Origin of the sequence: Micromonospora sp. NPDC049900, from assembly GCF_044461025.1 — a bacterium.
Lineage (GTDB): Bacteria > Actinomycetota > Actinomycetes > Mycobacteriales > Micromonosporaceae > Micromonospora.
Window position 1 is genome coordinate 1 of the sequence record NZ_JBITKM010000014.1, and the last position, 57671, is coordinate 57671.

Annotated in this window: 44 protein-coding genes (1 of these 44 running past the window's edge); 24 read left to right on the plus strand and 20 right to left on the minus strand. The window is 73.6% G+C overall.

Annotated elements, in window-relative coordinates; translation table 11 throughout:
• Window positions 1-112: 112 nt before the first annotated feature.
• From ACIBMZ_RS24445 to ACIBMZ_RS24460, 4 genes are all read right to left on the minus strand, one after another.
• Window positions 113-412, minus strand: a complete 300-nt coding sequence (locus tag ACIBMZ_RS24445) for an acyl carrier protein (RefSeq protein ID WP_131057237.1) — start codon at window positions 410-412, stop codon at window positions 113-115.
• 29 nt (window positions 413-441) lie between these two features.
• Window positions 442-1113, minus strand: coding sequence for an NADPH-dependent FMN reductase (locus tag ACIBMZ_RS24450; RefSeq protein ID WP_396697535.1), 672 nt, complete (start codon window positions 1111-1113; stop codon window positions 442-444).
• Window positions 1110-2222: an LLM class flavin-dependent oxidoreductase gene (locus tag ACIBMZ_RS24455; protein ID WP_396697537.1), complete on the minus strand. Its 1113-nt coding sequence runs from the start codon at window positions 2220-2222 to the stop codon at window positions 1110-1112. Before ACIBMZ_RS24455 ends, ACIBMZ_RS24450 begins: the two co-directional genes overlap by 4 nt.
• 175 nt (window positions 2223-2397) lie before the next feature.
• A complete protein-coding gene (locus ACIBMZ_RS24460; RefSeq protein ID WP_396697539.1) occupies window positions 2398-3705 on the minus strand; it encodes a condensation domain-containing protein in 1308 nt (435 codons plus the stop codon).
• 59 nt (window positions 3706-3764) lie between these two features.
• Here ACIBMZ_RS24460 and ACIBMZ_RS24465 point away from each other — a divergent pair, with 59 nt between their 5' ends.
• Together ACIBMZ_RS24465 and ACIBMZ_RS24470 are read left to right on the plus strand one after the other, a co-directional pair.
• Window positions 3765-4736, plus strand: coding sequence for a ferritin-like domain-containing protein (locus tag ACIBMZ_RS24465; protein ID WP_396697541.1), 972 nt, complete (start codon window positions 3765-3767; stop codon window positions 4734-4736).
• A complete protein-coding gene (locus tag ACIBMZ_RS24470; protein WP_396697543.1) occupies window positions 4733-5752 on the plus strand; it encodes a methyltransferase in 1020 nt (339 codons plus the stop codon). The genes ACIBMZ_RS24465 and ACIBMZ_RS24470 overlap by 4 nt, the downstream gene beginning before the upstream one ends.
• Before the next feature lie 76 nt (window positions 5753-5828).
• Here the strand turns inward: ACIBMZ_RS24470 and ACIBMZ_RS24475 are convergent, their stop codons facing one another.
• Entirely contained in the window at window positions 5829-7025 is a 1197-nt protein-coding gene (locus ACIBMZ_RS24475) for a cytochrome P450 (protein ID WP_396697545.1), read from the minus strand.
• Window positions 7026-7552: 527 nt separating this feature from the next.
• Here ACIBMZ_RS24475 and ACIBMZ_RS24480 point away from each other — a divergent pair.
• The gene (locus tag ACIBMZ_RS24480; RefSeq protein WP_350694679.1) at window positions 7553-7927 is read left to right on the plus strand and encodes a hypothetical protein; all 375 of its coding nucleotides are present in this window, start codon (window positions 7553-7555) and stop codon (window positions 7925-7927) included.
• A 229-nt stretch (window positions 7928-8156) separates the two neighbouring features.
• Here ACIBMZ_RS24480 and ACIBMZ_RS24485 read toward each other — a convergent pair whose 3' ends face one another.
• Window positions 8157-8525: an MmcQ/YjbR family DNA-binding protein gene (locus tag ACIBMZ_RS24485; RefSeq protein WP_396697548.1), complete on the minus strand. Its 369-nt coding sequence runs from the start codon at window positions 8523-8525 to the stop codon at window positions 8157-8159.
• 45 nt (window positions 8526-8570) lie between these two features.
• Window positions 8571-9830 (minus strand): condensation domain-containing protein, encoded by a 1260-nt coding sequence (locus ACIBMZ_RS24490; protein ID WP_396697791.1) that lies wholly within the window; start codon window positions 9828-9830, stop codon window positions 8571-8573.
• Window positions 9831-9984: 154 nt separating this feature from the next.
• On the opposite strand from ACIBMZ_RS24490, the gene ACIBMZ_RS24495 reads away from it, so the two are divergent.
• The 3 genes from ACIBMZ_RS24495 to ACIBMZ_RS24505 all read left to right on the plus strand — a co-directional run bounded on the left by ACIBMZ_RS24495 (window position 9985) and on the right by ACIBMZ_RS24505 (window position 12213).
• A complete protein-coding gene (locus tag ACIBMZ_RS24495; RefSeq protein ID WP_396697550.1) occupies window positions 9985-11193 on the plus strand; it encodes a cytochrome P450 in 1209 nt (402 codons plus the stop codon).
• 79 nt (window positions 11194-11272) lie between these two features.
• The gene (locus ACIBMZ_RS24500; protein ID WP_396697552.1) at window positions 11273-11683 is read left to right on the plus strand and encodes a VOC family protein; all 411 of its coding nucleotides are present in this window, start codon (window positions 11273-11275) and stop codon (window positions 11681-11683) included.
• A 107-nt stretch (window positions 11684-11790) separates the two neighbouring features.
• Entirely contained in the window at window positions 11791-12213 is a 423-nt protein-coding gene (locus ACIBMZ_RS24505) for a VOC family protein (protein ID WP_350694673.1), read from the plus strand.
• Between the two features lie 81 nt (window positions 12214-12294).
• Here ACIBMZ_RS24505 and ACIBMZ_RS24510 read toward each other — a convergent pair whose 3' ends face one another.
• Together ACIBMZ_RS24510 and ACIBMZ_RS24515 are read right to left on the minus strand one after the other, a co-directional pair.
• Window positions 12295-13956, minus strand: coding sequence for a DHA2 family efflux MFS transporter permease subunit (locus ACIBMZ_RS24510; RefSeq protein WP_396697554.1), 1662 nt, complete (start codon window positions 13954-13956; stop codon window positions 12295-12297).
• A gap of 133 nt (window positions 13957-14089) precedes the next feature.
• Window positions 14090-14872: a 4'-phosphopantetheinyl transferase family protein gene (locus ACIBMZ_RS24515; protein ID WP_396697556.1), complete on the minus strand. Its 783-nt coding sequence runs from the start codon at window positions 14870-14872 to the stop codon at window positions 14090-14092.
• A 231-nt stretch (window positions 14873-15103) separates the two neighbouring features.
• Here ACIBMZ_RS24515 and ACIBMZ_RS24520 point away from each other — a divergent pair, with 231 nt between their 5' ends.
• The 5 genes from ACIBMZ_RS24520 to ACIBMZ_RS24540 are packed head-to-tail and all read left to right on the plus strand — an operon-like array spanning window position 15104 to window position 29757.
• Window positions 15104-21574, plus strand: coding sequence for an amino acid adenylation domain-containing protein (locus tag ACIBMZ_RS24520; RefSeq protein ID WP_396697558.1), 6471 nt, complete (start codon window positions 15104-15106; stop codon window positions 21572-21574).
• Entirely contained in the window at window positions 21571-26772 is a 5202-nt protein-coding gene (locus tag ACIBMZ_RS24525) for an amino acid adenylation domain-containing protein (protein ID WP_396697560.1), read from the plus strand. The genes ACIBMZ_RS24520 and ACIBMZ_RS24525 overlap by 4 nt, the downstream gene beginning before the upstream one ends.
• Window positions 26769-27842, plus strand: coding sequence for a saccharopine dehydrogenase NADP-binding domain-containing protein (locus ACIBMZ_RS24530; protein ID WP_396697562.1), 1074 nt, complete (start codon window positions 26769-26771; stop codon window positions 27840-27842). The genes ACIBMZ_RS24525 and ACIBMZ_RS24530 overlap by 4 nt, the downstream gene beginning before the upstream one ends.
• The gene (locus ACIBMZ_RS24535) at window positions 27839-29005 is read left to right on the plus strand and encodes a Gfo/Idh/MocA family oxidoreductase (protein WP_396697564.1); all 1167 of its coding nucleotides are present in this window, start codon (window positions 27839-27841) and stop codon (window positions 29003-29005) included. The genes ACIBMZ_RS24530 and ACIBMZ_RS24535 overlap by 4 nt, the downstream gene beginning before the upstream one ends.
• Entirely contained in the window at window positions 29002-29757 is a 756-nt protein-coding gene (locus ACIBMZ_RS24540) for a thioesterase II family protein (protein ID WP_396697567.1), read from the plus strand. Before ACIBMZ_RS24535 ends, ACIBMZ_RS24540 begins: the two co-directional genes overlap by 4 nt.
• On the opposite strand, the gene ACIBMZ_RS24545 is transcribed toward ACIBMZ_RS24540, so the two are convergent.
• Genes ACIBMZ_RS24545 through ACIBMZ_RS24565 form a run of 5 tightly spaced genes read right to left on the minus strand, consistent with a single transcriptional unit; the run spans window position 29732 to window position 36008 of the window.
• The gene (locus tag ACIBMZ_RS24545) at window positions 29732-31324 is read right to left on the minus strand and encodes an AMP-binding protein (protein ID WP_396697569.1); all 1593 of its coding nucleotides are present in this window, start codon (window positions 31322-31324) and stop codon (window positions 29732-29734) included. The genes ACIBMZ_RS24540 and ACIBMZ_RS24545 overlap by 26 nt on opposite strands.
• Entirely contained in the window at window positions 31321-32346 is a 1026-nt protein-coding gene (locus ACIBMZ_RS24550; RefSeq protein ID WP_396697571.1) for a methyltransferase, read from the minus strand. The genes ACIBMZ_RS24545 and ACIBMZ_RS24550 overlap by 4 nt, the downstream gene beginning before the upstream one ends.
• Before the next feature lie 46 nt (window positions 32347-32392).
• Window positions 32393-33475: an acyl-CoA dehydrogenase family protein gene (locus ACIBMZ_RS24555; RefSeq protein ID WP_396697573.1), complete on the minus strand. Its 1083-nt coding sequence runs from the start codon at window positions 33473-33475 to the stop codon at window positions 32393-32395.
• A gap of 16 nt (window positions 33476-33491) precedes the next feature.
• Complete coding sequence (locus tag ACIBMZ_RS24560) at window positions 33492-34628, minus strand: acyl-CoA dehydrogenase family protein (protein ID WP_396697575.1); 1137 nt, start codon at window positions 34626-34628, stop codon at window positions 33492-33494.
• A gap of 3 nt (window positions 34629-34631) precedes the next feature.
• Complete coding sequence (locus tag ACIBMZ_RS24565) at window positions 34632-36008, minus strand: NtaA/DmoA family FMN-dependent monooxygenase (protein ID WP_396697577.1); 1377 nt, start codon at window positions 36006-36008, stop codon at window positions 34632-34634.
• A gap of 116 nt (window positions 36009-36124) precedes the next feature.
• Here ACIBMZ_RS24565 and ACIBMZ_RS24570 point away from each other — a divergent pair, with 116 nt between their 5' ends.
• Both ACIBMZ_RS24570 and ACIBMZ_RS24575 read left to right on the plus strand, forming a co-directional pair.
• Window positions 36125-36613 (plus strand): VOC family protein, encoded by a 489-nt coding sequence (locus ACIBMZ_RS24570; protein ID WP_396697579.1) that lies wholly within the window; start codon window positions 36125-36127, stop codon window positions 36611-36613.
• 42 nt (window positions 36614-36655) lie between these two features.
• A complete protein-coding gene (locus tag ACIBMZ_RS24575) occupies window positions 36656-38083 on the plus strand; it encodes an NAD(P)/FAD-dependent oxidoreductase (protein WP_396697582.1) in 1428 nt (475 codons plus the stop codon).
• Between the two features lie 88 nt (window positions 38084-38171).
• Here the strand turns inward: ACIBMZ_RS24575 and ACIBMZ_RS24580 are convergent, their stop codons facing one another.
• Window positions 38172-39176: an MBL fold metallo-hydrolase gene (locus tag ACIBMZ_RS24580; RefSeq protein ID WP_396697584.1), complete on the minus strand. Its 1005-nt coding sequence runs from the start codon at window positions 39174-39176 to the stop codon at window positions 38172-38174.
• A gap of 60 nt (window positions 39177-39236) precedes the next feature.
• On the minus strand, window positions 39237-40064 hold the full coding sequence (locus tag ACIBMZ_RS24585) for an SAM-dependent methyltransferase (protein ID WP_396697586.1): 828 nt from the start codon (window positions 40062-40064) through the stop codon (window positions 39237-39239).
• 162 nt (window positions 40065-40226) lie between these two features.
• Here ACIBMZ_RS24585 and ACIBMZ_RS24590 point away from each other — a divergent pair, with 162 nt between their 5' ends.
• Entirely contained in the window at window positions 40227-41231 is a 1005-nt protein-coding gene (locus ACIBMZ_RS24590) for an acyl-CoA dehydrogenase family protein (protein ID WP_396697588.1), read from the plus strand.
• Between the two features lie 54 nt (window positions 41232-41285).
• Here the strand turns inward: ACIBMZ_RS24590 and ACIBMZ_RS24595 are convergent, their stop codons facing one another.
• The 4 genes from ACIBMZ_RS24595 to ACIBMZ_RS24610 are packed head-to-tail and all read right to left on the minus strand — an operon-like array spanning window position 41286 to window position 48527.
• Complete coding sequence (locus ACIBMZ_RS24595) at window positions 41286-45242, minus strand: amino acid adenylation domain-containing protein (RefSeq protein ID WP_396697590.1); 3957 nt, start codon at window positions 45240-45242, stop codon at window positions 41286-41288.
• Between the two features lie 27 nt (window positions 45243-45269).
• Window positions 45270-45500, minus strand: a complete 231-nt coding sequence (locus tag ACIBMZ_RS24600; RefSeq protein WP_396697592.1) for an acyl carrier protein — start codon at window positions 45498-45500, stop codon at window positions 45270-45272.
• Between the two features lie 46 nt (window positions 45501-45546).
• Entirely contained in the window at window positions 45547-46935 is a 1389-nt protein-coding gene (locus ACIBMZ_RS24605; RefSeq protein ID WP_396697594.1) for an NAD(P)/FAD-dependent oxidoreductase, read from the minus strand.
• A complete protein-coding gene (locus tag ACIBMZ_RS24610; protein ID WP_396697596.1) occupies window positions 46932-48527 on the minus strand; it encodes a (2,3-dihydroxybenzoyl)adenylate synthase in 1596 nt (531 codons plus the stop codon). The genes ACIBMZ_RS24605 and ACIBMZ_RS24610 overlap by 4 nt, the downstream gene beginning before the upstream one ends.
• A gap of 171 nt (window positions 48528-48698) precedes the next feature.
• Between ACIBMZ_RS24610 and ACIBMZ_RS24615 the strand changes: the two genes are divergently transcribed.
• The 10 genes from ACIBMZ_RS24615 to ACIBMZ_RS24660 all read left to right on the plus strand — a co-directional run.
• The gene (locus tag ACIBMZ_RS24615; protein ID WP_131054439.1) at window positions 48699-48893 is read left to right on the plus strand and encodes a ferredoxin; all 195 of its coding nucleotides are present in this window, start codon (window positions 48699-48701) and stop codon (window positions 48891-48893) included.
• Between the two features lie 5 nt (window positions 48894-48898).
• Window positions 48899-50050 carry a steroid 3-ketoacyl-CoA thiolase gene (locus ACIBMZ_RS24620; protein WP_396697599.1) on the plus strand — a complete coding sequence of 384 codons (1152 nt, stop codon included), beginning with the start codon at window positions 48899-48901 and terminating at the stop codon, window positions 50048-50050.
• A complete protein-coding gene (locus ACIBMZ_RS24625) occupies window positions 50047-51291 on the plus strand; it encodes a CaiB/BaiF CoA transferase family protein (protein ID WP_396697601.1) in 1245 nt (414 codons plus the stop codon). The genes ACIBMZ_RS24620 and ACIBMZ_RS24625 overlap by 4 nt, the downstream gene beginning before the upstream one ends.
• 107 nt (window positions 51292-51398) lie before the next feature.
• Entirely contained in the window at window positions 51399-52139 is a 741-nt protein-coding gene (fabG, locus tag ACIBMZ_RS24630; protein WP_396697603.1) for a 3-oxoacyl-[acyl-carrier-protein] reductase, read from the plus strand.
• Window positions 52136-53194 carry a 3-hydroxyacyl-ACP dehydratase FabZ family protein gene (locus ACIBMZ_RS24635; protein ID WP_396697605.1) on the plus strand — a complete coding sequence of 353 codons (1059 nt, stop codon included), beginning with the start codon at window positions 52136-52138 and terminating at the stop codon, window positions 53192-53194. The genes fabG and ACIBMZ_RS24635 overlap by 4 nt, the downstream gene beginning before the upstream one ends.
• A gap of 6 nt (window positions 53195-53200) precedes the next feature.
• The gene (locus ACIBMZ_RS24640; protein WP_117227778.1) at window positions 53201-53455 is read left to right on the plus strand and encodes an acyl carrier protein; all 255 of its coding nucleotides are present in this window, start codon (window positions 53201-53203) and stop codon (window positions 53453-53455) included.
• 2 nt (window positions 53456-53457) lie between these two features.
• Window positions 53458-54663, plus strand: coding sequence for a beta-ketoacyl-[acyl-carrier-protein] synthase family protein (locus tag ACIBMZ_RS24645; protein ID WP_396697607.1), 1206 nt, complete (start codon window positions 53458-53460; stop codon window positions 54661-54663).
• Entirely contained in the window at window positions 54660-55802 is a 1143-nt protein-coding gene (locus ACIBMZ_RS24650) for a beta-ketoacyl synthase N-terminal-like domain-containing protein (protein WP_396697609.1), read from the plus strand. The genes ACIBMZ_RS24645 and ACIBMZ_RS24650 overlap by 4 nt, the downstream gene beginning before the upstream one ends.
• Entirely contained in the window at window positions 55780-56895 is a 1116-nt protein-coding gene (locus ACIBMZ_RS24655; protein WP_396697611.1) for a beta-ketoacyl synthase N-terminal-like domain-containing protein, read from the plus strand. Before ACIBMZ_RS24650 ends, ACIBMZ_RS24655 begins: the two co-directional genes overlap by 23 nt.
• A protein-coding gene (locus ACIBMZ_RS24660) for a beta-ketoacyl synthase N-terminal-like domain-containing protein (RefSeq protein ID WP_396697613.1) crosses the window boundary here: on the plus strand, window positions 56892-57671 show its 5' portion. 156 nt of this gene lie beyond the right edge of the window; 780 of the gene's 936 nt are visible here — the first part of the coding sequence; its start codon is at window positions 56892-56894; its stop codon lies beyond the right edge, outside the window. Before ACIBMZ_RS24655 ends, ACIBMZ_RS24660 begins: the two co-directional genes overlap by 4 nt.

Here is a 57671-nt window from a genome sequence, read left to right on the forward strand (position 1 = left end):
TACGGGCTGTGGGGCGGTGGCGGACCCCGGGCGGCGGCGCCCCGGGGGGCCCGCTCGCCGCCCGGGCCGGTCCCCCGGGGGGGGGGGCCCCGCCCGCCGCCTCGTCCGGGGATCAGGCCCCGGCGTCACGTTCCGCGATACGGCGCAGCACGTGCTCCTGCACCGCGCCGAGCGAGGTGATCGACCGGGCGGTCTTCTCGTCGATCGGTTCCAGGTCGAACTCGTCCTCCAACGCGAAGGCGAGTTCCATCAGGGCCAGCGAGTGGAAGCCGAGGTCCTGGACCAGGGCCGTCTCCTCCCCACGCAGGCCGTCGGGGTTGGGCGCCAGGTCGAGCACGATGGCCTGGACCTGAGCGCGGATCTGCTCGTCGGACTGCTTCGGCCCCACGACCGTCGGGGTCTGCTCACTCATGGTCGCTACTTCCTTCCGGATCGCCCGGCTCACCGGAGCTGTGCGGGTTGATGGACGGGAACGGGTTCCGCGGGTCGGTGCGGTCCCACAGACGGGGTCTGGTAACTGCGCAGCACGGCGGCGAGCACCGGCACCGCGGCCGTGGTCCATCCGGCGACCGCCGCGTCGAGGTCGCCGAACTCCTCCTCGAGCACCGCCAGGCCGCGGACCGGCACCACGGCGCCCAGCTCCACCAGCAGTGGCCGTAGTTGGGCGTCGGCGACGTACCGGTGCTGCGCCCAGCCGGCGGTCGTCACCGGCACGGCGACCGTGCCCGGACGCAGGCCCTCGCGGGGGAGCATGTCGAGGAAGAGCTTCAGCAGGCCGGTGTAGGAGCCCTTGAAGGTCGGGCTCACCACCACCAGCAGACCGGGTCCGCGGACCCGGGCGACCACCCGCTCCAGGGGCGCGTGGGCGGCGGTGCCGGCGATCAGCCGGGACGGCAGGTCCGCGCCGAGCTCGGCCAGGTCGACCAGGTGCGGCTCGCCGAGGTCCACGCCGAGTTCGGCCAGACCGGTACGCAGCGCGCCGGTCACGTGCCGGGCCACGGTGGAGGTACGCGAGCCCCGGCGCGGATTGCCGATCAGGACGGTGGCCGGTACGGCTCGGGGATCTGTCGGAGGGGTCGTCCGCTCGGGCGCGTGCTGCCGCAGGTCGGTCACCGGTCTCCTTCCGGTTCGGCCAGCAGCCCCCGCCGGCGGAGCAGCGGCAGCACACCCTCACCGAAGGTGTACGCCTCCTCCAGGTGCGGCTGGCCGGAGAGGATCAGATGGTCGAGGCCGAGCGCGTGGTACTCCTCGATCCGGTCGGCCACCTCGACGTGGCTGCCGACCAGGGCGGCACCCGCGCCCGGTCGGACCAGCCCGTACCCGGCCCACACGTTCGGGTAGACCTCCAGGCTCTCGGTCCGGCCCCGGTGCAGGGCGGCCATCCGGCGTTGCCCCTCGGACTCGGTGCGCGCGAAGCGCCGCTGGGCGGCGGCGATGGTGTCCGGGTGCATCCCGGCCACCAGCCGGTGCGCGACGTCCCACGCCTCCTCGGCGGTGTCCCGGCTGATCACGTGGAACCGGGATCCGTAGGACAGCTCGCGGCCCTGCGCGTCGGCCCGGTCCCGGACCTTCTTGACCAGGGCGGCCAGTTGCTCGGGTGGCTCGCCCCAGGCCAGGTAGACGTCGGCGTGCCGGGCGGCCACGTCGTGCGCGGCGGCCGAGGAGCCGCCGAGGAAGACCGGCGGGGTGAGCGGGTGTGCCCGGGTCAGCCGACCTGCCCGGACCCGGTAGTGGGTGCCCTCGAAGTCGTACGTGCCGCCGGACCAGGCGCGGCCGAACACGTCGAGGAACTCCTCGGCCCGCGCGTAGCGCTGGTCGTGGTCGAGCCAGTCGCCGTAGCGCAACTGCTCGTCGCGGTCGCCGCCGGTGACCACGTTGAGCAGCAACCGGCCGCCGGAGAGGCGTTGCAGGGTGGCGGCCATCTGCGCGGCGATCGTCGGGGCCACCGACCCGGGGCGTACCGCGACCATGAAGTGCAGCCGGCGGGTCCGGTCCGCCAGGGCGGCCGACACCAGCCAGGGGTCCTCGCAGAACAGCCCGGTCGGCACCAGGGCGCCGGTGAAACCGAACCGGTCGGCGGCCATCGCCACCTGCGCCAGGTAGTCGATGTCCGGCGCGCGCCGGACGTTGTCCGCCGGGTCGACGGGGGCGCCCTGCGGGGTCTTCGCCACCTCACGGCCGTCACCGTGGGACGGGAGGAACCAGTGCAGGTGAAGTGGCATGTGGACCTTCCTGTCACAGCAGTGGTCGTGTGAGCGGTCGCGTCCGGCGGGTACAGGCACCCCCGCTCCCTGCGCGCTACCAGGTAGGGCTGGTCGAAGCCTCTCAGCACCCGGATGCGGTGTCAAGAGTGTGTGACGCCAGTGTCGTGTTGTGTGGTGCTTGTTCGTGGTGCCGTCAGCCGCCGCGCCTGGTCCGCAGTGGTGCGGTCGGTTCGGCGGCCAGCCGGGCGGCCAGGTCCGCATAGCCGGCCAGGAACGCCTGCGCCTCGGCGGGCGGGTACGCGGTGGTGCGGTGGTAGAAGACCGCACGCAGGTCCGCCGTGCCGACCGGGGCCACCGCCAGCTCGAACTGGAACCGGCTGCCCAGCCCCGGCGGCACCAGCAGTTCGAAGCCGACGCCCGCCGACTCCGTCCGGTGCTGCACCTCAGCCATCACGTTGAACAGCACGTCGTCGGCGCGCCGGCCGCCGGTCTGCACCACGTCCAGCGGCAGCATCTGGTACGGCAGGTCCTGGTAGGTGAAGGCGCCGATGGCCGCCCCGTGCGCCTGCCCGACCAGGTCGGCGAAGGTCTCGGCCTGCCCGACCCGGGCCCGCAGCAGCACCATGTTGGCCAGCAGGCCGACGGTCTCCCGCAGCTCGGGACGGGACCGGTTGGCGAACATCGAGGCCACCGCCAGGTCGTCCTGACCGGTGATGCGGTGCAGGTGGTGGTAGAAGACCGCCAGCAGCACCGCGAACAGGGTGCTCCGCTGGGTACGGGCCAGCGCGCGCAGCCGGGCCACCGCCTCCCGGTCCAGGTCGACCGCCACGTCGGAGGTGGCCGGACCGTCCGACGGTGTAGCGGCGACGGCGGACGTGCCCACCGCCGGCAGTTCGCTGCCGGTCAACTGCCGCCGCCAGTAGTCCCGGTGCCGGCGCAACCCGTCGCCGTCGAGCAGTTCCTGCTGCCAGCGGACGAACTCCGCGTACTGCCAGCCGGTGGCGGGCAGCCGCGCCGGCACCCCGAGGGCCTGCGCGTAGAGCACGCCGAGGTCCCGGAAGAGGATGCCGGTGGACCAGGCGTCGGTGACCAGGTGGTGCAGGTTCAGGCAGAGCACGTGCTCGTCCGGCCCGAGCCGCCACAGCGTGCTCCGCGCGGGCCACTCGGTCGGGTCGATCGCGGTCCGCAGCTCGGCGCGGATCGCCTGGTCGACGGCGGCGGCCGGGTCCGGCTGGTCGGACAGGTCCACCCGGCGGGCGGCGGCCGGTGTCGGCGGGTGCACGACCTGGGCCAACCGCGCGCCCCGACCGGTGAAGGTGGTCCGCAGCGAATCGTGTCGGGCGCTGAGGGCGGACAACGCGGCGTCCAGCGCGTCGGCGTCGACCCGACCGGTGAGCCGACACAGCAGCGGGCAGCTCAGCGCACCGAAGTCGGCGCGGTAGTGCTTGATCATCCAGAGGAGTCGTTGGGCCACGGACGCTGGTGTCTGTTGTGTGTCCACGCACGGACCATAGCGTCACCGCATTGGCATCGGTGGGGTCTCTGGGTACCTTGTGTCGTATGAGCTTTGTCGTGCCGGCCCGCGTCGACACCACACTCACCTGGGACTACGAAGCCTCCGATCCACGGCTCGTGGCGCTCTACGAACGGGCCAAGGAAGCCCAGTGGAAGGTCTCCGACGTCGACTGGTCGGTGCCGGTGCCGTTCGGCGAACCGCTGCCGGACGACTCCGCCTTCGCGATGGCCGCGTTCGCCGCCTCGCCGCTCGCGCCGCGTGGTCCCCGGGCCTGGGACGCGTTCCGGTGGGAGTTCCAGTCCTGGATGGTCAGTCAGTTCCTGCACGGTGAGCAGGCCGCAATGATCGTCGCGGCCCGGCTGGTGGAGACCGTGCCGGACCTGGACAGCAAGTTCTACGCCGCCACCCAGGCCGTGGACGAGGCCCGGCACGTGGAGGTCTTCTCCCGGTACCTGCGGGAGAAGATCCCCGAACCGTATCCGGTCTCCGAGCCGCTGCGGGAGCTGCTCACCGACATCCTGTCCGACTCGCGCTGGGACGTCACCGCGCTCGGCATGCAGATCATGGTCGAGGCGATCGCGATGGCCTCGTTCCGGCTCTCCAACAGCAGCTTCCACGACCCGCTGATCAAGGAGCTGACCCATCTCGTGGCCCGGGACGAGGCCCGGCACGTCACCTTCGGCGTGCTCTCCCTCTCCGGGCTCTACGACCAGCTCACCACGGCCGAGCGGGCCGAGCGGGAGGAACTGGTCCTGGACGCCGCGGCGCTGATCCGTCGGCGGTTCCTGCTCGACGACATCTGGGAGCGCCTGGAGGTGAACCGCGCCGAGGGCGTCGCCTTCGCCACCAACCACGACCTGATGATCAAGTACCGGCAGGCGGTGTTCTCGCGGGTGGCGGTGGCGCTCGGGCAGATCGGCCTGATGACCGAACCGGTCCGCACCGGACTGGACAAGCTGGGCCTGTTGCAGTTCGCCGGTGAGCGGCTGCGCATCCGAAGGGGGAGACTGGCATGACGGCCACCCGACGCAATCTCGACCTGACCGCCGTGGTCCGGCTCGGCGAGTTGGGGGACCAGATCACCCCGTTCGCCCTGCGGGCCGCCTGCGACCTGCACATCGCCGACCTGCTGGCCGACGGTCCGCGACCGGTGTCCGAGCTGGCCGCCGCAGCCGGCGCGGATCCGGGGGCGCTGCTGCGCCTGCTGCGGGCGCTGGCCGCCCGGGGCGTGTTCAGCGAGGTCGCCGACGCCACCTTCGCGCTCACCCCACTGGCCGAGCCGTTGCGCGGCGACCACCCGATGTCGCTGCGGGACAGCTTCACCCTGCTCGAATCCGACGTGCGGGCCTGGGCCGCGATCGGGCACACGCTGCGCACCGGGGAACCGGCCTTCGGGCACGTGCACGGTCAGGACTACTGGAGCTACCTCGCCGACCACCCGCAGGAGAGCGCCCGCGTCGACGACTGGATGCGCAGCGTCAACCACCTGCACCTGCGGACCGTGCTCGGGGCGTACCCGTGGCGTCGGTTCGGCACGCTGGTGGACGTCGGCGGCGGGACGGGCGGGTTCCTGGCCGGCCTGCTCACCCGCTTCCCCGGCGTGCGTGGGGTGCTGTTCGACCTGCCGCACGTGGTCGCGGGCGCGCCGAAGGTGCTGGCCGAGGCCGGCGTGGCCGACCGCTGCGAGGTGGTGCCCGGCGACGCCTTCGGCGCGGTCCCCGCCGGTGGTGACGGCTACCTGCTCAAGACGGTGCTGCCGGGCTTCGACGACGACGACGCGGCGCGCATCCTGGGCACCGTGCGCGCCGCGATGCGGCCCGACTCGCGGCTCGTCCTGCTGGAGGCGGTGCTGCCGCCCGGGGACGCCTTCGACATGGCGAAACTCTTCGACGTGCACGCGATGGTGCTCACCGGTGGCGCGCACCGCAGCGCCGAGGAGACCGGTCGGCTGCTGGAGCGGGCCGGGCTGCGGCTGACCCAGGTCATCGGGACGCCCACGCTGACCGCGATCGAGGCGTTGCCCGCCGACTGAGCACGCCCGCCGCACCGCGACCGGCGACAGGACGGTGGCCGAGCCGGGTCCTGTCTCCGGTCGCTCCGGTGAGTCGTCAGCCGAGCCGGATCGGCACCGAGGCGTACGCGCGGAACGGGGTGTCGCGTTCGCGCACGGTCGGTCCGTCCGGTTCGAGCACGGCGAGGCGGGCCAGCCGGTCGAACACCACGGCACCCTCCATCCGGGCCAGGAAGGCGCCGAGGCACAGGTGGGCGCCGCCGCCGAAGGCGACGTGCGGGTTGTCGGTGCGGCCCACGTCCAGCCGGTCCGGCCGGGTGAACCGGCGCTCGTCGTGGTTCGCCGAGCCGATCATGAGCACCAGCACCCGCCCCTTGCGGACCGTGCGTCCGCCGATCTCGATCGGCTCGTGCACGTAGCGGGCCGTGCCCTGGATCGGGGCGTCCCAGCGGAGGAACTCGTCCACCGCGGTTCCCGCCAGGGAGGGGTCGGCCCGCAGCCGGTCGAGCTGGTCCGGGTGGGCCAGCAGCGCGGCGGTGCCGGTGGTGATCATGTGTACGGTGGTCTCGAAGCCGGCGAAGAACGAGAAGACGGTGTTGTCCACGATCTCGTCGTGGGTCAGCGTGTCGCCGGACTCCTCGACGTCGAGCAGCCGGGAGAGCAGGTCGTCGCCGCGCCGGGAACGACGCTGGTCGAGCAGGTCGCCGATGTGCTCGCGCAGCCAGCGTACGGCCACGTCGGCGTCGGCGCGGGCGTGCTCGGGGACCACGGCGGTGAAGGCGCGGCCGAGGTTCATCGCGTGCCGGCGGACGTCCTCGGTGGACTCCGGCGGGATGCCCATCAGCCGGCAGACCACCTGCACCGGCAGCGGGTAGGCCAGCTCGGGGACCAGGTCCATCCGACCCGTCGCCAGGGCCGTCGTGAGCATCTCGTCGACCAGTTCCTCGACGTAGGACCGCAGTCGGCGGACGACTGCGGGGCTGAACGCGCGGCTCATCAGCCGGCGCAGCCGGACGTGGTCCGGCGGGTCGCGGTAGAGCATGATGCGCTGGAAGAAGGCGCCGGCGGGGCCGTCGCCCACGGACACCTCGTGGTAGCCGGCGGGGAACTCGCTGCCCAGCCGGGGGTCGTGTTGCAGGGCCACCACGTCGGCGAAGCGGGTGACACCCCAACTGCCCGGACCGATCCGGCAGAGCGGCCCGGCGGCGCGCAGCCGGGCGTACTCGGGGTAGGGGTCCTCGACGACGTTCGGGTCCAGGGCGTCGAACCGGGGTGCGAGGGTCGGTGCGCTCATCCGCCTAGTGTCTGTCGGGTCACCGCCGACGGGCAAGAGCGATGACGACACACCACACACTCCGTCGGCCCGGTCGGGACGTCCGATCCGTGCCGGTCAGTGGCTCCGTCGACTTTTGTCGGATGTTCGGCCGGGTGGTCGGCGGTCGATCACGTGCGGTGACCGGTTCGCCCGAACGGGCGTCGGCGGGGCCGCGCGCCGTCCTGCCGCATCCGCGGTGCGGGCGTCCTGGCCTGCGGGTCGTAGACGCTGCTCACCGTCGAGGCGTCGGTCCGGTGCCCGGGACCGGGGCCGGGCGGCCGGAGATCTTCCTGTGTAAGCACGGAAAGTGACCTGCATTGTGGTCCATCAGATTCGTCAGCGGGAGATAGCACGCGGATGTCTCAGTATTGAAGCCGATCGGTTATTCCCATCTCGCGCGAGTGCGTTCTATGGTGTGAGATCAGCAGGAGGGGGGAATTGTGTTGCCTATGGTCAAGGCCCGGAGGGTGAGTCGAACCGCCGTAGCGATTTCCGTCAGCGGCAGCGTGGATCGGAGCACGGCGGGGTACGTCACCCGCGTCGCCGAGTACATGTTGGACCATGGTGACCTGCTGCCCGACCAGGTGGAACTGGACCTGACCGACGTCACCGGCGTGGACGAGGTGGGCTTCACCTCGCTCGTCGACGTCGCGGCCGGGGCGAGCGCGGCGGGGGCCGCGGTGGTCGTGCGCTGCGGGGCGGAGCGGGCCATGCTGGAGGGGCGGCGCAGTGGACGCGGCGTGGCGTCCGAGCAGATCGGCCGCATGCTGCGGCTGCACCTGCAGTTCCTGGTGCGTCGACGCAGGTCACGACCGGCGGTGGCCGAGGCGCGGGTGGTGCGCTGGTGTCCCGGGCCACTGGCCGGGCGCAATCGGGGCTGACCGGTTCTGCGGGGGTGCGGGGCGGTCGGTCCGAAAATATATGTGTGCCGTTTCGGTCCGATTCAGAAAGACTTAACCGGATTATCCGTGCATCGGAATCTGCAATTTGCATTTGTGTGTCGGGGGTATCGCGTCGGCCGGGAATAGTTCGATTCGTGCGACGTCGATAATTGCGTGTTCAATCAATTGTGGTGTCGGGTGTCGCCTGTTCTGCCCGCGGGCGAGCCCACTACCCGACACCCCCACCCCCGCCCGGACGTGCCGCGTCGAACGCCGTCACCAGCCGCCGGGGTGCCCGGCGCCGCCAGGCGTCGGTGAGCAGCTCGGACAACTGCCCGGGATCGACCCGGTCCAGCCGGGCACTGGTCCAGCCCTGGCGTCCCCAGTGGTTGTCCGGCGCGCCGAAGGTGGCCGGGTCCTCGGCCAGGAGCGCCGCCTGCTCCTGCGGGTCGAGCCGCAGCATGACAGTGCCCGCACCGGCCGGGAAGGCGGCGAAGATCTTGTTACGGACGCGCAGGTCGGCGTTGTCGAAGTGGGCGCTGGCATGCGCCTCGGGCAGGCCCAGCGCGATCCGCCGGACCTCGTCCTCGGTGATCATCTCGGTCCCCTCCGGGTCGTGCCGGCCCGGAGCGGGCCGGCATGCTCAGGTCACCGGTGCGCCGCGCAACCGGGCGAGCGGGACGTCGGCGTCGGCGACCACGCGTCGCACCAGGGTGACATAGTCGCGGACGAAGGTGTCCGCCCACCGCGGATCGAACTCCGCCCGGGAACACAACAGCAGCGCGGAGAGCCGGTCGCCCTGCGGCACCACCACGAACTCCAGCGCGAAGCGCCGCCGTTCGAGCTGGGCCTCCATGTCGTCGAGCTCCTCACCGGCCATGTCCGCCCGGGTCATCAGGCTGCCGAGAAGCTGGAACAGCACGTCGTCGGTGCGTCCGGTGCCGCCCGCCACGGTGTCCGGCGGTAGCAACTGGTGCGGCAGGTCCTGGTGCCGCATCGCGTCCATCACCGTGGTCCGGGCCTGGGCGATCAGCTCGCTCAGTGTGGTGTCCGGCGTGAAGCGTTCTCGAAGCAGCACCATGCTGGCGAAGAAGCCCACCGTGTCGCGGACCTGCGGCTGCCCGCGGTTGGCGAAGAGCGAGGCCACGGTGAGGTCGTCGGCGCCGGTCTCGGCGTGGAGCAGGGCGTAGAACACCGCCAGCGTCACCGGGAACAGCGTGGTGCGGTGTCGGCGGGCGAGCTGCCGCAGCGCGGCCGTGGTCTCGGCGTCCACGTAGTGCTCGACGGAGATCCACGGTGGATCGCCGTCGGGCACCGGACGTCGCCTGCGGGCCGGCAGCTCCACCAGGCGCGCACCGGTCAGCTTACCGGTCCAGTAGTCGGTGAGCCGTTCCAGGTTCGCGCCGGAGAGCTGCTCGGCCTGCCAGCGGGCCCACTGCGCGTACTGCCACTGCGGCGCGGGCAGGTCGACCGTCTCGCCGGTCTCGGCCGCGTACAGCGCCCGCAGGTCACGGGCCAGCAGCGCGTTGGAGTAGTCGTCGGAGCAGTAGTGGTGCAGGGTGAGCACCACCAGGTGGTGCTCCGGGTCGAGCCGGACCACCCGTGGCCGCAGCGGCCACACCGAGGCGTCGACCCCGCTTGCCACCTCGGTGGCGACGACCTCCCGGGCGGCGGCGGCCGGGTCGGCCTCGGCCGACACGTCGGTCACCGGCACCGGCACCGGGCGCGGCTCGTGGATCTGCTGGCGCATCCGGCGACCCCGGGGGTACGTGGTCCGCAGCGGCTCGTGCCGGGCGCTCAGGGCGGTCACCGCACGGGTCATCGCCTCGTGGTCGTACGGACCACGCAGGCGCCACAGCACCTGTTCGTTGAGAGCGCTGTCCCGGCCCCGGTAGTGGTCCATCAGGGCCAGGAGGCGTTGACCGACGGAAGCGGGTTCCTCACGCACGAGCTCAGCCACGGACCGAGCCTAGAACAGCCCGTGGACCTTGTCGACTGTGGTGATAGACGTATGTAGGGTCTTGCCGCCCGGCGGGCTCTCCCGGATAGTGCTCTGTATGCGAGCCGAGACCGCGCGTCCTCACCTGTCCGCGGCGTTCCTGGCGACCCAGGACGACCCGTACCCGGCGTACGCGCAACTGCGGGAACGCGGCCCGTTGTCCCGGGCCGAGCTGGGTCAGTGGCTGGTCACCGGGCACTCCCTGGTGTCCACGCTGCTGCGCGAGACCCGGTTGGAGAGCCGGATGCCGCCGGAGTACACCCGGATCACGCTCGGCGACGGGCCGGGCGCGGAGTTCCTGGACCGGATCGTGCTGACCCGTACCCCGCCGGACCACACCCGACTGCGGCGGTTCATCGGCAGGGCGCTCGGCACCCCGGTGGCGCGCCGGCTGACCGGACACATCGGTGCGGCGGCCGACGCGCTGCTCGACCCCGCGCTGGAACGCGGCACCCTCGACGTGGTGACCGACCTCGCGGTGCCGTTGCCGGTCGGGGTGGTGTGCGACCTGATCGGGATCCCGGCCGAGGACCGGCCCGAGGTGCTGACCCGGGTGATCTCGCTGGCCAAGGTGTTCGACGCGGCGAACCTCACCCCGGCCGACCTGCACGACATCAACGCCGCGCTGCCCTGGCTGCACGATTACCTCGGCGGACTGCTCTCCGCCCGCCGCGACGAGCCCGGCGGGCCGACGCTGGCCGGCATGTACTGGGAGGAGTCGGCGACCGACCGGCTGGCCGTGGCCGACTTCGTGGACAACATGCTCTTCCTGTTCCACGCCGGCTTCGAGACCACCATGGGCCTGGTCTCCAACGGGGTCGCGGCGCTGCTCGCGCACCCGGACCAACTACGCCGGCTGCGCGCCGACCCGGGCCTGGTGCCGACCGCGGTGGAGGAGTTCCTGCGGTACGACGCACCGATCCAGAACGTGATCCGGGTGGCCCGCGAACCGGTCGAGGTGGAGGGTGTGAAGATCCGGGCGGGCCGGACGGTCCTGCTGCTGCTCGGCGCCGCCAACCGGGACGCCACCGTGTTCGCCGACGCCGAGCGCCTGGACGTCGGGCGTGACCCCAACCCGCACCTCGGGTTCGGTGGCGGGTTGCACCACTGTCTCGGCACCGCGATGGCCCGGCTGATGTCGGTGATCGTGTTCGAGCGGCTGGTGCGGACGGTGGAGATCCTCGGTCCGGCGGGGCCGCCGGTCCGACGCCGACACGCCAGCCTGCGCTCGTACGACCAGTTGCCGTTGCTGGTGCGACCGCGCTGACCCCGGGTGTGTCGGCTGTCTGGGGCGGACCCGGCTGGGTAGGGTGGATGTCGTCTGTCGACATCAGGAGGATCCACACATGTCCGATGTGGTCGCACCGGTGATCCCTTTCCTGCGCTACCGGGACCCGGGTGCCGCCATCGACTGGCTCTGCTCCGCCTTCGGGTTCACGCTGCTGGAGAAGACCACCGGCGGCGAGGGTCAGGTGGTGCACGCCGAGTTGCGGTGGGGCATCGGGACGTTCCAGCTCGGTCCGGCCGGCTCGTCCAGCCTGCCCATGGCCAGCCCCCGGGACCTGCCGCTGACCAGCCAGGGTGTCTACGTCTACGTCGGCGACGCCGTCGACGCCCACCACGACCGGGCGGTGGCGGCCGGGGCCGAGGTGGTCATGCCGCTCACCGACACCGACTACGGCTCGCGGGAGTACGTGGTCCGCGACCTGGAGGGTCACCTGTGGGGTTTCGGCAGCTACGCGCCGAAGCTCGACTGACCACCGACGGCAGAACGTCGGCTTCTTGTCGTCCGCCGGACGCAAAGAGCACATAGAGTGATTGCTCGTCCTGACAGGCTCACCGTATCGACTCCGAGGAGTGACCCATGGCCGATTCCTCCGTGCCGCCCACCGTCGCCCCCTACATCGCCTACGAGAACCCGGCCAAGGCCATCGAGTGGCTGGTGAACACGTTCGGTTTCACCACGCTCGGGGTCTTCGACGACGGCCAGGGCAACGTGTACCACGCCGAGTTGAAGATCGGTGACCATGGTCTGATCATGATCAATCCGGCCAACGGCCAGCTTCGGCTCGGCGAGCCGCGCGCGCTCGGTGCCGCCACCGCCGGCACGTTCGTCCGGGTCGAGACCGACACCGAGGTGGACGCCCTGCACGCCAAGGCGGTCGCCGGGGGCGCCGAGATCCTGCTCGCGCCGGAGAGCAAGCCGCACGACTCGTACGAGTTCACCTGCCAGGACCCGCAGGGCCACGTGTGGACGATCGCGACCTACCGGACCGCGCTCGGCTGATCCGACCCGCGACACGCCGCGGCCCCGGCACCACCGTCGGACGGTGGCACCGGGGCCGCGGGGCGTGTCGGCCGCGCCTGATCAGCGACGTGGCAGCAGGAAGCTACCCAGCAGGGCCAGCGCGAAGCTGATCACGCTGAACCAGAGCGTGCCGACCATGGCCCGCTGGAAACTGATCTGGCTGGCCTCGAACGACCGCTGCTCGATCACCTCGACGGCCCGGTCACCGCCGCCGGCGGCCACGGTCGCGGTGTCGCAACCGGCCGGTGGCAGCGTCGGGTCCGCCGCGCCGAGCTGGGTGGTCACGCAGTCCCGGAACCGCTGCCCGATCTGCTCGGCCTGCCCCTCGGCGACACCCACCGCGACCAGGTCCGTCCGCAGCCGCGGCCCGACGTCGTCGGTGGCCGACGGCGCGTTGGCGGCGATCAGGCTGAAGAAGAGCGTGCCGCAGGCGGCGATGCCGAGCGTCACGCCGATCTGGTAATTGGCGTTCACCACCCCGGACGCCGACCCGGCCTGATGGCCGGGCACGTCGTGCAGGGAGTACCCCATCAGCGGCGGGAAGGTCATACCCATGCCGGCACCGCCGATGAACATCGGCACGAGCAACTGCCAGATGGTCACCTGCGGGGTGCTGTCGATGACCCACATGAACCAGAACATGCTGGCGATCAGCAGCACCAGGCCCATCTGTAGGCCGACCCGACCCAGCTTCGGCGTGATCCAGCGGGCGGAGAGCCAGCCGAGCAGCGGCACCGCGATGTCCCAGGGCAGCCCGGCCAACCCGGCGCGCAGGATGCTGTAGCCCACCCCGATCTGCACGTAGATCGTGATGACCAGGAAGAACGACATCACCGCGCCCTGGAAGAGGAAGACCACCACCAGGCCGGAGCTGAACGAGCGGTGCCGGAACAGCGACAGCGGCACCAGCGGCGACTCGGTGCGGGAGCGCTGGTGCAGCACGAACAGCGCGAACACCACCAGACCGGCGACCATCATGGCGTACGTCCACAGCGGCCAGCCGTGCTCGCGGCCCTGCACCAGCGGATAGACGATCAGCATCACCGCCGCCGTGATCAGCGTCGCGCCGACCACGTCGAGCCGTTCCCGACGGTTGCGCTCGGACTCCGGCAGCAGCGCCCGCGCGGCGAAGAACGCCGCGATGCCGATCGGGACGTTGACCAGGAAGATCATGCGCCAGCCGAGGCCGCCGACGTTCGCGGTGGTCAGCAGCGCGCCGACCAGTGGGCCGCCGACCGTGCCGAAGGCGAGCGCGGCGCTGAGCGCGGCGAACGCCCGGCCGCGTTCCTTGGGCGCGTAGAGCAACTGGATCAGCGTGTAGACCTGCGGCACCATCACCGCGCCCATCGCGCCCTGGAGGAAGCGCAGCACGATGAGCTGCTCGGGCGACTGGGCCATACCGGCGAGCAGCGAGGTGAAGGTGAAGCCGGCGACGCCGATCAGGAACATCCGGCGTACGCCGACGATGTCGCCGAGCCGACCGGAAATGATCAGCATCGAGGCGAAGGCGAGCGCGTAGCCGGCCACCAGCCATTGCATGGTGGAGGCGGTGGCGTTGATGCCGTCCCGGATCGACGGCAGCGCCACGTTGACGATGGTGATGTCGAGCAGGTCCAGCACGAACCCGGTGAGCACCACGATGAGGGCGAGGGTGCGCTTGCGACCGGTGACCGGGGGTACGAACTCGTCGGGTGGCGTCGCGGCCGGCGCAGGAACCGACACCGTGTCGGTGTCGGTTCCTGGCGACGTGCGAGTGTCGTCAGACATCAGATCCCTCTCCTGGGGGGTTCGGTGGACGTGACGGTGGCGGGTGTGTCGCCGGTCTCCGGCAACGGAAGGAGATCACCCGGTCGCGTTAGGTCAGCAACTTATTGGAAATGTGTGTCGATGCGAAACCCGCCACACCGGAGCGGATCGGGTCGAGCAGTGAATCTCCGTCGTGAGTGGACACCACAAGGGCGCCGTCGAGGCTCGCCAGTGCGGCGGCGTACCCGGTGGGAGCGGCCAGGTCGGCGAGGTGCGGCCGGCTGGCGGGCGCGGACGCGCCGGTCCACCGCAGCAGCCGGGCGGGCCGGTCCGGCGCGGTCACCGTGATCGTGGCCGGGTCGACGGTCAGGCCGTCCCCGGTCGCCTTGACCAGTGCCTCCTTCCTGGTCCAGTAGCGGATGAAGACGGCCGTGCGGTCCCGGTCGCCGGTGGCCGCGACCACCGCGCGTTCAGCCGGGGACAGGGCACGCCACGGCAGGGCCCGTCCGCGTACCGCGATCCGCTCGACGTCCACGCCGACCTCGGTCCGCCCGGCGATCGCCACCACGCACCAGCGCCCGGAGTGCGCGACGGAGAACCGCACCGCTGCGGCGGGGGCGCGCAGCACCGGTTTGCCGTGCGGTCCGCCGCACTGTCGGCACACCGCCTCGAAGCGCAGTGCGGTCGCCGGGGTGTCGAGCATCCCGGCGAGCACCAGCCGGGTCAGCGCCCGGGCGGTGAGGTGGGCCGCGCGCGAGTGCGGGTCGGTGAACCCGGCGTGCCGGTCGCGTTCGGGCGCGGACAGCAGGGTGAGCAGTCGTTCGTCGTCCGGTGACCCGACCTCGGCCCACCAGACCTGGCAGGTGCCCTCCACGGGCGGGCCGGTCGCCATCGCTGGTGCCACCTCTCCGCCGGTCACCACCCGGGGTCTGACCGGCCGTCATGCCGTCGTATGTGGAGCCTATTGCAAGTAGCATGTTCTTTCTACTGTACGTATCCGTGTCGGCTTGTTACCTTGGCGTCGGCACGGACTCGTGTGGCGGTGCCGGACAACTCCGTCGAACAGGGGAGACCCAGATTGGGCGTCGAGGCCGAACACACACGACCCTTCACCCGGGACGGCATGCGGGACGACATCGCGGCCGTCCTCGGTGAACCACCCGGCACGGTCGCGGACGACGCCGACCTGCTCCAGCTCGGTCTCGACTCGATCGGCGTGATGCGGCTGGTGGCCCGCTGGCACCAGCGGGGCGTGACGGTGAGCTTCGCGGAACTGGTCGAGGGCCGCACCCTGGACGACTGGTGGCGGATGGTCGCCGGACGGGCTCCCGCCGACGCGGTGACCCCCGACGCGCCGCCGCTGACCGTCGTCGACGCGGACGCACCCTTCGACCTCGCCGCGATGCAACACGCGTACTGGGTGGGGCGGGGCGACGGGCAGGCCCTCGGTGGCGTCGGCGCGCACTTCTACAACGAGTTCGACGGCAGCGGGGTGGACCCGGCCCGGCTCGACACCGCGGTCCGGGCCTTGCTGCGCCGACACGGGATGCTGCGCGCCCGCTTCGACGACGACGGCCGGCAGCGCATCCTGCCGGAGAGCCCCTGGCCCGGCCTGACCGTGCACGACCTGCGGGCCCACGACCACGCGCAGGCCGAGCGGACCCTGCTCGACCTGCGCGACCGGTTGTCGCACCGGCGGCTGGACGTGGCCCGGGGTGAGGTCTTCGACGTGCAGCTCTCGCTGTTGCCCGACGGCGGCACCCGCTGCCACGTGCACATCGAGATGCTGGTCGCCGACGCGCACAGCTTCCGGATCCTGATGTCGGAACTCGCCCGCCTCTATCGGGACCCGGACGCCGACCTGCCCCCGATCGGGCTCGACTACCCGAGCTACCTGGCGACCCTGCGCGAGCGCCGGGTCGGCGAGCGGGACGCGGACCAGGCGTACTGGCAGGCGCGGCTGCCCGAGCTGCCCGGCCCGCCGGAGCTGCCGCTGGCCGTCGACCCGCAACAGGTCAGCGGCCAGCGGGTGGTCCGGCACCACCACTGGGTCGCCGCCGACCAGGTCGAGCGACTGACCCGCCGCGCCCGCACGCACGGGCTGACCCTGCCGGTGCTGTTCCTGGCCGCCTTCGGTCACGTGCTGGGCCGGTGGAGCGCCGCCGGACGGTTCCTGCTCAACCTGCCGCTCTACGACCGGCAGCCGGTGCACCCGGACGTGGCGCATCTGGTCGGTGACTTCACCAACCTGCTGCTGCTGGAGGTGGACACCACCGCCGAGCGCGACTTCGCCGCCTTCGCCCGCACGGTGCAGGAGCGACTGCGCGCCGACGCCGCCCACCCCGGTTACACCGGAGTGGACGTGCTGCGGGACCTGACCCGGCTGCGCGGTGGTACGCCCGTCGGCGCGCCGGTGGTCTTCACCAGCGCGCTCAGCCTCGGCGAACTGTTCGACGGCGAGGTACGCGAGAGCTTCGGCGCACCGGGCTGGACCATGTCGCAGACCCCGCAGGTGTGGCTGGACGTGCAGGTCACCGAGCGCGAGCACGGGCTGTTCGTGAACTGGGACTGCGTGGCGGAACTCTTCCCGGCCGGGCTGGTCGGCGAGATGTTCGACGCGTACCTGCGGATCCTGGACTGGCTGCTGGACGACGACGCGGACTGGGCCGCGTACCCGCCGGAGCTGGTGCCGGAGCGGACCCGGCAGGTCCGCGCGGCGGCCAACGACACGGCCCGTCCGGTCCGTCGCCGTCGGCTGCACGACGACTTCTTCGCCCGGGCCGCCGCCGAGCCGGACCGCCCGGCGCTGCTCTGGGGCACCGACGGCCGGCTCGACTACGGCGACCTGGCCGCGCAGGCCGACCGCCTCGCCGGAGCGCTGGTCGCCAACGGGCTGCGCCCCGGCGACCCGGTGGCGGTCACCGTCGAGAAGGGACCCCGACAGGTCGTCGCGGTGCTCGGCGTGCTGCGGGCCGGCGGCGTGTACGTGCCGGTCGGCGTCGACCAGCCGGCCGCCCGCCGGGCACGGATCCACGCGGTGGCCGGGGTCCGGCACGTGGTGGCCGGGGTACCCCGGCCGGAGCTGCCCGGTGACCTGTGCGTGGTGGACGTGGCGGACCGCTCGTACCCGCCGGCCGGCCCGGTTCCCGGCAGCGACGACGACCCGGCCTACCTGCTGTTCACCTCCGGCTCCACCGGGGAGCCGAAGGGGGTGCAGGTGCCGCACCGGGCGGCGGTCAACACGATCGACGACATCGGCCGGCGCTTCGACGTCGGCCCGGACGACCGGGTGCTCGCGGTCTCGGCCCTCGACTTCGACCTCTCCGTGTACGACATGTTCGGCATGCTGAGCGCCGGTGCCGCCGTGGTCTGCGTCGGCGAGGACGAGCGGCGGGACGCCGAGGGCTGGGTGGAGCTGGTCCGGCGGCACCGGGTCACCGTCTGGCAGTCCGTGCCCGCGCTGCTGGACATGTTGCTGACCGCCGGCACCGACGGCGACCTGCCGCTGCGCCTGGCCCTGCTGGGCGGCGACTGGGTCGGGCTCGACCTGGCCGGGCGGCTGGCCGCGCAGGCGTCGGGCGCGGTCCTGGTGGCGCTCGGCGGCACCACGGAGACGGCGATCCACTCGACCGTCCAGGTGGTGCCGGTGCCGGTGCCCGACGACTGGCGCTCGGTGCCGTACGGCGTGCCGTTGGCCAACCAGCTCATGCGGGTGACCGACCCGGCGGGCCGGGACCGGCCCGACTGGGTCACCGGTGAACTCTGGATCGGCGGCCGGTCGGTGGCCGACGGCTACCGGGGCGACCCCGAGCGCACCGCCGCGCAGTTCCGCGAGGTCGACGGGGTGCGCTGGTACCGCACCGGCGACCTGGCCCGGTACCACCCGGACGGCAGCGTGGAGTTCCTCGGCCGGGCCGACGCCCAGGTCAAGATCCGGGGCCACCGGATCGAGCTGGGGGAGATCGAGACCGCGCTGGAGCGGCACCCCGCCGTCCGCCGGGCGGTCGCGGTGGCCCTCGGTACGCCCCGGCGGCTCGCCGTCGCCGTCGTCAGTGAGACCGATCTCGACCCGGGCGCGCTGCGCGACTGGCTGGCCGAGCAGGTGCCCGGCTACATGGTGCCCGAGCGGGTGGTGCTCACCGACGACCTGCCGCTGTCCGCCAACGCCAAGATCGATCGACGGGCGGTGGCCCGCCTGGTCGACGCCGCCGGTCCCGGACCCGAGCAGCTCGAACCGCCGGTCGGCGACATCGAACGCGAGGTGGCCCGGATCTGGGCCGACCTGCTCGGGGTGCCCGCGGTCGGACGGCGGCAGAGCTTCTTCGCCGCCGGTGGCGACAGCCTGGTCGCGACCCGGTCGATGGCCCTGCTCGGCGCCGCCGGGCTGGACGGTGCGAACCTGCGCCAACTCTTCGCCACCCCGGTGCTGGCCGACTTCGCCGCCACCCTGCGCCGGGCCGAGGGGGACCGACCCGCCGCCGTCGCGCTGCGGGCCGACCCGGCCAACCGGTACGCGCCCTTCCCGCCCACCGACGTCCAGCGGGCGTACTGGCTGGGGCGCAGCAGCGAGTTCGCCCTCGGCGGGGTCGGCTCGCACTGGTACTGGGAGTTCGACGGCGCGAACGTCGACCTGGACCGGTTGGAGGACGCGGTCGACCTGCTGGTCGCCCGGCACGACATGCTCCGGGCGATCTTCGACGACGACGGCGACCAGCGGGTGCTGGCCGAGGTCGACCGGTTCCGGATCACCGTCCACGACGGTGGCGACGCCGAACTGCGCGACCTGCGGGACCGGATGGCGCACCGGGTCCCCGACCCGAGCCGCTGGCCGCTGCTGGCGATCGCCGCCGTCCGGTACGCCGACGGCCGGGTCCGCATCGGCTTCAGCTTCGACTACATCGTGCTCGACGCGCTCAGCATCGTGATCTTCTTCGACGAGCTGACCACGCTCTACACCGACCCGGCGGCGTCGTTGCGCCCGGTCGGGGTGACCTTCCGCGACTACCTGCTGGCCGACTCGCCGACGGTGGCCGACGACCAGCGGTACTGGCGGGAGCGGCTGGACAGCCTCCCGCCCGCGCCACCCCTGCCGCTGGCCGTGGACCCGGACACCGTGGTCGCCCCGCGCTTCGTCCGCCGGGAGGACCGTCTCGACCCGACCCAGTGGACGCGGCTGACCGAGCAGGCCCGGCGGCACGGGGTGACCCCGGCAAGCGTCCTGGCCGCCGCTTTCGCCGAGGTGTTGTCGGCCTGGTGCGGTCGCGGGGACCTGACCCTCAACCTCACCCTGTTCAACCGCCGGGACGTGCACCCCGACATCAACAACATCCTCGGCGACTTCACCTCGCTGCTGCTGCTGGCGCACCGGGCGGGGGCCGGGGACACCTGGCTGGACGTGGTCCGGCGTACCCAGGAACAGGTCTGGGAGGGGATGGCCCACGACTCGGTCTCCGCGCTGTGGGTGCTGCGCGAACTCGCCCGCCGCCGACAGGGCGGCGCGGTGAGCATGCCGGTGGTGTTCACCAGCGCCCTCGGCGTCGCCGGTGGCATGAGCGAGATGTCGTTCCCCTTCGGCGAACTGGTCTGGGGCATCTCGCAGACCCCGCAGGTCTGGCTCGACAACCAGGTGATGGAGCGCGACGGCGGCCTGGTCTACAACTGGGACTCGGTCGACGAACTGTTCCCGGCCGGGCTGCTCGACGCCATGTTCGACGCGTACCGGGCGCTGCTGCTGCGGCTGACCACGGCGGACTGGGAGGCGGTGCCCCCGGCGCCGCTGCCGGCGGCGCAGCAGCAGGTCCGGGACGCGGTCAACGACACCGCCGGTCCGCTGCCGACCGGCCTGCTGCACACCGGCTTCTTCACGCACGCCGCCACCACGCCGGACGCCACGGCCGTGGTCACCGCCGACGGTGTGGCGGTCGACTACCGCGAACTCGCCGTGCGGGCGCTGCGCCTCGGCGGGGCGTTGCGCACGCACGGCGTCCAGCCCGGCGACGCCGTCGCGGTCACCCTGCCGCGCGGTGTCGACCAGGTCGCCGCGGTGCTCGGCGTGCTCGCGGCGGGCGGCCACTACGTCCCGGTCGGCGTCGACCAGCCCGCCGAACGCCGAGACCGGATCTACTCCCGGGCCGGGGTACGGGCCGTCGTCGCCCGGCCCGACCTGGACACCGGCCATCCGGTGGTGGCGCCGGACACCCCCGCCACGCCGTTGCCCGCACCGGTCGAGGTGGACCCGGACCAGCTCGCCTACATCATCTTCACCTCCGGCTCCACCGGCGAACCGAAGGGCGTGGAGATCACCCACCGGGCGGCGCTGAACACCGTCGACGACATCAACACCCGCTACGGCGTCGGCCCCGACGACCGGGTGCTGGCCATCTCGGCGCTCGACTTCGACCTCTCCGTCTACGACCTGTTCGGGCTGCTCGGCGTCGGCGGCGCGGTGGTCTGCGTCGCCGACGCCGACCGGCGGGAGGCGCGCCGGTGGGCCGCCGCCGCCCGCGGTGCCGGTGTCACGATCTGGAACTCGGTGCCCGCGCTGCTGGACATGCTGCTGGTCGCCGCCGAGACCGACGGTCTGCCCGACCGGCTGCGGCTGGCCCTGCTCTCCGGCGACTGGGTCGGGCTCGACCTGCCCGGCCGACTGCGCGACCGGTGCCCCGATGCCCGGTTCGTCGCGCTGGGCGGCGCCACCGAGGCGGCCATCTGGTCCAACGCCTGCGAGGTCGACGTGGTGCCCGCGCACTGGCGGTCCGTGCCGTACGGCCTGCCGCTGCGCAACCAGCGCTACCGGGTGGTCGATCCACGCGGCCGGGACTGCCCGGACTGGGTGCCCGGTGAGCTGTGGATCGGCGGTGTCGGGGTGGCCCGGGGCTACCGGGGTGACCCGGAGACCACCGCACGGCAGTTCGTCACCGTGGACGGACAGCGGTGGTACCGCACCGGGGATCTCGGCCGGTACTGGCCCGACGGCACGCTGGAGTTCCTCGGCCGGGCCGACTTCCAGGTCAAGATCCGGGGACACCGGATCGAGCTGGGCGAGATCGAGGCGGCTGCGGAGGCGTACGCCGGGGTGGCCCGCGCCGTCGGGCTGACCGTCGGCGAGGGCACGCACCGGCGACTGGCGCTGGCCGTGGTCGCCGCCGACGAGCCGGTCGACGAGGCGGCGCTGGTCGGCTTCCTGGCGTCTCGGCTGCCCAGCTACATGGTGCCGGAGCGGGTGGTCGGCGTACCCGGGCTGCCGCTGACCGCCAACGGCAAGGTGGACCGCCGGGCGTTGACCGCCCAGGTGGACACCGAACCCGACGACGCGGCCGACGAGAGCCCGCGCGGGGACAGCGAGAAGCTGATCGCCGAGATCTGGGCCGAGGTGCTCGACTGCGAGCGGATCGGCCGGCAGCAGAGCTTCTTCGCCCTCGGCGGGGACAGCCTGCTGGCCACCCGGTTGGTGGAGACGCTGCGGTCGCGCCACGGGGTGGAGCTGTCGCTGCGGCAGCTCTTCCTGGCGCCGACCGTGGCGCAGTTGGCAGACGTCTTCGACGCCCACCGCGGCGCGGTGGAACCCGGTGACTTCGAGGAGGGCACGATATGAGTCAGTCGTCCGCCGGTGACCTGCTCGCCGAGCTGGAGAGCGTGGGGGTACGGGTCTGGTTGGAGGCCGGTCAACTGCGCTTCCGGGCACCGCAGGGGGCGATGACGCCGGATCGCCGCGAGGCGTTGCGCGCCCGCCGCGACGAGATCGTCGCGCACCTCGACAACGCCGCCGGCACCGGCACCCTGGTCCCGGACCGGACGCACCGGCACGACCCGTTCCCGGTCACCGACGTGCAGGCGGCGTACCTGCTCGGGCGGGGCGAGACGTTCGCGTACGGCGGCGTCGCCTGTCACGGCTACGGCGAACTGGTCTACCCCGAGCTGGACCCGGACCGGATGACCGCCGCCTGGCGGGCCCTGATCGCCCGGCACGACATGCTCCGCGCGGTGGTGGAGGCCGACGGCGCGCAGCGCGTGCTGGCGGAGGTGCCGCCGTTCGAGGTGCCGGTGATCGACCTGACCGGCCGCCCCGAGGCGGTGGTCGAGGCGGCGGTCAGCGCGGTCCGCGCCGAGATGGACCACCTGGTGCACACGCCCGACCGGTGGCCGCTGTTCGCCGCCCGGATCACCCGTGCCGACCACCGGACCGTGCTGCACGTCTCGATCGACTTCCTGATCGCCGACTTCATCAGCGTCCAGGTGGTGCTCGACGAGCTGCACCGGCTCTACCACCGGCCGGACGAGCCGCTGCCGCCGCTGGAGATCACCTTCCGGGACTACCAGCTCGCCGAGCGCGCGGTGCGGGACAGCCCGCGCCACGAGCGGGACCGGCAGTGGTGGCTGGCCCGGGTCGACGACCTGCCGGCCGCGCCGGAACTGCCCACGGTGGCCCGTCCCGCCGACAGCGAGGGCCGCTTCCGCCGCTGGGAGACGCGGCTCTCGCCGCAGGTCTGGGAGGGGCTGCGGCAGCGCGCCGGCCGGCACGGGGTCAGCCCGTCCGGTGCGGTGCTGGCCGCGTTCTCGGACACCATCGCCGCGTACAGCCGGCGGTCCCGGTTCACCCTCGACATCACCCTGCTCAACCGGGCTCCGGTGCACGATCAGGTCAACGCCCTGGTCGGTGACTTCACCTCGGTCGACCTGCTGGCCGTGGACGCCGATCCGACCCGCCGGTTCGACGAGCGGGCCCGGGACCTACAGGCGCAGCTCTGGGAGGACCTGGACCATCGCTCGTTCAGCGGCATCGAGGTGATGCGGGAGATCGCCCGCCGGCAGGGCGCCGAGGCGGCGCTGTTCCCGGTGGTGTTCACCAGCGCCATCGGCATCACCTCCGCCGGGGCCGCCGCCGACGGCGCGCCGCTGGGCGAGCTGGGCTACGGGATCAGCCAGACCCCACAGGTCTGGATCGACTGCCAGAACATCGAGCGCGACGGTGGCCTGGTGTCCAACTGGGACGTCCGGGAGGAGGTCTTCCCGCCCGGCGTGGTCGACGACATGTTCGCCGCGTACGACGCGTTGCTGCACCGGCTGGCCGGCGACGACGCGGCCTGGACCGGGACCGGCCACCCGGACCCGCCGGCGGCGACGCGGGAGCGTCGCGCCGAGGCCAACCGGACACATGCGCCGGTCCCCGCCGGGATGCTGCACGACCGGGTGGTGTTGCAGGCGCTGAGCACCCCGGACCGGCCCGCCGTCGTCGCCGCCGACCGGACGCTGGACTACGGCGAGCTGCTCGGTCGGGCGGCCGGGGTGGCCGAGGCGCTGACCGCCGCGGGCTGCCGCCGCCAGGAACTGGTCGCGGTGGTCATGGACCGGGGCTGGGAGCAGGTCGTCGCGGTGCTCGGCGCGCTGCTGGCCGGCTGCGTCTACGTACCGGTGGACACCTCGCAGCCGGCGGCGCGCCGCCGGACCATCCTGACCAACGCCGGGATCCGCTGCGCGCTGACCCAGTCCGGGGTGGACCGGGACGGTTGGGCCGAGGGGCTGCGCCTGCTCGACGTGGACCTGCTGGGCACCGGACAGCCGCAGCCGGTCGAGGGCTCCGGCGACCCGGAGGAGTTGGCGTACGTCATCCACACCTCCGGCTCCACCGGCACCCCGAAGGGCGTCATGATCAATCACCGGGGCGCGGTGAACACGGTGCTCGACATCAACGAGCGCTTCGGGGTCGGGCCCGACGACCGGGTGCTCGGCCTCTCCAACCTCGGCTTCGACCTGTCGGTGTACGACGTCTTCGGCCCGCTGTCGGTGGGCGGCGCGGTGGTGCTGCCCGACCCGCAGCGTCGCGGCGACCCGTCGCACTGGGCCGACCTGGTCGGCACGCACGGCGTCACGGTGTGGAACTCGGTGCCCGCCCAGTTGCAGATGCTGCACGACTACCTCGTCTCGGCCACGGACACCGCGCCGGAGGGGCTGCGGCTGGCGATGCTCTCCGGCGACTGGATTCCGGTGGCGCTGCCGGACCAGATCCGCGCCCGGGTGCCCGGGCTGCGGATCGTCAGCCTCGGCGGGGCGACCGAGGCGTCCATCTGGTCGATCTGGTATCCGATCGAGCAGGTCGACCCCCAGTGGCGCAGCATCCCGTACGGTCGCCCGCTGACCAACCAGAGCTTCCACGTGCTCGACGCGGCCCTGCGACCCCGCCCGGACCTGGTCAGCGGCGAGCTGTACATCGGCGGCGTGGGACTGGCGCTGGGCTACCTCAACGACCGCGAGCGCACCGCCGAGCGGTTCGTCGTGCACCCGCAGACCAATGAGCGGCTGTACCGCACCGGCGACATGGGCCGGTACCTGCCCGACGGCACCATCGAGTTCCTCGGCCGGGAGGACCTCCAGGTCAAGATCAGGGGCTACCGGATCGAGCTGGCCGAGATCGAGGCGGCGCTGGGCGGACACCCGGCGGTCGCCGGGGCGGTCGTGGTGGTCGACGGCGACACCCCGCTGGAGCGGCGGCTGGCCGCCTTCGTCGAGCCGGCCGGCCGACCGGTCACCGCCGTGCAGGTCGAGCACGACCAGACGGCCGTCCGGCAGCTCGGCGTGGACGCCTGCGCCGACGCGGACACCACGCTCACCGGTGTCGACCGGGACCGCTACCTCGCGTACGCGCACCGGCTCGACGACGTCGCGCTGCCGGCCATGGTGGACGCGTTCCGCGCCGCCGGGCTGTTCGCCGCCGGCCGCCGGCACCCGCTGGCGGAATTGTTGGACACCGCACACGTCGCGCCCCGCCACCACCGGTTGGTCCGGCGCTGGCTGCGCGCGCTCACCGGCGCCGGCCTGCTCGACCAGGACGCCGACGGCCGGTACGGGCTGACCCCGGCGGGGACGACGGCGGACACCGAGGCCGGCTGGCGGGAGGTCGCGCAGCTCGCCGACGCCGAGGACCGGGACCTGCTGGACTACTTCCGGGCCAGCACCGCGCACCTGCCCGCGCTGCTGCGCGGCGAGGACGACCCGCTGGCGCTGCTGTTCCCGCAGGGCCGGGTGGACGTCTCGCAGGGCCTCTACGAACGCACGCTGTTCAACCGGTGGGCCAACGAGGCGGCGGCGGCCCTGGTGCGGCGGATCGCCGAGCAGCGGATCGAACCCGGGGCGCTGCGGGTGCTGGAGGTGGGCGCCGGAGCCGGTGGCACCACCGCCGCCGTGCTCGCCGCGCTCGACGGGCACGAGGTGGACTACCTGGCCACCGACCTGTCCCCGTTCTTCCTGGGCGAGCTGCGGACCCGGTTCGGCGAACGCCCCGGCCTGCGTCTGGAGGCCGTCGACATCGACCGTGACCTGGCCGCGCAGGGCCTGTCCCCGAACTCGTTCGACGTCGTCGTGGCCGGCGACGTGCTGCACGCCAGCGCCGACGTCGGCCGCGCGCTGGACCGGCTGCGCGAGGTGCTCGCCCCGCAGGGCTGGCTGGTCGCCTGCGAGATGACCCGCGACCACCACCAGATCATGACGTCGCTGGAACTGCTGGTCCGGGTGGACGAGGCCACGGCCGACTTCACCGACCTGCGGCGAGGCACCGAGCAGGTGTTCCTCGACCGCCGGTCCTGGCTCGACGTGCTGGGCGCGGCGGGCGCGGCGCAGCCGCTCTGCCTGCCCGAGCCGGACGGCTTCATCGCCGAACTGGGCATGTGCGTGCTGGCCGCCCGGTTCAAGACCGACCGGGTGCGGATCTCCCGCGACGACCTGACCGAGCACCTGGCCGGGCGGCTGCCGCAGTACATGGTGCCGTCGGTGGTCCAGGTCGTCGACGCCCTGCCGCTCAACGCCAACGGCAAGGTCGACCGGGCGGCGTTGCGCCGTCGACTGCCCCGGCGCGGCGCGGTCACCGTCGCCGGGTCCGGTGCCCTCGGCAGCGACCTGGAACGCCGGATCGCGGCGGTCTGGGCCGAGGCGCTGCGGCTGCCCCGGGTGGGTCGGGACGAGAACCTGTTCGAACTCGGCGGGGACTCGCTGGTCGCGGCGCAGATCACCGGCCGGATCCTGGAGGAGATCCCGCAGGCCGCCGGACTCTTCTTCGACCAGTTGCTGCGGCAGGTGCTGGAGCAGCCCACGGTGGCCGCCCTCGCCGGCCACGTCGAGGCGGAGTCGGCGGCCACCCCGGTCACCGCGTCGCCGTCGACGCCGACCACGTCCAGCGGGGACGGACTGTCCGTGCGGCACGAGGGAGCCGAGGGGGCGCCCTGGGTGCTGGTGTCCGGTGGCGCGGGTGTCGACCCGTACGCGGGTCTGGTGCCGCACCTGGCGACCACCGGTCCGGTGCTCGGGTTGGCCCCGGGCGCGGCCGACGACCTGCTCCGGGTCGCCGCCGCGCAGGCCCGGCTGGTCACCACGGCCGGACACCCGGCGGTACGACTGGTCGGGTACGGCCTCGGCGCGACGTCCACGCTGGAGGTGGCCCGGTCGCTGATCGAGGCCGGCGGGCAGGTCGACGCGGTGGTGCTGATCTCGCCGTGGCGGCCGACGCCCGGCGGCGACCCGGCGCAGACGTACCGGGCGGAGACCGGCGGCGCGGAGCCCGACGAGGACTTCGCCGCGCGGCTGGCGGCCCTGGCCCGGCACGAGCCGACGCTGTACGCCGGTGACCTGATCGTGCTGCGGCCCACCGGCGCGGTGCCGTACGACGCGCAGAGCCTGGAGTTCTGGGCCGACCTGTGCCTGGGCGACGTCCGCACCGTCGACGTGGACGCCGACCACCTGACCGTCTTGGGTGACGCGGCCGGGACCGCGCTGGCGGCCCTCGACCCGGAGCCGGCGCGGTGACCGCTGTCGCCGTGCTCGGTGCCTCCGGGGCGGTCGGTCGGGCGGCGGTGACGCTGCTGCGGTCCTGGGACGTCGGCCCGCTGCGGGTCGGTGCCCGGCGACCGCCGCAGGTCCACGGTGCCGAACCGATGGTCGTCGACGCCCGTGACCCGGCCGACCTCGCCCGGTTCTGCGCGGGTGCCCGGGTGGTGCTCAACTGCGCCGGCCCGGCCGTGGAACTGGTCGACGGGGCGGCCCGCGCGGCGGTGGCGGCCGGTGCCGACTACGTCGACGCGGCCGGTGACGACGCGCTGCACGCCGCGGTGACGGCGGTGTCCGGTGGCAGCAGCCGGGCCGCGGTGGTGTCGGCGGGCATGATGCCCGGCCTGACCGGGCTGCTGCCCCGACTGTTGGCCGCCCACCTGCCCGACGGCGAGCGGCTCACCGGGTACGTCGGCGGCCGGGACCGGTTCACCCTGACCGCCGCCGTCGACTACGTCGCCGCCGACGAGAGTTTCGGCTGGCCCGCCGCGGCCTGGCGGAACGGCCGGGTGGCGCACAACGCGTTGCGCCCGGTGCCGGAGCTGGCCCTGCCGTGGTTCCCCGAGCCGGTCACCGCGCAGCCCTACCTGGGCACCGAGACCGCCCGGGTGGCCGCCGCGCTGGGGCTGCGGCAGGTCGACTGGTATTCGGTCTTCGCCGGGGAGCGGGTGCTGGCCGCGCTGCGGGCCGTCCCCGGGGCCGCCGAGGGCGGGTACCGGGAGTCCGGCGAGCGGCTGTGCCGGGCGGCCGAGCTGGACCTGTTCGGCCACCCGGCGTACCAGACCCTGGTGGTGACCCTCTCCGGGCCGGGTGGGGAACGGACCGCGGTGGTCCGCAGCACCGGCGCCAGCGAGCTGACCGGCAGCATGGCCGCGCTGACGGCCCGGGCGGTGCTGGCCGGCGTGGTGCCGCCGGGTGTCTGGCACGCCGACGAGGTCCTCGACCCGATCGCCACCGTCACCGAGCTGGCGGCGGTGCCGGCGGTGCCGTTGGCCACCGTGGTGGCGGGTGTCTCCGCCGTCGAGCAGTACGAGGAGGACGTCATATGAAGCGACCCACCCGGGTGGTCGTCTGCGGCACCCGCTTCGGCCAGGTCTATCTGGAGTCCTTCCGCGAGGCGGACCCGAGCTTCCAGCTCGCCGGGGTCCTGGCCGGGGGCAGCGACCGCTCCCGGGCCTGTGCCGCGCACTACGGCGTGCCGCTGTACACGGCGGTGGACCAGTTGCCCGACGACATCGACATCGCCTGCGTGGTGATCCGGGGCGGGCTGCTCGGCGGCCGTGGCTCCGAGCTGGCCATGGAGTTGATGGCGCGGGGCGTGCACGTGCTCCAGGAGCATCCGCTGCACCACGACGAGCTGGCCCGCTGCCTGCGCCAGGCCCGCCGGCACAAGGTCGTGTACCAGCTCAACCCGTTCTACCGGCACATCACCCCGGTGCGCCGGTTCCTCGGCGCGGCGGGTGAGCTGCTGCGCCGCCAACCACCCCGCTACCTCGACGTGGCCTGCGGCTTCCAGTTGGCGTACTCGCTGCTGGACCTGCTCGGGCAGGCGCTCGGCGGGGTACGACCGTGGCGGTTCACCGAGCTGCCCGCGCTGTCCCCGTCGGTCACCTCGGCCACCGAGCTGGACCTGCCGTTCCGCAGCCTGGACGGGGTGCTGGCCGGGGTGCCGGTGACGCTGCGGGTGCAGAACCAGATGGACCCGGCCGACCCGGACAACTACGCGCACCTGATGCACCGGATCACCATCGGCACCGAGGCCGGCAACCTCACCCTGGTCGGCACGCACGGTCCGACGGTGTGGACCGCCCGGCCCGACTTCCCGCGTGAGGTCGCCGGGATCGGCGCCGACCCGCACTTCGCCGCCGACCGGGACACCAGCACCCCGAGCGCAATCACCCTCGGCCCGAGCGAGGTGCCGCACTACGACACCGTCTTCGGCACCACCTGGCCGCAGGGGGTACGTCGGGCACTGTGGACGCTGCGGGACACCGTCGAGCGGGGCGAGGACCCGCTGCGGCAGGGGCAGTACCACCTGACGCTGTGCCAACTGTGGCAGGAGCTGACCGCCATCCTCGGCCCGCCGGAGCTGGTCAGCGCCGAGCCGCCCCGGATGCTCGGCGCGGCGGACCTGGCGGCTCTGGCGGCGGCCGGTGAGGCGGCGGCGGCCGATCCGGCGCAGTTGCGGGAGCCGGCGGGGGTGGGCGGGTGACCTCGGTGGAGACCAGCGCGCGCCGGTGGTTGCGCTGCTACCGGCCCCGGCCGGCGGCCACCGTGCGACTGGTCTGCTTCCCGCACGCCACCGGCAGCGCCCCGTTCTACCGAAGCTGGGCCCGGGAGCTGCCGGACGACGTCGAGGTGCTGGCGGTGCAGTATCCGGGTCGGCTGGACCGGATCGCCGAGCCCGCGCTGACCGCCATGCCGGTGCTGGCGGAGATGGTCACCGACGTGCTCGCACCCCGGCGCGACCTGCCGATCGCCCTGTTCGGCCACAGCATGGGCGCCGCCGTCGCGTACGAGGTGGCGCGCCGGCTGGAGCGGCGGCACGCCGCGCCGCTGGCGCACCTGTTCGTCTCGGGCCGTCCCGCGCCGTGCCACCACCGGCCGGGCAGCAAACACCTCGGCCCGGACGACGATCTCTGGGACGAGCTGCGCCGGTTGGGTGGCACCGACCCGGCGGCGCTGGAGAACTTGCAACTCCGCTCGGCGCTGCTGCCGACGCTCCGGGCCGACTACCGGCTGATCGAGAGCTACCGCCCGGTCGACGCCGCGCCGTTGGCCACGCCCATCTCGGCGCTGGTCGGCGACGTCGACACCGAGGCGGCGGTGGACGAGGTGGCGGCCTGGGCCGGCTACACCCGGGCCGCCTTCGACCTGACCGTCTTCGACGGCGACCACTTCTATCTGGTGCCGCACCGGACGAAGGTGCTGGCCGGCGTCATCCGGAGCCTCGGCCTGACCTGACCGGGCCCGCCGCGTCCTCGTCCGGCGCGGCCCGGTCCAGGTGACGCCGCCACAACTGACGCCGTCTCGGCTTGCCGCTGGTGGTGCGGGGGATGGTGCCCGACGGCACCGGCAGCACGTGCACGTCGGCCGCCGGCACCAGCGGGGCGACCAGGGCGGGGATCCGGGGCAGCCACTCCGGCCGGGGGTGTTCCAGGTGGACCACCACGGTCGGGGCTCCCGCCACCAGGCCGAGCACGGTGGCCAGCCGTCCGGGCGGTGCGTCCAGGGCCGCGCCCAACACCGCGTCGACGTCCTCGGCGAAGACGGTGCGCCCGTGGACCTTGAGGCTGTCGCCGAGGCGGCCCAGCACGAAGAGCTGCCCGTCCCGGACGAAGCCGGCGTCGCCGGTGCGGACCGTGTCGCCGAAGGGCGGGCCGCCCGCGTAACCGTCGGCGACCGACGCGCCGCCGACCACGATCTCACCGACCGTCCCGTCCTCCACCGGCCGGGCGTCGTCGTCGACCACCGCGATCCGGGCCCCGGTCACCGGCCCACCGCAGCCCACCACGGGCACGCCGTCCGGACCGGGCACCTGCCGCCAGCCGGTCCGCAGCGGCACCCCGGTCACCGCCAGCGTCGCCTCGGCCAGCCCGTACGCGGGCAGCAGCGCCTCCCGGCGCAGCCCGTGCGGCGCGAGCAGGTCGGCGAAGGCGTCCAGGGTGGCCGGTGCGACACGTTCGGCGCCGACGATGACCGCCCGCCACTGCCCGAAGTCCAGCCCGGCGAGCTGCTCCGGGCGGACCCGGCGCAGCACGTGCGCCAGCCCGAAGCCCGGCATCGCGGTCAGCCGGGCCCCGGCCCGACCGAAGCACTCCAGATAGCGGCTGGGTCGGCGGACGAACTCCGCCGGCGTGAGCAGCCACAGGTCGGCGCCGGTGACCACGGGTGCCAGCAGGCAGCCGACCAGGCCCATGTCGTGGTGCACCGGCAGCCAGGAGGCGGTCGCGTCGTCGGGGGTCATCTCCAGCCAGTCCCGGACGGCCGCGATGTTGGCCTCCAGGGCGGTCCGTGGCACCCGTACCCCGCGGACCGCGCCCGTGGTGCCGGAGGTGAACTGGAGCAGCGCCACCGCGGCCGGCCGGGCCGCGACCGGTTCCGCCGTCCCCACCGGCAGGTCCGTGACGTCGACCGTGGACACCCCCGCGTCGGCCGCCGCCCGGGCCACCGAGGGCACGGACGCGCCGTCGACCACCAGCAGTCGGGGTCGCATCGCCGCCAGGGCCGCTGCCAGGTGCTCGGCGTACCGGTCCGGGTCGCCGAAGGCGGCGGGCGGGGCGAGCGGGGACACCGTCGCCCCGGCCAGCAGCGCGCCGAACAGGGTGCCGACGAATCCGGGCCCGGAGGGCAGCACCACCCCGACCACGTCGTCCGGGCGTACGCCGCGCTCGACGAACCCGGCGGCATGTCCGTGGGCCAGCCGGGCCAGTCGCGCGTACGACCACCGGTCCCAGTCGCCGTCCGGGCGGGAGAACCGGATGCCCCGGTCGTCGCGCGGCTGCGCCAGCCAGGACAGCAGCCCGGTCATACCGGTCGGGCCTCGATCACCGGGAACATCGGGGTCTGCGTCGCCTCGACCAGTTCCAGCCCGGCCCCGGCCAGGATCGCCCGCTGCTCGTCGAGGCTGCGCGCGCCGCCCGCGCTCAACGTGAGCATCAGCATGTCCATCCGACGGGCCAGCGGGGTGCTCTCCGCCTCGGACTGCCGTCCGGCCTCGAGGATGAACACCCGGCCCTGCGGGGACATCGCGGCCCGGATGCGGCGCAGCACCCCGGTCGCCTCCTCGTCGCTCCAGCTGTAGAGGATCCGCTTGAGCACGTACGCGTCGCCGCCGGCGGGGATGTCGTCGGTGAGGAAGCTGCCGGGCACCACGCGTACCCGGTCGGTGACGCCGGCCGTGGCGAACGTCTGCGGCGCGTTCGCCACCACGCCGGGCTTGTCGAACAGCACCCCGCGCATCCGGGGGAAGCGACCCAACAGGTCGGCGAGGAAACGGCCGTTGCCGCCGCCCACGTCGACCACCGTGCCGAAGCGGGACCAGTCCGAGGCGCGCAGGATGGCCTCCAGCTCCATCCCGGTGACCCCGCTCATCACCTTGTCGAACGCCTCGCCGTCGCCCGGGTGCTGCCCGAAGTGGTCCCACATGCCGATGCCGTGCACCGCGTCGAAGGCACCCTCACCGGTGCGCAGGGTGTGGTCCAGGCCCTCCATCGCCCGGGTGCAGACCACCGGGGAGAGGAAGATGTCCCGGGCCGAGTACGGGTGGTCGGCGCGCAGCAGGTCGGCCATCGGGGTCAGTCCGAACTCGCCCGGCGTGACCTCGGCGAACAGGTCCCGGGAGGCCAGGTACCGCAGCGCCTTGGTCAGCGAGGGCTCGTGGGCGTCGCAGGCGCGGGCCAGGTCGGCGGCGGCCATCGGCCCGTCGGCGAGCTGGTCGGCCACCCGCAGCAGGCAGACCGCCCGGATCGTGTACGGCAGCAGGTAGTCGCCCACCTCCATCAGCCGCAGGATGGCCGGTACGTCGATGCGGGCACGTCGTCTCGTCAGCATCGCTGCTCCTTGTCGGTCTCGGTCGGTGCGCCGTCGGCCGGTGGGGTCACGCGGCCGGCCGTGCCGGTTGCGCCCGCCCGGGCAGCAGGTGACCGGCGAGGGCGGCGAGATGGTCTGCGCTGGGGGTGTCGAAGCTGTCCAGCCAGAGTGCCCGGCGGTACCACCAGTGCAGCGGGTACTCCCAGGTCGCACCGAGCCCGCCGGTGACCTGGAGGGCGTCCTCGCAGGTGCGGACGGCGGCCCGGCGGGCCGCGACGACGGCTTCGGCGTACGCCCGGGCGGTCTCGTCCGGTGTCGCGTCGTCCGGCCCGGCGCCGACCAGCCAGCACGCCCGCAGGGCGAGCGAGGTGGCCAGTTCCAGCGCCACGTAGCCGTCGGCCAGCCGGTGCGCCACCGCCTGGTAGGCCCCGATGGGTCGGCCGAACTGCACCCGGTCCAGGGCGTGTCGGCGGGCCAGGTCCAGGGCCCGGCGGGCGACGCCGACGGCCTCGCAGGCCAGCAGCGTGCCGCCGTGCCGGCGCGCGTCGGCCAGCACCCGCTCGGCGTGCCCCGGCCCGACCAGCATCTCGGCCGGGGTGTCGACGAGGTCCAGCCGGGCGGCGCCACGCAGCCGGTCCAGGGCGGGCTGCGGTGCGACGGTGAGCCCGTCGGCCGCGGAGTCCACCAGGAACAGGGCCGGTCCGGTGTCGGTGTCGGCGGCGATCACCAGCGCGGTGGCCGCCGCCGCCTCGGTGACCAGGCCGCGTCGGCCGGTCATCCGCCAGGTGCCGGCGCGCTGCTCGGCGCGGGTGCCCTGGCCGGTGTCCGGGTCGTCCTGCCAGGCCAGGGTGAGCGGGCCGGTCGGCAGCTCACGCCCGGCCGCCGCCAGGACCGGATGGGCCAGGCCGACCGTGCTCCACCAGCCGGTGGCGGCCAGCGCGTACCCGGCCTCCTGGGCCAGCAGGCCCTTCTCCACCATCGGCAGCTCCGGGTCGCACCAGCCCTGCCGGCGCAGGTGCGACCAGGTGTCCGGGTCGGCGTCACCCGTCTCGGCGAGCGCGGCGACCCGCTCGGTCGGGTACCGGTCGGCGAGCAGCCGGGCGGCGGCCGACGCCAGGTCCCGCTGGTCGTCGGTCAGGGCGAAGTCCATGGTCATCCTCTCCGGGTCACCGGGTGCGGGGCAGGCCGAGCACGCGCTCGGCGATGATGCCGCGCAGGATCTCGGAGGTGCCGCCCTCGATCGAGTTGGCACGGCTGCGCAGCCGCAGGTGCTGCCAGTGGCCGGCGGCGTGACTGTCCGGGCCGTCGAGCGCCGCCGCCGGGCCGAGCAGACGCAGCGCGAACGCGGCCAGCCGCTGGTTGGTGACCGACCAGTGCAGCTTGAGCACCGAGCTCTCCGGGCCGGGCTTGCCGGTCCGCGCCAGGGTCGCCATCGTGCGGTGACCGGTCCAGCGCAGGGCCTGCAACTGCACGTGCAGCTCGGCCAGCTCGGCACGGACCGCCGGGTCGTCGGCCAGACCGAGGTCGCGTACGGTGCGCAGCAGCCGGTCGAACTCGACGGTCAGCCGGGCGGTGAGCGTGATGCCGAAGGTGCCGCGTTCGTGGGCGAGGGTGGTCATCGCGATCCGCCAGCCCTCGCCGACCGGCCCCAGCACGCAGTCGCGGGGCACCAGCACGTCGTCGAGCACGATCTGGTTGAAGTCGGCGTCGCCGGTGCTCTGCCGCAGCGGCAGCACCTGTACCCCTGGGCTGCGCATGTCGACCAGCAGACAGGTCAGGCCGGCGTGCGCGGTGGAGTCCGGCTGGGTGCGGGCCAGCAGCAGACACCAGTCGGCCTGGTGCGCGTAGGACGACCAGACCTTCTCGCCGGTGACCCGCCAACCGTCGGCGGTGGCCGTCGCCCGGGTCCGCACCGCGGCCAAGTCACTGCCCGCGTCCGGCTCGGAGAAACCCTGACAGAAGACGTACGCGCCGGACAGGATCGGTTCCAGGAAGCGGCTCTGCTGATCGGGGCTGCCGTGCGAGACGATGGTGGGTCCCACCATGCCCAGGCCGATCACGTTGCTGTGATCGGGTGCCTCGGCCAGCGCGCTCTCCTCGGCGTAGATGCCCTGGTAGGTCGGGGGCAGACCACGCCCGCCGTACGCGGCCGGCCAGGTCAGTCCGGTGTAGCCGGCCGCGTGCAACGCCTTGGTCCAGTCGCCGGGTGCGCCGCCGTCGCGGTGCCGGGGCACGTGTTCGGCCAGCCAGGCGCGCAGGTCACGGCGGAAGGCGGCCTCCGGCGGGGTGTCGCGCAGGTGCATCCCTCAGCCCTCCCGCGCGGTGACGGCGCGCGCCGGGTCGCGGTAGGTGCTCACCCCGGCGCCGAAGTACCGCTCGCGCAGCGTCGTCTCCGCCGGGTCGTACGCGGTGCGGAACAGACCCCGCCGTTGCAGCTCCGGCACCAGCAGGTCGCAGATGTCGTCGATGCCGTCCGAGGGCGGGCAGGGGATCAGGTTGAACCCGTCCACGTCGGCGACGGTCAGCCACTGCTCCATCCGGTCGGCGACCTGCTCGGGGGTGCCGAACAGGGTCACCGGGGCGTCCACCCGGGGGCGGCGGGGGCGCGACACCAGGTACTTCACGTCACCGACGGTCCAGGTGCGGTCCGGGCTGAGCTTGCGCAGGAAGCCGAGGAAGGAGTGGCTGGCCTGGCTGCGGATCTCGTCCACCGGGGTCTCGTCGGGGAAGGCGGCGAGGTCGATGTCCATCCACCCGCACCACTTGGCGAGCTGCCCCTCGCTGCTCCACAGCGTGTTGTACGCCTCGGCCTTCGCCTTCGCCTCGGCCCGGTCCCGCCCGATCATGACCATGCCGCCCTGCAACGCCTTGATCATGCCCGGGTCCCGGCCGTGCCGGGCCGCCGCCGCGCGCAGGGCGGCCACCGGCTCCGCGCCCGAGGCGGGGTCGGCCAGGGTCAGGAACGCCACCTCGGCGTGCCGGGCGGCGAACTCGATGCCCCGGGGCGAGGAACCGGCCTGGTAGAGCACCGGGGTGCGCTGCGGCGACGGCTCGCACTGGTGCGGACCCCGGACGGTGAACCAGCGGCCCTCGTGGTCGATCTGGCGGACCCGGTCGGGGTCGGTGAAGACATCGCGTTCGGCGTCGCGGACCACCGCGTCGGCGTCCCAACTGTCTTCCCACAGGGCCCGGGCGACCTGGACGTACTCGTCGGCCCGTTCGTAACGCTCGTCGTGGTCGAGGTACTCGCCGAGGCCGTTGGCGGTGGCCGAACGCAGGTAGGAGGTGACGATGTTCCAGCCGACCCGGCCACCGGTGAGGTGGTCCAGCGAGGAGAACAGCCGGGCGCACTCGTAGGGGGAGTGGTACGTGGTGGAGTAGGTGATCGCGAAGCCGAGGTGCCGGGTGGCCGCCGCCGCGGCCGACAGCAGCAGCGCCGGGTCGATCGAGGGGATCTGCACCGCGTGCCGCACCGCCGGTGCCCAGGAACCCCGGTAGACGTCGTAGACGCCGTGGATGTCGGCGAAGAACAGCGCGTCGACGCAGGCCGCCTCCAGTTGGCGGGCGCGGGAGATCCAGTACTCCAGCGACCGGTATCCGGTGGCCGTACGGTCGCCGGGGAGCCGCCACATGCCCTTGAACTGCGGTGACGGCGAGCACTGGGTGAACACGTTCAGATGCATGCCCGGTTCCTCACATCCGTTCCGGCCCGGTACGGGCAGCGCGCTGCCAGGTGACGACACGCTACCGGTTTCCGGCGACAACACGCCACACCCAAGATACAAGTGAAGCATCTATGATGCGTCATGTGCCTAAACTCAACGGCAGGAACCACGTCAACCTGACCGTCCGCGACCTGGATCGCAGCACCGAGTGGTACTGCCGGGTCATGGACTTCACGCCGGTACGCGACGCGACGCCGGCCGAGTCCGGGTTCACCTTCCGGACGTTGGTGCACCGGGGATCGCTCTCCTCGATCGTGCTCGGCCAGGCCGTCGAGCCCGATCCGGCCCCCTTCGACGAGCGCCGGGTGGGCCTGCACCACCTGGGCTACCACGTGCCCGAGCTGGCCGACCTGGACCAGTGGGCCGCGCATCTGGACGGCGTCGGCGCGGAGCACTCCGGCGTCCGCGAGCTGTTCCTGGAGGCCGGTTACGGCATCTGGCTGCGCGACCCGGACAACATCTGGCTGGAGTTCTACTGGCTCAACGCCGACTACTTCATGGACCGGCTGCGCCAGCAACGCCGGGCCCAACGGGCGGCGCGGACGGCCGCCGACCGGCATTGACTGTCGGGTCTTGCCGAACACAACACACACTATGGATAGTGGGTGCGGACCGACGACTTGGAGAGCGACGTGGAAGAGACCCGGAACAGCGTCTACTGGCACGACACCGAGCCGGTCGAGGTCGGCGAGCCCCTCGACGGTGACGCGAGCTGCGACATCTGCATCGTCGGCGCCGGCTACACCGGCCTGTGGGCGGCGCACTTCCTCGCCGAGGCCGAGCCCTCGGCCGACATCAAGGTGCTGGAGGCGCAGGCGGTGGGCGGCGGCGCGTCCAGCGCCAACGGCGGCTTCGTCGGGCTGACCGCGGGCAAGGTGCTGCGCCGGTTGCTCTGGTACTACGGCCGGGAGAAGGCCGCCGGTGTCTACCGCAGCGGCGCCCGGTCGATCATCGACATCGGGCGGTTCTGCCGCCAGTACGGCATCGACGCCGACTTCGCGATGAACGGCGTGCTCCAGGTGGTCACCGACCGCAAGCAGTTGGCCCGACTCGAACTCCAGGTCAAGCGCAGCGAGCGGACCGGCCTGCGGGGGTCGTTCAAGCTGCTGGACCGCGACGAGGCGCAGCAGCGCATCGGCTCCCCGCAGGTGCTCGGCGCGCTGCGCACCACCGGCGCGCTGGTCAACCCGCACCGGCTCGTGCAGGGCCTGGCCCGCGTCGTGCGCGAGCAGGGCGTGGACATCCACGAGCGGACCCCGGTCACCGAGGTCCGCAGGGTCGGCGGACGGTACCGGGTGACCACCCCCACCGGCACGATCACCGCCAACGAGGTCGTCCTGGCGACCAACGCCTGGCAGCACAGCTTCGCCCAGACCCACACCAAGGTCATGCCGGTGTGGAACTACCTGATGGTGACCGAACCGTTGACCGACGCCCAGCTCTCCCGGGTCGCCTGGCCGGGCCGGGAGGGGGTCAGCAACTCGCTGTCCTTCGCCCACGCCGCCCGGCTCACCGCCGACAACCGGGTGGTCTGGTCCGGCGGTCGCTGGTACTACTACGACCAGCGGGACACGGACCGATCCCACCTGCGCAACGACGCCGCCCACGCCGCCCTGCGGGAGTCCTTCGCCCGCTTCTTCCCGGCCTGGCGGGACGTCCGGTTCAGTCACGCCTTCGGCGGCCCGATCGGCTGGAGTCGCACCTTCATCCCGCAGTTCGGCCGCACCGACGACGGCCTGGTCTACGGGCACGGCTACACCGGCAACGGGATCGCGCCCAGCCACACCGGCGGCAAGATCCTGCGGGATCTGGTGCTGCGGCGCGACACCGAGTACACCGACCTGGCGTACGTAACCGTCAACCAGCCGAAGTTCGCCAAGGGCGCGATGGGCGACAAGGGCGCGCACCTGTTCATCTGGCGGCAGGAGACCGGGGACCGGCTGCCGCTGATGCTGCCGCACCCGGCCGCGTTGGCGCCCCGGTCGTTCTTCGCCGGCCGCGCCGCGCGCCGGGCGGCCGGCGCCAGCCGCTGACCCGTCGCACCGCGCAGCGGCCCGGCCCGACGACCGGGAACCACAGCGAGCAGGCGGCCCGGCCGGTCACCACCGGCCGGGCCGCTGCTCAGCTTGGGTCGGTGGTCTCGAACACCCGGCTCTGCCCGACCGCGAGGTCCCAGAGGGCGTCGACCGGTCGGCCCGACTCGGCCCACGCCTTGCGTGCCAGCTCGACCGGGGCCAGCACCGGCTCGGCGGAGAGCGCGAACGTGCCCCAGTGGATGGTGAGCATCCGCTCCGCACCCAGGTCGACGCAGGCGCGGACCGCCTCGGCCGGGTCCATGTGCAGCGGCTTCATGAACCAGCGCGGCCGGAACGCGCCGACCGGCAGCAGGGCCACGTCGATGCCGGGGAAGCGCGCGCCGATCTCGGCGAAGGCCGGACCGTACGCCGAGTCGCCGGCGAAGAAGACCCGGTGGGTCGGGGCGTCCTCCGAGGTCATCAGCCACCCGCCCCAGAGGCTCTGGCAGGTGTCGAACAGACCGCGTCGGCTCCAGTGGTGCGCCGGGGTGAAGTCGAACCGTACGCCGCCGACGACGGTCGACTCCCACCAGTCCAGCTCGACCACCCGGCGGAAACCCCGCGTCTGGAACCACCAGGCCAGCCCGGCCGGCACCAGCACCGGAGTGTCCCGGGGCAACCGGCGCACGGTCGGCTCGTCGAGGTGGTCGAAGTGGTTGTGGCTGATCACCACCGCGTCGATCGGCGGCAGCGACTCCCAGCGCACCCCGGGCGGGGTGTACCGACGCGGCGTACCCGGGATCTTGTCGGCGAAGACCGGGTCGGTCAGCACCGTCCGGCCGCCGAGCTGCACCAGGCAGGTGGCGTGCCCGATCCAGGTGACCGCCGTCTGTCCGGCACCGACCCGGGGCACCGCCTCGTCCACCACCGGCACTCGGCCGCCGGTCGCGCCGACCGGGCGGGTGCCGCGCTCCCGCATCAGCCGCAGCACCGCCGCCGGGCCGGGCACCGGGTGCGTGAGCCGGTCGGTGAAACCTCCGGGCCAGGTACGCCCCCGGGGCGCCCCGGTGAGCCGGGCGAGAGCGCGGTGCACGGCACGTGGTCGGTACACGGGTTCCTCCTCGGGTAGTGCGGGAGTCGGCACCGGCTGCCGGGCCGGGGCCCGGTGGTGTCACCCCCGCCGGTGCGCGGTGAGCAGCAGGTAGCCCAGGCAGGACTCGGCGACCGCCTGGAGGTCCAGGACCGCGTCGCCGAGCTGGCGCAGCACGCGGGGCCCGTACGTGCCGGCGAGGCGCTCGCGCTCGCGCGTCACCGCCTCGCGGGTGGCCTGGTGGGAGCGGCGTACGTGGGCCCCGGCGTCGACGGCGTCGACCACCTCGAAGCCGGCCGCGCGGACCAGCTCGACGTAGTCCGGGGCGGTCGGCGGTGTCGACATCGGCATCGCCGACCAGATCCGCGCCTGCGCGTCGTCCATCGGCCGGACCAGGGTGAGTTCGGCGAGGACGAGCCGCCCGCCGGGGCGCAGCACCCGGTGCACCTGGCTCAGCGCGGCGGCCTTGCCCGGCACGTGCACCAGCACCTCCAGCGCCAGCGCCGCGTCGAACCACCGGTCCGGATACGGCAGGGCCGTGGCGTCGGCCCGGGTGAAGCGGACCCGGTCGGCCAGTCCCTCCTTCACCGCGAGTTCCTCGGCGCGCTCGACCTGACGGCCGGAGAGCGAGACCCCGCTGACCTCGGCGCCGGTCACCCGGGCCACGTGGCGGCTCGGGCCGCCCGTGCCGCAGCCGACGTCCAGGACGTGGTCGCCGGGCCCGACCGCGAGTCGACCGGCGAGTTCGTCGTTGAGCCGTGCCTGGGCCTGCGCGACGGTGGCCGGGTCGTGCTCGTCGGACCAGTAGCCGTAGTGCAGGTTGTCGCCGTAGACGGCGTCGAGGAACGGGCCCATCAGGTCGTAGAACAGTCCGACCCGTTCGGCACGTGTTTCTGGATCTTCGGTCACCTGCGACCTCCCCCGCGGATTGACGTTTCTCAGCATAGTGTCCGTCGTTTGCGGCAAACACAACACTGTCTTTATGTAGCTTCTAGGCCGCAGGTGGTGTCTTCGTTAGGCTGTGTGCAGAACCCACACCGACTGACGACGGAACGGACGGTGGACCGACTGATGAGCAACTCTGCCAAGGTGCTGGACCGCGCGGAGCGCATCGCCGAGGAGGTGCTGTTCCCGGCGGCGGAGAAGGTCGACGCCGCCGACACGGTCCCGGGCACCCACCTCGACCTGCTCGCCGCCGAGGGCTTCTACGGCCTGGCCGGACCGGCGCGGTTCAGCGAGATGGCCGCCGAGGAGACCGCCACCGCGGCCCGCGCCTTGGAGATCATCGCCAGCGGATGCCTCACCACGGCGTTCGTCTGGGCGCAACACCACAGTGCGGTGATGGCCGCGACGCACAGCCAGCGGCCGGGCATCTCCGACCGGTGGCTGGAACCGCTGTGCCAGGGCGAGCGGCGCGCCGGGCTGGCCATCCTCGCCGCGACCCGGCCGGGCCCCCCGGCGGTACGCGCCGAAGCGGTCGACGGCGGCTGGCTGCTGCACGGCACCGCGTCCTGGGTGACCGGGTGGGGTCTGGTCGACACGCTCTTCACCGCCGCCCGGGACGCCTCGGACACACTGGTCTGGTCGCTGCTGGACGCCGCCGAGAGCGACACGCTCAGCGTGACGCCGGTCGACATGGTCGCGGTGTCGGCGAGCCGCACCGTGCAGGTCACCTTCACCGGCCACTTCGTGCCGGAGGACCGGGTCACCGGCACCGTCCCGCACGAGGTCTACCTGCAACGCGACCCGGCGACCCTCCGGTTCAACGGGTCCCTGCCGCTGGGCGTGGCGACCCGCTGCGCCCGGCTGATCGGGCCGAGCCCGCTGGACGCGGCGATCGACGAGTGTCGGGCCACCCTCGACGCCGCCGGCCCGGCGGAGCTGCCCTCGGCCCGGGGCGCGGCCGCCGCCCTGGCCCTGCGCGCCGCCGGCCTGCTGGCCGTCACCACGGGTAGCGCGGCCGTGCTGCGGAACCGCCCGGCCGAGCGGCTGATGCGGGAGGCGTTGTTCCTGCTGGTCTTCGGCACCCGCCCGGCCATCCGCGCCGACCTGACCGACCGGCTGCACCGGAGCTGAGCCGAGGCGACCACACGCCCGGGATACGGATTCCGTACCCCGGGCGTCCGTCGGTCAGGACCCGGTCAACACGTCGGTCACGACGGCGGCGGTCGGCGACACCGCGTCCGGGTCGGTCACCGCGAAGTGGTCGCCGGGCACCTGCCGTCGGGTCGTCACGGCGCCGTCGGGCAGCCGCTCGCCCAGCGGCACCAGATAGCCGCCGGCCGCGCCGCCGAGCGCCCTCCGTGCCTCCAGCAGGTGCACGGTGAGGCCGGACGCCGCCGGGACCGGGTAGCGCACCAGCGCCCGGGTGTGCGCCGCGAAGACCTCGAACAGCCGCTCGACCGAGTCCAGGCCCAGCGACGCCAGCTCCGGACGGGCGGCGGCCACCTGCGGCCACGCCGCCCGCAACGCCTGCACCCCGGAGGCGTCCGGGTCCACCGAGGCGGGGTCGGACACCTCGCCCCGGGTCACGTCGGTCAGGAACGCCCGGACCAGGTCGACGGCGCCCGGCTCGGCGGTGGTGCCGGGCGGGCCGACCCACGGGTCGATCAGCACCGCCGTGCAGGTACGCCCCGCCTCGGTCACCTGCCGACCCACCTCGTACGCCAACACCGCGCCGAGCGACCAGCCGACCAGGCGTACCGGGGCGTCCGCCGGCAGCGCGGCGGTCAGCTCGTCCCGGTAGGCGCGGGCCAGTTCGGTGAGGGTCGGCGGCACGGTGGCCGTACCGTCCAACGCGGGCGACGCGATCCCCAGCACCGGCCAGCCGTGCGGCAGCCGCGCGACCAGCTCGCGGTAGCAGAGCAGGTCCCCGCCGACCGGGTGGATCAGCACGACCGGCGGGCCGTCGCCGGGGGCCAGCGACTGCACCGGCGAGGACCGGGCGGTGCCGTCCCGTTCGTCGAGCAGGCGGGCCAGCTCGGCGACGGTCCGGTGCTGGTAGAGCGCGGCCAGCGGGAGTCGGCTGCCGAACTCCCGCTCGACCCGGTTCATCAGTTGCGCCGCCTGCAACGAGCTGCCGCCGAGGGCGAAGAACGGATCGTCGACGCCGACCGTGGGCAGGTCGAGCAGCTCCGACCAGAGCGTGGCCAGTCGGCGCTGGGTGGCGGTGTGCGGGGCCCGGAACCGTCCGCCGTCCGGTGCCAGACCGGCTGCGGCGGCGACCAGGGCGGCCCGGTCCACCTTGCCGTTGCCGGTCAGCGGCAACGCCTCCCGCACCTCGATCACCGGCGGCACCAGGTACGCGGGCAGCGTCGCGCCGAGCGCCGCGCGGACCTCGTCGGCGAGGTCCGGCTTCGCCGCCTCGGCGGCCACGAAGGCGACCAGTGAGGCACCCCGCTCGCCCCGGCGGGCGACCACCACGGCGTCGGTCACCCCCGGCTGCGCGACCAGCGCCGCCTCGATCTCGCCCAGCTCCACCCGGAAACCGTTGATCTTCACCTGCGGGTCGTCGCGGCCGAGGAACTCGATCACCCCGTCCGGGCGGTACCGGCCCAGGTCGCCGGTGCGGTAGAGCCGCTCACCGGTGACCGGATGGGTGACGAACGCGGCGGCGGTCAGCTCCGGCGCGTGCAGGTAGCCGTCGGCCAGCCCCCGCCCGGCGATGTACAGGTCACCGGGCACCCAGTCGGGCCGGTGGGCGAGCCGGGCGTCCAGCACGTGGAAGCGCTGGTTCCGCAGCGGCCAGCCGTACGGGACGCTGGTCCACTCCGGGGGCACCCGGGCGGGGACGTCGAACCAGTTCGACCAGATCGACGCCTCGGTGGCTCCGCCGAGCGCCACGCAGCGGGCCCTCGGGGCGATCTCGGCCAGCTCGCGGCCGAGCGACAGCGGCACCCAGTCGCCGCTGACCATCGCCGTCCGCAGCGCCGTCGGGCGTTCGCGCTCCGCCGCGGCCCGGACGTAGTCGACGAACATCGCCAGGTAGGCCGGGACCGAGTTCCACACCGTCACGCCCGCCCGGACGGCCAGCTCGTGCAGGTGCACCACCTCGCGGGCCTGGCCCGGATCGGGGACGACCACGGCGCCGCCGACGGCCAGCAGGCCGAAGACGTCGTACACGGACAGGTCGAAGGTGAACTCCGAGACGGCCAGCACCCGGTCGGCGGCCCCGACACCGAAGCGCGTGTTCACGTCCACGATGGTGTTCGCCGCGCTCTGGTGCCGGATCATCACGCCCTTCGGCGTACCGGTGGTGCCGGAGGTGAAGATCACGTACGCCAGCGTCTCCGGCTCGTCGGCGACCGCGCTGTCGGGCAGGTCGCCCGGTGGCAGGTCGGACAACCGCCAGCGGACCGCGTCGGCGGGGGCACCGTCGAGATCGTCGTCGGTGTCGCCGAGTACCCCGGCCACGCCCGCCCCGGCGAGGATCTGCGCGCGGCGCGGCAGCGGCCACGACGGCGCCACCGGCACGTAGGCCGCGCCGGTCATCAGCACCCCGAGCAGCGCGGCGATCTGGCCCACCCCCCGGTCCGCGACGACCGCCACCAGGTCACCCGGGCCACGTCCGGCGACCCGCAGCGCGGCGGCCACCGCGCCCGCCCGTGCCCGCAGTTCCCGGTACGTCACGGTGCCGGTCGGGGTGACCACCGCCTCGGCGTCCGGGGTGCGGCGGGCCTGGGCCAGGAAGCCGCCGTGCAGGGTCTGTGCGGCCACCTCGGCGACGGTGTCGTTGACCTGTGCCCGGACCGCGAGCTGCCGTGCCGGGGTGAGCCGGTCGCCCCGCCCCGCCGACCAGGCCGCGTCGTCGCCGGCCAGGCCGACCAGCAGGGCCCGGTACGCGGCGAACATCTCGTCGACCATGCCGGGCGGGTAGAGCCCGTCGGCGGTGTCCCAACTGAACACCATCTCGCCGCTACGCATGAACACCTGGTGGTCGAAGGCGACCTGCGGGGTGCGGACCAGCGACTCGCGGCGCTGCCAGCCGAGCAGCTCCAGGAAGACCGGGTCGGTGTCGGAGCCGAGTCCGAGCATGCTGGTGAAGACCACCGGCATCCGGGCACCGGAGACCGTCCCGGAGCGGCGGTTCAGCTCCCGGATCACCGACACCCCGCTGAACGCGCCCTGTGCCATGTCGCGCAGCATCCGGCCGCGAAGCGCGGCGGCGTCGGCGGCGAAGTCGCTCTCCTGACCGGCCGGCGAGCACTCCAGCAGCAGAGTGCTGGCGAAGCTGCCGATCAGCCGGGACACGTCGGGGTGCAGGTTCAGGCGCTCGCCGTACATGATGTTGACGGTGAACCGGTCCTGGCGGCTCCAGTGCCGCAGCACCCGGGCGAACGCGGCGGCCACCGCCATCGTCGGGGTGAGCCGACGGCGGCGCAGGGCTGCGGAGAACGCGTCGGTCACCGCGACCGGCAGCGTGAAGACGCGCCGGGCCAGCGGGCCGTCGTGCCGCCCGCCCCGGCGCAGCGGCAGCTCCGGCGCGCCGGGCAGGTCGTCGAGCCGGTCGGTCCAGTACCGGCGGGCCGCCGCGTACTCCGGGCCGTCCCGGCGCTCGTCCAGTTCCCGGCGGTACCGCTCGTAGGTGAAGTCCAGCGGCGCGAGGTCGCCACCGGCGAGCAGGGTACGCAGCTCCTGGGCGAAGACCTCGCCGGACTGGCCGTCGAAGACGATCAGCCGCCCGGCCATCTGCACCAGGTACTCGCCGTCGTCGCACCAGACGAGCATCCGGAACGCCGCCGGCCCGGTCAGCGGCGGCCCGTCGCCGGAGAGTTCCCGGCGACCGGCGGCCAGCAGTTCGGCCCGCCGGTGGGCGGGTTCACCGCGCAGCGACCGTACGGACAGCGGCGAGGGCGGATCGGGAAGGATCCGCACCTGCCCGTCCTCGCCGACCGCGCAGCGCAGCATGGGATGCCGGCGGACCAGGGCGTGCACGGCAGTGGCGAACGCGTCGGTGTCGAAGGGAGGTGCGGCGTACTCCTCGTAGAACAGCGCGGGACCGCCGAGCTGGAAGTCGCCCAGCTCGCCGATCAGGTACGCCTGTTGGAGGTCGCTGAGTCCGAACCCGGTTGCCGTGAGCTGGTCCATCGTGCTCCTCGCTGGGGTGGCCGGCGGTCAGCCGACCGTGAGCTGTTCCCGTACGGCCGCGAGCAGTTCCGCGGGCGTCGGGCGGTCGAAGACCTCGAACAGGGGCAGCGAGACACCGAACTCCTCGGCCACGTGGTGCACGAGGGCGGCGGCGGCCATCGAGTCGCCGTCGAGATCGGTGAAGAAGTCGGCGTCGTCGGTGACCGACTGCTGGAAGATGAACTCCCAGACCTTGCGCATTCTCTCCAGGTCGTCCATGCCAGGCTCCTCGTCGCTGGTCGGGGAAGCACCACTGGTCGGGGGCTCACACGATGGCGCGGAGCGCGAGCCGGGCCAGGGGCGCCGTCCGGTCGGTGCGGTGCTCGTAGTGGTCGGCTCCGGTGGCGACCGCGCTCACGCCCCGCACGCCGATGAACCGCAACGGTTCCGGCTCCCACCGGCGGGACGCGTTGTCCACCCAGCAGAGCCGCGTCTCCGGGCGGCTGACCCCGGCCACCAGCGCGGCCAGCGACCGGGCGGCCAGGTTGCTCAGCGCGATGCCCTCGCCGCCGTAACCGCCCGCGTGCCCGAGCCCGGTGTCCCGGTCGTAGACCACCTCGGGCTCGGTGTGCCGGTGCAGCCCGTACACCCCGCTCCAGCGGTGCGACACCGGCACGTCGGCGAGGTCGGGCAGCAGCTCGGCCAGGGTGCGGCGCAGCCGGTCGTGCGCCCGACGGTCGGCGACCCGGCCCCGGTCGGCGGCCGAGCCGAACCGGTAGTAGGCGCCCCGTCCGCCGAGCACCAGCCGGTCGTCGAGGGTGCGTTGCAGGTAGCCGAACTGGTAGCGGCCGTCGGCGACGGTCCGGTGGTCGGTCAGGCCGAGCCGCTGCCAGATCGCCTCGTCCAGCGGCTCGGTGGCCAGCACGTACGAGTGCAGCGGCAACACCCGGCGGGCGTGTCCGGGCAGCCGACCGGTGTACCCCTCGGTGGCGCAGAGCACCGACCGGGCGCGCACCGTGCCGGAGTCGGTGACCAGCAGGCCGGGGGCGATCCGCAGGGCCCGGGTCCGCTCGGCGACGCGGACCCCGCGACGTTCGACGGCGGCGAGCAGGCCGCGCGCGATGCGGGCCGGCTGCACGGCGGCGCAGTGCGGCGTGTACGCGGTGGCGCGTACCCCGGTCAGTCCGATCTGCGCGGCGGCCGACGGCCCGACGGTGAGCGTGAGGCCGGTGATGCCGAGCTTGTCGCGCACCTCCTGCCAGCCGCGCAGCCGGTCGACCTGTGGCGCGCTGCGCGCGACGTAGAGCGAGCCGTCGTGCCGCCAGTGCGCGTCGATGTCCTCGGCGGCGAACACCCGGCGCAACTCGTCGAGGGTGCGTTGACCGGCCCGGTACAGCCGCATCGCGGCCATCGGCCCGTGCCGGCGGATCAGACCGGGCAGCAGCGCCGGCATCTCGGCGGTGCACCAGCCCCCGTTGCGCCCGGAGGCCCCGAATCCGGCCCGCCCCGCGTCGACGACCACGATGGACAGCTCGGGGCGGTGCACGCCGAGGTAGTACGCGGTCCACAGGCCGGTGTAGCCGGCGCCGACGATCGCCACGTCGGCGGTGGTGTCGCCGTCCAGCGGCGGGCGGGGGGCGAGCTGGTCGGCGGGCAGTGAGTCGAGCCACAGCACCCGGTCGGCGACGCCGGTCGACAGCGGCGGGCGGGTCACGCCGCCGCCACCTCACGGGCCAGCGCCCGCCGGTCGATCTTGCCGACCGGCGTGTACGGCAGCGCGGGCGCGACGTGCAGCCGGTCGGGCAGCTTGAAGTCGGCCAGGCCGCGCTCGCGCAGGAAGTCGTGCAGGTCCCCGAGGGCGGGCGGGGTGTCCCGGGCGACGATCACCGCGCAGGTCTTCTCGCCGAGGCGGGCGTCCGGCACCGGCACCACGGCGGCGGTCCGCACCGCCGGATGCGCGATCAGGTGGGCCTCGACCTCGTCCACGGAGATCTTCTCGCCGCCCCGGTTGACCACGTCCTTGATCCGGCCGACCACGACCAGCCGTCCGGCGGCGTCGCGGCGGACCAGGTCGCCGGTGCGCAGGAAGCCGTCGGCGGTGAAGACCGTGCGGTTGTGTTCGGGCACCGCGTAGTACCCGCGCAGCGTGCACGGCCCCCGGGCGAGCAGTTCGCCGACCTCGCCGTCGGGCACGTCGCGATCGGCGTCGTCCACCACCCGCAGTTCGTCGGCCGGGCTCAACGGTGTGCCCTGGCTGGTCGCGGCGGCCTCGTCGCCCTCATCCGGGCGGGTGAAGCAGAGCACCCCCTCGGCCATCCCGAACCAGTGGGTGAGCGTGGCGCCGGTGGCCGGGCGCACCGTGCGGGCCACCTCCGGGCTGAGCGTGGCGCCACCCACCTCGATGACCAGCTTCGACAGGTCGGCGCCGAAGATTCCGGCGGTCTCGGTCCAGACCGGCAGCAGCGCCGGCATCAGCGTGGTCAGGGTGACCTGCTCGGCCGCGACCAGCGGGAACACCTCGTCCGGTGCCGGGGTGGCGGCGAGCACGGCCCGACCGCCGGCCCGCAGCGCCCCCAGCACGCCGGGGCAGCCGAGCGCGGCGTTGTGCGCCACCGGCAGCGCGGCCAGGTACGCCCCGTGCTCGTCGAAGCCCATCGCCTCGGCGGTGGCGCGAAGCTGGAACGCGTAGTCGTCGTGGGTGCGCGGGATCAGCTTGGGCAGGCCGGTGGTGCCGCCGGAGAGCAGGAAGAACGCCACCTGCGACGGGTCGGGGGCGGGTAGGTCCACCGGCGCGGCGTCGACGTCGCGCAACGCGGTCAGCTCCTGCGGGTCGCCGGCCACCAGCACGTGCCGGACCGAGGGCACCGCCTGGCGTACCGCCCGGGCCAGCTCCCGGTGGTCGGTACCGGCCAGCACGTCGGGCACCACCAGCGCCACCGCGTCGGCGTACTCGGCGAGATAGACCAGCTCGGCCCGGCGGTGGGCGGGCAGCGCCAGCACCGGCAGCGCGCCGAGTCGGAAAAGCGCCACACACGTCACCACGAAGTCGGGAGTGTTCGGCAGTTGCACGACCACCCGGTCACCGGGCCCGACGCCGAGCGCGACCAGGCCGGCGGCCAGTCGGTCGGCGCGGGTGTCCAGTTCGCGGTACGTGTGCCGGCCGTGCCGGGTCACCACCGCGATCCGGTCCGGGTCCCGCGCGGCCCAGGGTCGCAGCAGGTCACCGAGCACCTCGCCGCGCCAGATGCCGTCGCGGCGGTAGCGCTGCGCGAACTCGTCGGGCCAGGGGACGCATCCGGTCAGCATGCTCGGCCTCCAGGACGTGCCATCGGGGGACGCTACCCGCCGCAGCGGACCGCCCGACGCTATGCGACGTTTCTTCTCTCGCGCAAGTGTCTGTTGTTTCTGGTCGGCGAATCCTACATGCGTCATCTATCGTGGGCGTGCCCCGGCCAACCCGACGCGTGGGAGAAGACGATGTGGATAGTCGTGGACTACGACCGCTGTGACAGCCACGGGGTCTGCGCCGACAGCGCCCCGGAGGTGTTCGAGATCCGGGATGACGACCTCATGTACGTGCTGGTCGAGCAGCCGTCGGCGGAGCAGGTGCCGCAGGTCGAGACCGCGGTACGCGGCTGCCCGAAGCTCGCCCTGTCGTTGCGGGGGGAGTGAGCGTCGTGGCGGAGGCGGTGATCGTCGCGGCGGCGCGTACCCCGATCGGTCGGCGGGACGGGTGGCTGCGCGGACTCAAGGCGGTCGAGCTGCTGCGTACCGTGCAGCGGGAGGTGCTCGACCGGGTCGACCTGCCGGCCTCGGCGGTGGACCAGATCATCGGCGGTTGTGTCACCCAGGTCGGCGAGCAGAGTCTCAACGTGACCCGCAACGCCTGGCTGAGCACCGGGCTGGACCCGGAGGTCGCCTGCACCACCGTGGACGTGTCCTGCGGCTCGGCGCAGCAGGCCAACCACCTGGTCTCCGCGCTGATCACCGCCGGGGCGATCGACGTGGGGATCGCCTGCGGGGTGGAGTCGATGTCCCGGGTGCCGGTGGGCACCAACCTCTACCAGGGCCCCGGCCACTACAAGACCGACGACTACCCGTGGGACGACCCGCCCAGGGCGCAGTTCGGCGGCGCGGAGCGGATCGCCGCCAAGTACGGCGTCGACCGGGCCGCCGCCGACGCGTACGGGCTGCGGTCGCAACGACGTGCGGCGGCGGCCTGGGCACAGGGCCGCTTCGACGCCGAGGTGGTCGCGGTCCGCGCCCCCGGCCCCGACGGCGGCACCGTCGAGGTGACCCGGGACCAGGGCCTGCGCGAGAGCACCCCGGACGGGTTGGCCGCGCTCAAGCCCACCGTCGAGGGCGGCGTGCACACCGCGGGCAGCACCTCGCAGATCTCCGACGGCGCGGCGGCGATCCTGTGGATGTCGGCCGAGCGGGCCGCCGCGCTCGGGCTGCGGCCCCGGGCACGCCTGCTGCACCAGGTGGTCACCGGCTCCGATCCGGCCCTGCTGCTGGAGGGGCCGGTGGTGGCCACCCGCAAGATCCTGGACCGGGCCGGGATGCGGCTGTCCGACATCGACGTCGCCGAGGTCAACGAGGCGTTCGCGGCGGTGGTGCTCGGCTGGACGGCGGCACACGACGCCGACCCGGAACGGGTCAACGTCAACGGCGGCGCGATCGCCCTCGGTCACCCGCTGGGGGCCTCCGGCACCCGGCTGCTGGTCAGCGCGCTGCACGAGCTGGAACGCACCGACCGGGAGCTGGCCCTGGTCACCATGTGCTGCGGTGGCGCGCTGGGCACCGCATCGATCCTGCAACGGACGTGAGCGCGGTGCACGGGTCGTACCGCGAGGCCGGGGACTTCTATCGCGAGGCCCGCGAGGACCTGGCCGGACCGCTGGACGGGATCCGGGTGCTGGACGTGACGAAGGTCTGGTCCGGCCCGCTGACCAGCGCGATCCTCGCCGACATGGGTGCCGACGTGATCCGGGTGGAGCTGCCGCACGGACGCGACGGCGAGGTGCCGCCCCGGATCCCGGGCACCGGGCTGTCCTGGTTCCGGCAGACGGTCAACCGCAACAAACGCAGCGCCGGGCTCGACCTGCGCGAGACGGCCGGCCGGGAGACCTTCCTGCGGCTGGTCGCCACCGCCGACGTGGTGGTGGAGAACTACCGCCCCGGCACGCTCGACGGGTGGGGGGTGGGCTGGGCGCAGTGCCGGGCCGTCCGCCCCGAACTGGTCTTCGTCTCGATCTCCGGCTGGGGCCAGTACGGCGACCGGCGCACCGAGGCGGCCTACGACCCGATCGTGCAGGCGGCCAGCGGGTGGATGGCGCTCAACGGCCCGCCCGACGCCGGCCCGGTCCGGGCGCCGACGTTCCTCGCCGACGAGCTGGCCGGTCTGCACGGGGCGATCGGCGCGCTGGCCGCCCTCTGGCACCGCGCGCGCACCGGCGAGGGGCAGCACGTGGACGTGGCGATGTTCGACGCCATGCTCGCCGGGAGCGCCGGCCTGCACACCCTCGCCGCCGCCGGGCGTCCACCCGACAGGTGGGGCAACCAGACCGACTTCGTGGTGCCGTCCAACGTCTACGACTGCGCCGACGGGCAGATCTACCTCGCCGTCGCGCTGGACCGGCACTGGCGGGAACTGGCCGAGGCGATGGACCGCCCGGAGCTGGCCCGTGCGCCCGGGTTCGGCCGCGCGGCCGACCGGCTGGCCAACCGGGTCGAGGTGGACGCCGCGGTGGCCGGCTGGTGTCGGGGGCGACCGGCCGACGTCGTGGTCGCCGAGCTGGTCGCGCGGGGTCTGACCGTGTCCCGGGTGCGCAGCGTGGCCGAGGTGGCCGCCGATCCGTACCTGGCCCAGCGGGCGATGCTGCAACCCACTCTGCTCAGCGACGGCAGCACCGCTCCGATCGTCGGTCCGGCGGCGAAGTTCTCGCGTACCCCGACCCGGGTGCGGCACGGTGCGCCGGCCCCCGGGCAGCACACCGAGCAGGTGCTCGACGAGCTCGGTCTGGTGCCCGTCGAGACGGCAAAAAAAACATACGACACCACTTGCTGACCCCGTCGCCGGTGGGTCAGTATGTTGGCGCGGAACAGATACAACATACGCGTCAGTGGAGTGTTGTGTCGCGTTCGGTCGGCAGTCGTCCGACAGGGGAGGTTGGCTTGACCACTCAGCTTCGAGCTCTGGTGACCGGCGTCTCGCGGGGCATCGGGCGCGCGACGGCACTGCGGCTCGCCGAACAGGGCTACGCGGTGGCCGGTTGCTACAGCAGCGCCAGCGAGGCGGCGGCCAAGACCCGGGCCGAGGTCGCGGCGTTCGGAGTGCCGGTGCACTTCGCGCCCTGCGACGTGACCGACCTGGCCGCGGTGGAGGCGTTCGTCGGCGCCGCCGAGGAGGCGTTGGGGCCGATCGACTGTCTGGTCAACAACGCCGGCATCACCCGGGACAGCCCGCTGGTGCTCTCCACCGAGGCGGACTGGTCGGCGGTGCTCTCGACCAACCTGACCGGCACCTGGAACCTCTGCCGGGCGATGACCTTCCGCTTCATGAAGCGTCGGGCCGGCGTGGTGGTCAACATGTCCTCGGTGGCCGGCGTGTACGGCAACACCGGCCAGACCGCGTACGCCGCCAGCAAGGCCGGCATCATCGGCCTGAGCCGCTCGCTGGCCAAGGAGGTGGCCCGGTACGACATCCGGGTCAACGTGGTCGCCCCCGGCTTCATCGAGACCGACATGACCGACGCGCTCTCCGGCAAACTCCGCGAACAGGCACTCGGTCAGATCGCACTGCGCCGCTTCGGCCGCGCCGAGGACGTCGCCGACCTGGTGGAGTTCCTCTGCTCGCCGCGCGCCGGATACATCACCGGCCAGGTGTTCCAGGTCGACGGGGGGATCACGTTGTGAGCACCCCCACCGTCACCACCACCCGCCGCTGCCCGCCCGGTGCCGCCCCGCTGGCCGCCGTCGACGACCTCCAGGTCACCGCCGTCGGCGAGCACGTCGAGGTGATCGCCGCGGTGCCGGTCCGCCCGGACGACCCGAACCTGTGCGGTCACTTCCCCGGCTTCCCGGTCTTCCCCGGCGTGTTCGTCCTGGAGGCCCTCGCGCAGGCGGTCGACATCGCCCTGCGCGGTGCCGGTCGGCCCCGGCTGCGGACGCGCGCGGTCCAGGCCGTGCGGTTCCTGGCGCCGCTGCTGCCGCCGGACCGGTTGACCCTGGACATCAAGGCCGTCGCCGACGGACCCGACCGGTGGGCGGTGACCGCCTCCGGCCGCCGTGACGACGGCACCGTGACCGTGACGATGCGGGCCCGCTTCGACGGCGGCGACGTCGTCGAGCCGACCGGGCCCGACCCGTCGGGTTCGCCCACCGTCACCGGGGGAGGGCTCGGGCACCACCAGGTCCGGGCACTCCTGCCGCAGCGTTACCCGCTGCTGCTCGTCGACCGGGTCCTGGGGCTCGCGCCCGGCGACCGGATCGAGGCGGTCAAGACGGTCACCGCCACCGAGCCCTGCTACCGGGCCCTGACCGACGACGCGCCGCCGGGCGACTACGCCTATCCGGCGTCGCTGCTGGTGGAGTCGCTCGGGCAGACCGCCGCCCTGCTCTGGCTCACCGGGTCGAACACCCCGGTCGGCGACGAGCACGTGCTGATGTTCGTCGGGGCCCGCGACTTCACCTTCGACGGCGTCGCCTACCCCGGCGACGTGCTGCGTCACGTGGTCCACCTGGAACGGGTGATCGCCGACACCGCCTTCGCCACCGGCGAGACGTACGTCGGCGACCGCCGCATCGCCCGCGTCGGGACGCTGATGGCGGCCCGACGCCCGCGTACGGCGCTCACGGCCCCGGCCGGCGCCGAGACCGCCACCTCGGGAACCGTCGGCGTCCCCACCGGTCGGGACTCGTCCCCGCCCGGGGTGCCGCCGGCTTCGTCAAACCTCCGCTGGAAAGGCTGACCTGTCATGACGCAGACCGACCCCCGCATGGCCGAACTTCGCGAGATCGTGGCGGAGGTGCTGGAGCTCGAGCCGGAGGAGCTCACCGAGACCGGCGACTTCGCCGAGGACTACGAGGCCGACTCGCTGCGGGCGATCGAGATCCTGGCGCGGATCGACAAGAAGTTCAAGATCGAGATTCCGCAGTCGGAGTTGCCGCAGCTCAACAACCTCAAAGCGGTCTACGACGCGGTGGTGCGTCACTCAGCCGACCAGGCCTGAGCATGAACCGGGTCGTGGTGACCGGGCTCGGCCCGGTGTCCAGCATCGGGATCGGCGTCTCCGCGTTCACCGACGGCCTGCGCGCGGGCCGGTCCGGGATCTCACCGATCCGCAGCTTCGACGCCAGCGGCTTCCCCCACCGCAACGCCGGGGAGGTTCCCGGGTTCCGCCCGGAGGCGCTGCTGGACCGGATCGACGTGGCGCGGTGGGGGCGGTCCGCGCAGTTCGCGGCCGCCGCCGCACGACTGGCCCTGGCCGACTCCGGCCTGGACCCGTCGGCGGTCGCGCCGGAACGGGCCGGGGTGGTGGTCGGCACCACCAGCGGCGAGTCGGTGGTGGTCGAGGCGGTGACCGCCCAACAGGTCGAGTCCGGCTTCGAGGGCATGGACCCGGACCTGCTGCGGCAGGTGCCGGCGGGTCGGCTCGCCCACGCGGTGAGCACCGAACTCGACCTGGCGGGGGAGTCGCTCACCCTGGCCACCGCCTGCTCGGCCAGCAACTACGCGATCGGCTACGCGTACGACATGCTGGCCACCGGCGAGGCGGAGGTGATGTTCGCCGGTGGCGCGGACTCGGTCTGCCGCTGGGCGCACGCCGGCTTCTACCGGCTGGGCGCGCTCACCGCCGACGCCTGCTCGCCGTTCGACCGGGACCGTTCCGGCATCCTCACCGGCGAGGGCGGGGCGATCCTGATGCTGGAGACCCTCGACCACGCCCGTGCCCGGGGCGCACGGATCTACGCCGAGGTCCTCGGGTACGGCGTCAACTGCGACGCCAACCACCCCGTCGCACCGGACCGGGGCAGCATCGCGGCCTGCATGCGCGCCGCGCACCGCAACGCCTCGGTCAAACCGGCCGACGTGGACTACATCTGCGCCCACGGCACCGGCACCCCCGCCAACGACTCGGTGGAGGCCCAGGCCATCTTCGACGTCTTCGGTGACCGGGTGCCCCCGGTCAGCTCGATCAAGTCGATGATCGGGCACACCATGGGCGCGGCGAGCGGCTTCGGAGCCATCGCCGGGACGCTCGCCATCGCGCACGGGTTCCTGCCACCCACGATCAACTGGGCCAATCCGGACCCGGCCCTCGCCGGGCTGGACCCGGTGCCGAACACCGCCCGGCGGGCCGGGGTCCGGGTGGTGCAGAACAACGGGTTCGCCTTCGGCGGCAACAACGCCATCGTCCTGATCGGAGCCGTCGAATGAACGGGGTCGTGGTCACCGGATGGAGCGCGGTCAGCCCGGCCGGGGTGGGCCGTACCGCGCTGACCGAACGCCTGGCCGCCGTCGCGGCGGGCGTCCCGGCCGGCGGAGCGGGCGAGCCGCCGCGGGCCGAACCGGTCGACGTGACCACGCTGAGCGAGGAGCCGTTGCCCACCCCGACCGGACACGCGCTGGTCGACTTCGACGTCCGCAGCCACCTGGGCCGCAAGGGCACCAGCTTCTACGACCGGGCCACCGCGCTGTCCGTGGTGGCGTGCGGCGACGCGCTGCGCGACGCGGGCGTGGAGGTGGACGACACCAACCGCGCCCGGCTCGGCCTGGTGCTCGGCACCTCGCTGGGCAGCTTCCGCTCCACCAGCGACTACACCCGGGAGACGCTGGTCCAGGAGAAGCCGTACCTGGTCAACCCGGTGCTGTTCCCCAACACGGTGATGAACTGCGCGGCCGGGCAGGCCGCCATCCGGCACGGCCTGCGCGGGGTCAACGCCACGGTGGCGACCGGCTCGCTGGCCTTCCTCGACGCGCTGCGCTACGGCAGCAACGCCATCGCCCGGGGCTACGTGGACGCGATGCTGGTCGGTGCGGTGGAGGAGTTCAGCCCGCACCGGGCCTGGACCACCTGGCTGACCGGGCGCCCCGAGCAGCCGGTGCCGACCGGGGAGGCGGCCGTGGTCTTCGTGCTCACCCGCGCCGAGCGGCCCGCCTGGGCCGGCGTGCGCCGGGAGGCCGAGGTGCTCGCGTTGGCCACCGCGTACGGCCCGGGTGGCGGCCCGGCCGCCGACCGGGCGTTGACCGGGTGCGTCTCCCGGGCGGTCCGCCGGGCCGGCGTCGACCCGGCCGAGGTGGACTGCGTGCTGACCGGCGAGACCGCCGAGGACGACACCGACGAGTTCGACCCGGCCTGCGCGGCGCTCGGCCAGGTGCCGACCCGGATCCGGGCCAGCCGCCTGTTCGGGCGCTGCGACGCGGCCACCGGCGGGCTCGCGCTGGCCACCTTCCTCGCCACCGCACCGACCGGCGACACGCCGCGACTGGCGCTGATCACCTCACGCAGCCCGGACGGCGGCACCGCTGCCGCCATCGTCAGGGGGTGGCCGGGTGCCGGCGCGTCTGACCGCTAGCGAGCTGCGCACCTGCCTCGGCGACGGGGACCGGACCTTCGCCGGCCTGCTCGCCGGGACCAGCGGGATCGGTCCGCTGCGCCACGGTGCACCGGCCGCGCTCAACGTGGCCCACGGCTACCACATCGACGACGGCGCGGAGCGGGCCTTCGCGGCCAGCCGCTGGGTGGCCGAGTGCGCCGCACGGGCGGTCGCCGCCGGTGCGCTCGACCCCCGCCGCCGCCGCGTGGTCGCCCTGGTCGGCACCGGCCTGCGGGAACTGGCCGCGGTGGAGGCGTACGCCACCGGCGGCGACGCGTTCGCCGCCCACCGGCTGCACTTCGGCGACGCGGTGCACGCGGCCGTGCCCGGCCTGCGGGAGGTGGTGACCGTCAGTAACGCGTGCAGCGCCGGAGGCCACGTCCTGGCCCTCGCCGAGGACCTGCTCATGCTCGGCGACGCCGACGCGGTGCTGGTCTGCGGCGTCGACGCGACCACCGAGTCGATGCTGGCGATGATCGGCCGCGTCGTCGACCATCCCACCGAGACGGTCCGGCCCTTCGACGCCGACCGGCAGGGCGTCCTGCTCGGCGACGGCGCCGCCGCGGTCGTGCTGGTGCCCGACGACGACCCCCGACCCGCACTGGCCCGGGTGGTGGCCACCGGGCTGTCCTGCGACGCCCACCACGAGACCGCCCCGTCGGTGGCCGGGATCACCCGCGCGATGTGCGACGCGCTGACCCGCGCCGGGCGGGAGCCGGCCGAGGTCGACCTGGTCGTGGCGCACGGCACCGGCACCGCCCTCAACGACCCGGCCGAGTGCGAGGCGCTGCGGCAGGTGCTGGTCAGCGGCGGCGCGGACCCGCTGGTGACCGCCGTCAAGGGGGCCACCGGGCACACCTCCGGGGCCGCCGCGCTGGTCAACCTCGACGTGGCACGCCGCTGCCTGAGTCAACGCCGGGTGCCGCCGGTGGTGGGGTTGCGTCGCCCGCTGCCCGAGGGCGCCGGCCTGCGGTTCGCCACCGAGGCGACCGGGCACACCGCCCGGCTGGTCCAGTCCGACGCGTTCGGCTTCGGCGGCGTCAACGCCGTCACCCTGGTGGAGGCCCCGTGACCGGCCCACTGACCGCCCCCGCCCCGACCCGGTCCACCACCGCCCCGGTGACCGTGCGGATGGCCGGGTGGAGCCTGCACCTGCCCGAGGCGACCGGTCTCGCCGCCGACCTGGCCGCGTGGTCCGGCGCGTCGGCGTCGCGGCTGACCACCGCCCTGGCCGACGCGGTACCCGCCGACCGCGCCCATCTGGTCCTGGGCCGCAAGGGACTGCTCTACAAGGAACCCGCCACCCGGTTGGCGCTCTGCGCCGTGCACCGCGCGCTCGGCCTGCCGCCCGGCCGCCACCCGACCGACGGCGTCGACCCCCGGACCGCGGTGGTGGTCGCCGGCAACCTCGGCAACGTTGCCACCGTCGCCGACCTGGCCCGCACCGTGCACGCCGAGGGCGGTCGCGCGGTCAGCCCACTCGCCGCCCCGAACGCGTCCAGCAACGTGGTGGCCAGCACCGTGGCGCTCTGGTTCGGGCTCGGCGCGGCGAACCTGATGGTCTGCTCCGGCGCCACCGCCGGTCTGGACGCGGTCCGCGCGGCGATGCTGCTGCTGCGGGCCGGACGGGCCGATCGGGTGCTGGTGGTGGGTGCCGAACCGGCCGACGAGGTGGCCACCGAACTGCACCAGGCGGGTCGCCCGGCTTTCCCGCTGCGCGCCGGTGCCGCCTGCCTGGTGCTCACCACCACCGCCGTACCCGGCACCGGTCCCGTGCTCGGGGGGTCCGACGGGCGGGCCGCGTACCGCCGGATCGGGCCGGGCGGTTTCGACCCGGCGGCCCGCTGG

What these genes read in the sequence shown, in the direction of transcription:
- ACIBMZ_RS24565 (WP_396697577.1), bottom strand. Translation starts at nt 36,008, where the DNA reads ATGCATCTGAACGTGTTCACCCAGTGCTCGCCGTCACCGCAGTTCAAG.
- ACIBMZ_RS24555 (WP_396697573.1), bottom strand. Translation starts at nt 33,475, where the DNA reads ATGGACTTCGCCCTGACCGACGACCAGCGGGACCTGGCGTCGGCCGCC.
- ACIBMZ_RS24495 (WP_396697550.1), top strand. Translation starts at nt 9,985, where the DNA reads ATGCGAGCCGAGACCGCGCGTCCTCACCTGTCCGCGGCGTTCCTGGCG.
- ACIBMZ_RS24550 (WP_396697571.1), bottom strand. Translation starts at nt 32,346, where the DNA reads ATGCTGACGAGACGACGTGCCCGCATCGACGTACCGGCCATCCTGCGG.
- ACIBMZ_RS24590 (WP_396697588.1), top strand. Translation starts at nt 40,227, where the DNA reads ATGAGCAACTCTGCCAAGGTGCTGGACCGCGCGGAGCGCATCGCCGAG.
- ACIBMZ_RS24500 (WP_396697552.1), top strand. Translation starts at nt 11,273, where the DNA reads ATGTCCGATGTGGTCGCACCGGTGATCCCTTTCCTGCGCTACCGGGAC.
- ACIBMZ_RS24545 (WP_396697569.1), bottom strand. Translation starts at nt 31,324, where the DNA reads ATGACCGGGCTGCTGTCCTGGCTGGCGCAGCCGCGCGACGACCGGGGC.
- ACIBMZ_RS24520 (WP_396697558.1), top strand. Translation starts at nt 15,104, where the DNA reads ATGCGGGACGACATCGCGGCCGTCCTCGGTGAACCACCCGGCACGGTC.
- ACIBMZ_RS24570 (WP_396697579.1), top strand. Translation starts at nt 36,125, where the DNA reads ATGCGTCATGTGCCTAAACTCAACGGCAGGAACCACGTCAACCTGACC.
- ACIBMZ_RS24455 (WP_396697537.1), bottom strand. Translation starts at nt 2,222, where the DNA reads ATGCCACTTCACCTGCACTGGTTCCTCCCGTCCCACGGTGACGGCCGT.
- ACIBMZ_RS24615 (WP_131054439.1), top strand. Translation starts at nt 48,699, where the DNA reads ATGTGGATAGTCGTGGACTACGACCGCTGTGACAGCCACGGGGTCTGC.
- ACIBMZ_RS24485 (WP_396697548.1), bottom strand. Translation starts at nt 8,525, where the DNA reads ATGATCACCGAGGACGAGGTCCGGCGGATCGCGCTGGGCCTGCCCGAG.
- ACIBMZ_RS24515 (WP_396697556.1), bottom strand. Translation starts at nt 14,872, where the DNA reads ATGGCGACCGGCCCGCCCGTGGAGGGCACCTGCCAGGTCTGGTGGGCC.
- ACIBMZ_RS24470 (WP_396697543.1), top strand. Translation starts at nt 4,733, where the DNA reads ATGACGGCCACCCGACGCAATCTCGACCTGACCGCCGTGGTCCGGCTC.
- ACIBMZ_RS24465 (WP_396697541.1), top strand. Translation starts at nt 3,765, where the DNA reads ATGAGCTTTGTCGTGCCGGCCCGCGTCGACACCACACTCACCTGGGAC.
- ACIBMZ_RS24475 (WP_396697545.1), bottom strand. Translation starts at nt 7,025, where the DNA reads ATGAGCGCACCGACCCTCGCACCCCGGTTCGACGCCCTGGACCCGAAC.
- ACIBMZ_RS24525 (WP_396697560.1), top strand. Translation starts at nt 21,571, where the DNA reads ATGAGTCAGTCGTCCGCCGGTGACCTGCTCGCCGAGCTGGAGAGCGTG.
- ACIBMZ_RS24650 (WP_396697609.1), top strand. Translation starts at nt 54,660, where the DNA reads ATGAACGGGGTCGTGGTCACCGGATGGAGCGCGGTCAGCCCGGCCGGG.
- ACIBMZ_RS24610 (WP_396697596.1), bottom strand. Translation starts at nt 48,527, where the DNA reads ATGCTGACCGGATGCGTCCCCTGGCCCGACGAGTTCGCGCAGCGCTAC.
- ACIBMZ_RS24560 (WP_396697575.1), bottom strand. Translation starts at nt 34,628, where the DNA reads ATGCACCTGCGCGACACCCCGCCGGAGGCCGCCTTCCGCCGTGACCTG.
- ACIBMZ_RS24505 (WP_350694673.1), top strand. Translation starts at nt 11,791, where the DNA reads ATGGCCGATTCCTCCGTGCCGCCCACCGTCGCCCCCTACATCGCCTAC.
- ACIBMZ_RS24640 (WP_117227778.1), top strand. Translation starts at nt 53,201, where the DNA reads ATGACGCAGACCGACCCCCGCATGGCCGAACTTCGCGAGATCGTGGCG.
- ACIBMZ_RS24645 (WP_396697607.1), top strand. Translation starts at nt 53,458, where the DNA reads ATGAACCGGGTCGTGGTGACCGGGCTCGGCCCGGTGTCCAGCATCGGG.
- ACIBMZ_RS24600 (WP_396697592.1), bottom strand. Translation starts at nt 45,500, where the DNA reads ATGGACGACCTGGAGAGAATGCGCAAGGTCTGGGAGTTCATCTTCCAG.
- ACIBMZ_RS24595 (WP_396697590.1), bottom strand. Translation starts at nt 45,242, where the DNA reads ATGGACCAGCTCACGGCAACCGGGTTCGGACTCAGCGACCTCCAACAG.
- ACIBMZ_RS24535 (WP_396697564.1), top strand. Translation starts at nt 27,839, where the DNA reads ATGAAGCGACCCACCCGGGTGGTCGTCTGCGGCACCCGCTTCGGCCAG.
- ACIBMZ_RS24445 (WP_131057237.1), bottom strand. Translation starts at nt 412, where the DNA reads ATGAGTGAGCAGACCCCGACGGTCGTGGGGCCGAAGCAGTCCGACGAG.
- ACIBMZ_RS24490 (WP_396697791.1), bottom strand. Translation starts at nt 9,830, where the DNA reads ATGGACCACTACCGGGGCCGGGACAGCGCTCTCAACGAACAGGTGCTG.